Source organism: Neobacillus sp. YIM B06451, from assembly GCF_032667185.1.
In the GTDB taxonomy this organism is placed as follows: domain Bacteria; phylum Bacillota; class Bacilli; order Bacillales; family Cytobacillaceae; genus Bacillus_D.
This window is the reverse complement of the sequence record NZ_JAVFKJ010000010.1, coordinates 115343-156792: the sequence shown is the minus strand read 5'-3', so window position 1 is coordinate 156792 and position 41450 is coordinate 115343. Positions and strand designations below refer to the sequence as shown.

At 43.2% G+C, this 41450-nt stretch carries 39 protein-coding genes, 1 pseudogene and 1 riboswitch; of the genes and pseudogenes, 14 read left to right on the top strand and 26 right to left on the bottom strand.

Annotated elements, in window-relative coordinates:
• Window positions 1-235: 235 nt before the first annotated feature.
• From RB160_RS16355 to RB160_RS16335, 5 genes are all read right to left on the bottom strand, one after another.
• Entirely contained in the window at window positions 236-532 is a 297-nt protein-coding gene (locus RB160_RS16355; RefSeq protein ID WP_316571495.1) for a cytosine permease, read from the bottom strand.
• Window positions 533-570: 38 nt separating this feature from the next.
• The gene (gene allW, locus RB160_RS16350; RefSeq protein ID WP_483870180.1) at window positions 571-1920 is read right to left on the bottom strand and encodes an allantoin permease; all 1350 of its coding nucleotides are present in this window, start codon (window positions 1918-1920) and stop codon (window positions 571-573) included.
• Window positions 1921-2303: 383 nt separating this feature from the next.
• Entirely contained in the window at window positions 2304-3695 is a 1392-nt protein-coding gene (locus tag RB160_RS16345; RefSeq protein WP_316571493.1) for an NCS1 family transporter, read from the bottom strand.
• A gap of 529 nt (window positions 3696-4224) precedes the next feature.
• A complete protein-coding gene (locus RB160_RS16340; protein WP_316571492.1) occupies window positions 4225-4605 on the bottom strand; it encodes a RidA family protein in 381 nt (126 codons plus the stop codon).
• Between the two features lie 314 nt (window positions 4606-4919).
• A complete protein-coding gene (locus RB160_RS16335; RefSeq protein WP_316571491.1) occupies window positions 4920-5591 on the bottom strand; it encodes a YczE/YyaS/YitT family protein in 672 nt (223 codons plus the stop codon).
• 114 nt (window positions 5592-5705) lie between these two features.
• Between RB160_RS16335 and RB160_RS16330 the strand changes: the two genes are divergently transcribed.
• Window positions 5706-6587 (top strand): LysR family transcriptional regulator, encoded by an 882-nt coding sequence (locus RB160_RS16330; RefSeq protein ID WP_316571490.1) that lies wholly within the window; start codon window positions 5706-5708, stop codon window positions 6585-6587.
• A 217-nt stretch (window positions 6588-6804) separates the two neighbouring features.
• Here the strand turns inward: RB160_RS16330 and RB160_RS16325 are convergent, their stop codons facing one another.
• On the bottom strand, window positions 6805-7284 hold the full coding sequence (locus RB160_RS16325) for a DinB family protein (RefSeq protein WP_316571489.1): 480 nt from the start codon (window positions 7282-7284) through the stop codon (window positions 6805-6807).
• A gap of 198 nt (window positions 7285-7482) precedes the next feature.
• Between RB160_RS16325 and RB160_RS16320 the strand changes: the two genes are divergently transcribed.
• On the top strand, window positions 7483-8628 hold the full coding sequence (locus tag RB160_RS16320) for a hypothetical protein (protein ID WP_316571488.1): 1146 nt from the start codon (window positions 7483-7485) through the stop codon (window positions 8626-8628).
• Here RB160_RS16320 and RB160_RS16315 read toward each other — a convergent pair.
• The 10 genes from RB160_RS16315 to RB160_RS16270 form a co-directional block, all read right to left on the bottom strand.
• On the bottom strand, window positions 8620-9249 hold the full coding sequence (locus RB160_RS16315; protein ID WP_316571487.1) for a hypothetical protein: 630 nt from the start codon (window positions 9247-9249) through the stop codon (window positions 8620-8622). The genes RB160_RS16320 and RB160_RS16315 overlap by 9 nt on opposite strands.
• Before the next feature lie 33 nt (window positions 9250-9282).
• Window positions 9283-9465 (bottom strand): hypothetical protein, encoded by a 183-nt coding sequence (locus RB160_RS16310; RefSeq protein ID WP_316571486.1) that lies wholly within the window; start codon window positions 9463-9465, stop codon window positions 9283-9285.
• A 26-nt stretch (window positions 9466-9491) separates the two neighbouring features.
• Complete coding sequence (locus RB160_RS16305) at window positions 9492-10589, bottom strand: 4Fe-4S binding protein (RefSeq protein WP_316571485.1); 1098 nt, start codon at window positions 10587-10589, stop codon at window positions 9492-9494.
• Window positions 10590-10615: 26 nt separating this feature from the next.
• Window positions 10616-11425, bottom strand: coding sequence for a dimethyl sulfoxide reductase anchor subunit family protein (locus tag RB160_RS16300; RefSeq protein WP_316571484.1), 810 nt, complete (start codon window positions 11423-11425; stop codon window positions 10616-10618).
• Window positions 11425-11988 (bottom strand): 4Fe-4S dicluster domain-containing protein, encoded by a 564-nt coding sequence (locus RB160_RS16295; RefSeq protein ID WP_316571483.1) that lies wholly within the window; start codon window positions 11986-11988, stop codon window positions 11425-11427. The genes RB160_RS16300 and RB160_RS16295 overlap by 1 nt, the downstream gene beginning before the upstream one ends.
• A 15-nt stretch (window positions 11989-12003) precedes the next feature.
• Window positions 12004-14205 carry a molybdopterin-dependent oxidoreductase gene (locus tag RB160_RS16290; RefSeq protein ID WP_316571482.1) on the bottom strand — a complete coding sequence of 734 codons (2202 nt, stop codon included), beginning with the start codon at window positions 14203-14205 and terminating at the stop codon, window positions 12004-12006.
• Entirely contained in the window at window positions 14199-14816 is a 618-nt protein-coding gene (locus RB160_RS16285) for a TorD/DmsD family molecular chaperone (protein WP_316571481.1), read from the bottom strand. Before RB160_RS16285 ends, RB160_RS16290 begins: the two co-directional genes overlap by 7 nt.
• 1 nt (window position 14817) lies before the next feature.
• Window positions 14818-15039: a hypothetical protein gene (locus tag RB160_RS16280; RefSeq protein WP_316571480.1), complete on the bottom strand. Its 222-nt coding sequence runs from the start codon at window positions 15037-15039 to the stop codon at window positions 14818-14820.
• Window positions 15040-16025: 986 nt separating this feature from the next.
• Window positions 16026-16646, bottom strand: a complete 621-nt coding sequence (locus tag RB160_RS16275) for an SGNH/GDSL hydrolase family protein (protein ID WP_316571479.1) — start codon at window positions 16644-16646, stop codon at window positions 16026-16028.
• Window positions 16647-16982: 336 nt separating this feature from the next.
• A complete protein-coding gene (locus tag RB160_RS16270) occupies window positions 16983-17207 on the bottom strand; it encodes a hypothetical protein (RefSeq protein ID WP_316571478.1) in 225 nt (74 codons plus the stop codon).
• Window positions 17208-17467: 260 nt separating this feature from the next.
• Window positions 17468-17576: riboswitch (SAM riboswitch) on the top strand.
• A 100-nt stretch (window positions 17577-17676) separates the two neighbouring features.
• Here RB160_RS16270 and RB160_RS16265 point away from each other — a divergent pair.
• The 9 genes and pseudogenes from RB160_RS16265 to RB160_RS16225 form a co-directional block, all read left to right on the top strand.
• Window positions 17677-18987 (top strand): annotated as a pseudogene (locus RB160_RS16265) (O-acetylhomoserine aminocarboxypropyltransferase/cysteine synthase family protein); the annotation flags it as partial.
• 8 nt (window positions 18988-18995) lie between these two features.
• Window positions 18996-20072: a homoserine O-acetyltransferase MetX gene (gene metX, locus RB160_RS16260; protein WP_316571477.1), complete on the top strand. Its 1077-nt coding sequence runs from the start codon at window positions 18996-18998 to the stop codon at window positions 20070-20072.
• Window positions 20073-20091: 19 nt separating this feature from the next.
• Window positions 20092-21351: a homoserine dehydrogenase gene (locus RB160_RS16255; protein WP_316571476.1), complete on the top strand. Its 1260-nt coding sequence runs from the start codon at window positions 20092-20094 to the stop codon at window positions 21349-21351.
• Between the two features lie 123 nt (window positions 21352-21474).
• Complete coding sequence (locus tag RB160_RS16250) at window positions 21475-22257, top strand: arylamine N-acetyltransferase family protein (RefSeq protein ID WP_316571475.1); 783 nt, start codon at window positions 21475-21477, stop codon at window positions 22255-22257.
• 294 nt (window positions 22258-22551) lie between these two features.
• On the top strand, window positions 22552-23424 hold the full coding sequence (locus tag RB160_RS16245; RefSeq protein ID WP_316571474.1) for a hypothetical protein: 873 nt from the start codon (window positions 22552-22554) through the stop codon (window positions 23422-23424).
• A 256-nt stretch (window positions 23425-23680) separates the two neighbouring features.
• Window positions 23681-24355: a response regulator transcription factor gene (locus tag RB160_RS16240; protein WP_316571473.1), complete on the top strand. Its 675-nt coding sequence runs from the start codon at window positions 23681-23683 to the stop codon at window positions 24353-24355.
• Window positions 24352-25713 carry a sensor histidine kinase gene (locus tag RB160_RS16235; protein WP_316571472.1) on the top strand — a complete coding sequence of 454 codons (1362 nt, stop codon included), beginning with the start codon at window positions 24352-24354 and terminating at the stop codon, window positions 25711-25713. The genes RB160_RS16240 and RB160_RS16235 overlap by 4 nt, the downstream gene beginning before the upstream one ends.
• A gap of 58 nt (window positions 25714-25771) precedes the next feature.
• Window positions 25772-26857, top strand: a complete 1086-nt coding sequence (locus RB160_RS16230; RefSeq protein ID WP_316571471.1) for a hypothetical protein — start codon at window positions 25772-25774, stop codon at window positions 26855-26857.
• A gap of 17 nt (window positions 26858-26874) precedes the next feature.
• Window positions 26875-27531, top strand: a complete 657-nt coding sequence (locus tag RB160_RS16225) for a DUF3995 domain-containing protein (RefSeq protein WP_316571470.1) — start codon at window positions 26875-26877, stop codon at window positions 27529-27531.
• A 370-nt stretch (window positions 27532-27901) separates the two neighbouring features.
• On the opposite strand, the gene RB160_RS16220 is transcribed toward RB160_RS16225, so the two are convergent.
• The 8 genes from RB160_RS16220 to RB160_RS16185 form a co-directional block, all read right to left on the bottom strand.
• The gene (locus RB160_RS16220; protein WP_316571469.1) at window positions 27902-30469 is read right to left on the bottom strand and encodes an OmpL47-type beta-barrel domain-containing protein; all 2568 of its coding nucleotides are present in this window, start codon (window positions 30467-30469) and stop codon (window positions 27902-27904) included.
• 282 nt (window positions 30470-30751) lie between these two features.
• Complete coding sequence (locus RB160_RS16215) at window positions 30752-30946, bottom strand: hypothetical protein (RefSeq protein WP_316571468.1); 195 nt, start codon at window positions 30944-30946, stop codon at window positions 30752-30754.
• A 65-nt stretch (window positions 30947-31011) separates the two neighbouring features.
• Window positions 31012-32640 carry a bifunctional metallophosphatase/5'-nucleotidase gene (locus tag RB160_RS16210; protein WP_316571467.1) on the bottom strand — a complete coding sequence of 543 codons (1629 nt, stop codon included), beginning with the start codon at window positions 32638-32640 and terminating at the stop codon, window positions 31012-31014.
• A gap of 351 nt (window positions 32641-32991) precedes the next feature.
• Window positions 32992-33537: an ABC transporter permease subunit gene (locus RB160_RS16205; RefSeq protein WP_316571503.1), complete on the bottom strand. Its 546-nt coding sequence runs from the start codon at window positions 33535-33537 to the stop codon at window positions 32992-32994.
• Between the two features lie 12 nt (window positions 33538-33549).
• Complete coding sequence (locus RB160_RS16200; RefSeq protein ID WP_316571466.1) at window positions 33550-33906, bottom strand: hypothetical protein; 357 nt, start codon at window positions 33904-33906, stop codon at window positions 33550-33552.
• Window positions 33899-34795 carry an ABC transporter permease subunit gene (locus tag RB160_RS16195; protein ID WP_316571465.1) on the bottom strand — a complete coding sequence of 299 codons (897 nt, stop codon included), beginning with the start codon at window positions 34793-34795 and terminating at the stop codon, window positions 33899-33901. Before RB160_RS16195 ends, RB160_RS16200 begins: the two co-directional genes overlap by 8 nt.
• Before the next feature lie 215 nt (window positions 34796-35010).
• Complete coding sequence (locus RB160_RS16190; RefSeq protein WP_316571464.1) at window positions 35011-35643, bottom strand: flavodoxin family protein; 633 nt, start codon at window positions 35641-35643, stop codon at window positions 35011-35013.
• A 79-nt stretch (window positions 35644-35722) separates the two neighbouring features.
• Window positions 35723-37195 (bottom strand): MFS transporter, encoded by a 1473-nt coding sequence (locus RB160_RS16185; protein WP_396954734.1) that lies wholly within the window; start codon window positions 37193-37195, stop codon window positions 35723-35725.
• 199 nt (window positions 37196-37394) lie between these two features.
• On the opposite strand from RB160_RS16185, the gene kynU reads away from it, so the two are divergent.
• The 3 genes from kynU (at window position 37395) to kynA (ending at window position 40221) form a co-directional block, all read left to right on the top strand.
• Window positions 37395-38666 carry a kynureninase gene (gene kynU, locus RB160_RS16180; RefSeq protein WP_316571463.1) on the top strand — a complete coding sequence of 424 codons (1272 nt, stop codon included), beginning with the start codon at window positions 37395-37397 and terminating at the stop codon, window positions 38664-38666.
• Complete coding sequence (gene kynB, locus RB160_RS16175; RefSeq protein WP_316571462.1) at window positions 38663-39292, top strand: arylformamidase; 630 nt, start codon at window positions 38663-38665, stop codon at window positions 39290-39292. Before kynU ends, kynB begins: the two co-directional genes overlap by 4 nt.
• A gap of 83 nt (window positions 39293-39375) precedes the next feature.
• Window positions 39376-40221: a tryptophan 2,3-dioxygenase gene (kynA, locus tag RB160_RS16170; RefSeq protein ID WP_316571461.1), complete on the top strand. Its 846-nt coding sequence runs from the start codon at window positions 39376-39378 to the stop codon at window positions 40219-40221.
• Window positions 40222-40320: 99 nt separating this feature from the next.
• Here the strand turns inward: kynA and RB160_RS16165 are convergent, their stop codons facing one another.
• Entirely contained in the window at window positions 40321-41037 is a 717-nt protein-coding gene (locus tag RB160_RS16165) for a pentapeptide repeat-containing protein (protein WP_316571460.1), read from the bottom strand.
• Between the two features lie 16 nt (window positions 41038-41053).
• Entirely contained in the window at window positions 41054-41380 is a 327-nt protein-coding gene (locus RB160_RS16160; protein WP_316571459.1) for a PadR family transcriptional regulator, read from the bottom strand.
• Window positions 41381-41450: the final 70 nt, after the last annotated feature.

Sequence of the window (41450 nt, the reverse complement as noted above, 5' to 3'; positions counted from 1 at the left end):
TGTCGATCATTCCTGGCATGACATATTGCCCATTCGCATCAATGACTTCTTTTGCATCTTCAGTAATTTGTTCTGCTATGCAGGAGATTTTTTCATCTTTTATTCCAATATCAACCTTATAAACTCCATCCCGTAATACAACATTTCCGCCTTTAATAACCAAATCAAATGCCATGTGAAATACCCCTCTCAGGATCAAGAATTTTTTCAATCATTAGTTTTGCCATTTCTTTATTTATCTATTTTCTTCATTTAATTTCGGTGCCTTTGCAAACAATGTTCCTTTTGAATGCTGCCATTCAATCACCGTATAAATAATAAACGCTGAAATGATTCCGACAAACCAGGACATATCGTAAAGCGGCTTCAGTAATGGAATGAAATTACCACCTAAACAAAGGAATCCTGCGATAATCATTGTTATGATGGCGTTCACATTAAAACCATTTTTATAATTGTATTTGCCCTTTTTTGCATAAAGTTCGTTCAAGTCAATAGTAGTTTTTGAAATGAGAAAATACTGCGCTAACATAATTCCAGTTACTGGAGCTAATATCCCGCCAACAATATTTAAGAAGGTGNAAGGAATCCTGCGATAATCATTGTTATGATGGCGTTCACATTAAAACCATTTTTATAATTGTATTTGCCCTTTTTTGCATAAAGTTCGTTCAAGTCAATAGTAGTTTTTGAAATGAGAAAATACTGCGCTAACATAATTCCAGTTACTGGAGCTAATATCCCGCCAACAATATTTAAGAAGGTGAAAATACTTGTCGCATTCTCCATAAGTTTCCAAGGCATTACAAGAATCCCAATTACAGCTGCAATCATTGCACCCGACTTAAACGTTAATTTTTTCGGGAATAAGGACGCCAATTGGTAACCAGCAGGCACAATATTACCTGTCACATTCACCGATAATGTTGTTAAGCAAAGTGTAACAACGGAAATTGCGATTGCAAATGTTCCCTCAAACCGAGCTACAACATCAAGCACGTTCCATATTGGAGTCCCAAAAGCTATTTCAGATCCGACGATAATCGCGATACTTGCAATCGCAAATAATAAATACGACACAACAAGACCAATTGTTTGCCCGATTGCTTGGTCCTTCGTAGACCTCGCCAACCTTGTGAAATCTGAAACATTTACAATTGGTGCTGCCCAAGCTGCAATAACAGCTGTCACAGCAGCGATAAAGATAATCATTTTATTACCGGTAACCCCCGAGCCGGTATAAGCTAATATTGGTCCAATGCCACCTGCTAAGTTAATGGCCCAAATTGCCATTCCGCCAAAAACTATGTAAACAAGCGGTGAAAGGATATTTGAAAATTTCCCTAAGAAGCCCATTCCTCCATAAATTAAAGCAACATTCAATAACCAAAAAATCAAAAAGGAAAGCAATGCAGGCAATGATAATCCTAAAAAGCTCCAATCTCCGCCTAACGTTAAATACGTCGGCCAAAGCTTTCCAATTAAAATGGATAATGCTTGGCTTCCTGCGAAGGTCTGAAAACCGAACCACATGATCGCCGCAATAACCCCTCTTAATACTCCTGGAATCATTGCACCTTTTGTTCCAAACGATAAACGGAGCACCATCGCAAATGGCAGTCCATACTTTGAGCCCGCATGGCCATTAAGAACGAGCATTGCAGCTATTATTATGGAGGCAACCATAATTGCGGCAAAAACCTGGCCAACTGACAATCCTAATGCAAAAAGCCCACCTATTGCAATATAGTTAGGAATGTTATGGACGGCACCCATCCAAACAGTTGAAAAATTCCCAATGTTCCATTTTCTCTCTTCTTCTTTTGTCGGCAAAACGTCTTCACTATATCCCGCAGCCTTTAGTTGTTCTCTATCAAAATGACTCAAATGAATCCCTCCCTGGGTAACTCCAATATCCATTGAAGCTTTTTGTTCAAGTTCATCATCTACTTGAACTTATGTTTCGCGTACATAATAAAAAAATGCAATGGGGTTCATCGAATCATGTCGAAAACATTTCTTTATTTATTACCGCCATTACTATTATACAATAGTATTCGGCTTCACTTCTTTAGGTTTATTAAACAAAAGAAATATCTTTTTTTATTTATTATGCATAAAAAAAATTCACTTATATTCACTTCAAACAAACACTAGTGCAATTTGCACATTAACAACTGGCGAATAGTGTCAAACCTTTAAACGTCCTATATACAAAAGGATTTTGGGGTTGTGTAGAATGTACGGTTAATAAAAAATACTTTGCAGAGCACTCTCTGCAAAGTATTTTTTATCGTTCTATCTTAATTCTCAAAAATCGTCCCTTTTTTGAAGCTTGAGCCTTTAAAGGCGAACTTCGTTAGAAGATAATAAGCTATACCTGCTACTACTACACCGATTATCCATGCTAGCTCAACTTTTACGAAAGCAGCGCCTGCACCGATAAACATTGCAATCAAGCTTGCTGGATTAAACCCAGCGAAAGGACCATCTTCCTTGTACAATTCTACAGTATTTACTTTTTGCTTTCTTAAAATATAATAGTCGATTAATAATATCGCAATAACCGGTCCTAAAAATGCCGAGTAGATTAGAATGAACATATTAAGACCCTTAGATGAGGACTCCTGAATAAGCAACCAAGGAAATGCACCTAATGCAAGCAATCCCGTTACCGTTACAGCTGCTTTATACTTTAATTTTGTCAGCAATGAAATGACATAAGTTGGCGGAATTATGTTAGCAACCATATTTGTTGCAATTACAGCAATTACAATAAAGGCAGATACAAAAACTGAAATATAAGGATTATCGATTACAATTGGGAGTGCATGCGCAGGGTTCGTTACCCCAGTTGCAGCAGCGAGCATCGCCCCAATTACAAGAACAAAACCATATGATAAAGTAATTGGCAAAAAGTATAATGCTCCGCGTTTTCCATCACTCAAACCAGTTTTAAGTTCCCTGGAATAGTCTGCAGCACTTACAAAAATCCCTGCATAATTTCCTAAAAAGACCATGATAAGTCCGAAGAACGGCAAGCCCCATGAGCCTTTTGCCTGAACCCAGTTTTGGGAAATCTCAGTGCTATATGATGTTAAAAGAATTCCGAAAACATAAACAAGTGCTGCCATGAAAACAACAGATGCAACCGTCTCTACCCATTTAATTGCATGGAAACCGTATAATGAAAGCACAATCTGAAATACTTGCAGCGCTACAAAGCAAACAAAAACGTTATCAAAACTTCCGCCTGTAACAATTACGGCAATTTCATTTAAAGCAGTTCCACCAATCCAGCTTTGAATCCCGTACCAAACGATGGCTGGTATCCCACGGAGAAGTGACGATATCACAGTCCCTTTAATCCCAAAGGACATTCTAAGCTGTACAACATATGGAATTCCTTCTTTGTAACCGAGACGATCATTCAAAGCAAAAACAGCTGAAATGATCGCAATTGCGATAATCGCTGCTAAAATTGTTTGAAAGATGTTTAATGTCGCAACACCCGCTACAATGACACTAGCCCCCAGCGTCATATTGCCTAAGTTAACGCCGTCGCCGATCCACATGAAAACATAGTCTTTCGCTTTGACTGTCCTTTCCTTATCCGTTTTTGGATATAATGATTCATCCACTCCCGCGACATGTTTAATCTCGTTTGTATCGTAGCTTTCATTTGTTGTAGCCATATTTCATACCCCTTTTCTCTGTATGCCGAATTAAGATCGCATTTGATTTGACCGTTTAGCAAAAGTTTAGCCCAATTACTGTAAAATTATTTTTCTAAGGAAGAGATTGCATTTGGAATGTCACTTTGCTTTCTATATAGCCATCGGCACCCAAATTAGTTAAATAATTTTCAGCCCCCTAAAGAGCATTAGGCCTAACAATTTCCCCCTTAAACACGTTTTATATGTTAACAATACGTATTATACATAGCTTTACCAGTTAGGTCTTTATGTCTATTAAACAAAATATACAATCAACAACTATTGATACTGCATAAATTATTTTAATATAACCATCGATATGAACAACCATTTGTACAATTTAAACAATAGAAAATTAAGTATTTTTACCTTTTCTCATTCAAACACTGGAAACAATTGCGATTTGTTTTTGTTTAAGGGTTGATAGGGAATCATTAATAATAACTTGGCTCAAAATAAAAAGGAGTGACGTTTTATGTAAACAGCCACTCCTTTTTCATTCATTTTTTCATTTTCTCTTTTTGGCAATCATTTCAATCTCAACTTCAGCACCTAACGGCAAAGCCAAGACTGCTACACACGTCCGGGCAGGAAACGGGCTTGTGAATTGTGTTTCATATACTTCGTTCATTGCAGCAAAATTATTCATATCCGTTAAATAGACATTCACTTTTACCACATCATCAGGTGTGAGGCCAGCAGCTTCTAATACCTCAAATAAATTTTTGAAACACTCCTCAGTTTGTTTTCCAATATCCCCTTTCAGGTTTTCCGCCGAAATGGAGTTCATTGCTGTTTGGCCAGAGAAATAAACAAATTCACCTGCATCTACCGCATGTGAATATGGGCCGGATACTGTTGCGCTCTTTGCCTCATAAGCCTTCCTCATTTGATGATTCTCCTTTTTTAAATAATAGCAATATAATGCCCATAGTACTGGAAGCTGAGCGTATATTCAATAAAGTTGCTTTTAATTAAGGAAGTTATCCTCTGTATGGCATACAACAGTTACATTCTCTGTGATCTAAAAAGAAGATATCACTATTGGATTAGAGTAAGTTGTCTATTTCTGACCGGTGAAAGCGTGTGCCCTAAATGGATATCAGCAGCCAAATTTAACAGAGCATAATGAAAAAGGCATTGGGAACGATATCTTCCCAATGCCTTTTACCATTCATCGTTGTTTTGAAACCGAGCGGAAATCTAGGCTTCAACTTCACTTTCACGTTTGTATACCCACTGCCGAAAGATTCTTTCGTAATTTGCAAGCATCCATCCAAGAATTTTTCCGTTGCAATATGCAGCAATCAGTGTACCAATTCCAATCGATCCTAAAGATTGTATAAAAATTAAACATACAGTTCCAGCAACAACAACGTTAAGAAGGTCACTCGTAATTTTTGCTTTGCCGAATTTCATACCGAATCGTTCACTGATTACATACGTTAACGCATCGTATGGCATCAAAGGAAGTTTTGCTTTTATATAACCGAACAAGCCTGCCGGTAAAACAAATAAACTTATTATAAAATAGAGAACACGGGCAACTATGGTTTCAGGTGTGGGGAGAAGTTGAACGAGGAATAGCGTGACATCCATAAAGAACCCGAATAAGAACGCAACAATTAATTGAACTGTGTATTCCCTTATTTCTATCCGTTTGTTTAAAATAACTTGGACAATAATAAACAGGACATTTGCAAGCACTGTTGTAGCACCGACGGATAAGCCTGTTGTAAGAGAAACGGCAACCGGCAGCGAGGATACAGGCGATACGCCGAGCCCTGCTTGAATTGAAAAACTCACTCCAAGCGACAAAAAGAATAAGCCAAAGCAGTAAAGAGCGAGTCGTTTCGTAATATTCATTTGTGTCATAACATCCTTCACTTTTTTAAAATCATAAATATAAATGTAACACTGAATTCAACATATTAAAAATATATATTTGATAAACTAGTCATAACAAAAATGATATAACGGGGTTATAAAATGGATATTCGGCATCTATACTACTTTAAGGAAATTGTAAGGCAGGGCAGTATTTCAAAAGCGGCAGAGGTCCTTCATATGGCGCAGCCGCCGCTGAGCCAATTGTTGAAAAAGCTTGAAACGGAGCTGGGAACCACGCTGATTCAGCGGTATCGCCAGAAATGGGAGCTTACTGAAACCGGGAAGCTTTTATATCAGTATGCCGAGCAAATGTTGATTCAAATGCAAGATATGAAACAGCGAATCGAAGAAATTGAACAAGGTACAGCTGGAACCGTGCGATTAGGTGTTTCGTCTGCATGTTCGAATATGGCCATTGACTATGTCGGCACGTTCAGAGGACATTTCCCAAATGTGAAAATCACTATTATTCCTGGCAATTCGGAGGAACTACTAACAAAATTGGAACAAAGGCAAATCGATGTGGCGTTATTGTTACGTTCTGGGAAAAGCGAAAAGTTTAGGTTGAAAACACTTAAAAAGCAGCCAGCCGCCGTAATTGTCCCATCTAGTTGGTCATCGTCATTTTCAGAACGCGCTTCATTGAAGGAAATTGCCCATTACCCCTTGATTTTGTTAGGAGCGATGGAAGGCCATTCCTTCACTGAAAACATCCTTAACGCATTTGATCAACGCGGCCTTAAGCCGAATGTTATTATCGAGTCAAAAGATATTTCAATGGTTGTCTCACTAGTGAGCAGAGGATTGGGTTTATCGATTATTCCAAGAATGGATTATGTTTCTCCTTTTTTAGGACACACCGTGCTTTTCGAACTGGAGGAATTGGATTTTAGTGTTGAACCTATCTTTGTAAAGTTAAAAGATGAACCAATCGCAAAAGCAGCCCATCACTTTTGGGAAATTGTAAATGAGAAGATGTGAAAATTGTTTTTTAGCTGCTTAGAGCAGAAATTAAACCCACGAATGTTAAAAATGCCGCATCCGTGCATTTTGCTTTTTAGAAAGAGTCCTTGCTTGCCCTAACTATCCTAACTGCAAAAGAAGTCGGCTTCCATGTTCGGGAAATCAGAAAGTAATAAAGCTGTCCCCATTTAAATCGTTGGATTCGCGATTTTAAATGGGACAGCCTTGTATGTACTTACTTCATTTGATCTTCTACAGTTGGACCCATTATTCCAGGAACTTTCAATCCTGCTTGACGAAGAAGTACGGTCATTTGCCCGCGATGATGGGTCTGATGATCGATAAACAGTCTTAGTGTCGCACCTCTTGGCATTAACTGGCCGAGTGACTCAACTGCTTCAACAATTTTCTCGTCGGTTAAGTTGGTTTCAACTTCTTTTTTCAATTCCTCGGATGCCTTTTTATAAGCCTCCACAATCTCGCTTGCCTTGGACGGAACTGATTTTACATCCCCTGAAAACGATACATTCAGGCCTACCTGCCCGGCAAAGAACGGGATGCTCGTTGCCAAATGCCAGCCTAACCATCCAAGTGAACTATGGCCTTCCACTATTGACTGGTTCAATTTTTCATCTGATAAAGACTCCAATACGCTGATCGTTCCATTTGCTGCATGGGACCAATCTGCCAAAAAGTCATTTACTGTTCTATACATAAACTCACTCCTCTTAAACTGTATCAAACCTATTATTAGCATAATTACTTTTTATTTTCATTTTTCCGGCTCGGTTTGAGGAAAAGACGAAATATGGATGCTTTACTAGACAGAAAAAGCCGCTATGTTCTAGTGACAACAAGCGGCCACTCTCCAATATTCATTAATTGCGAATAAACAATTGCGTCAAATCCTTATTTGAGGGACACCTTTTCAGGATTTCAGCAAATCTTTGTCGCTCAAACGGATTTGAGGGACACCTTTTCAGGATTCTGCCCAATCTTTGTCGCTCAAACAGATTTGAGGGACACCTTTTCAGGATTTCAGCAAATCTTTGTCGGTCAAATGGATTTGAGGGACACCTTTTCAGGATTCTGCCCAATCTTTGTCGCTCAAGCGGATTTGAGGGACACCTTTTCGGGAGTTCAGCAAATCTTTGTCGCTCAAACGGATTTGGGGGACACCTTTTCGGGAGTTCAGCAAATCTTTGTCGCTCAAACGGATTTGGGGGACACCTTTTCGGGAGTTCAGCAAATCTTTGTCGCTCAAACGGATTTGGGGGACACCTTTTCGGGAGTTCAGCAAATCTTTGTCGCTCAAACGGATTTGGGGGACACCTTTTCGGGAGTTCAGCAAATCTTTGTCGCTCAAACGGATTTGGGGGACACCTTTTCGGGAGTTCAGCAAATCTTTGTCGCTCAAACGGATTTGGGGGACACCTTTTCGGGAGTTCAGCAAATCTTTGTCGCTCAAACGGATTTGGGGGACACCTTTTCGGGAGTTCAGCAAATCTTTGTCGCTCAAACGGATTTGGGGGACACCTTTTCGGGAGTTCAGCAAATCTTTGTCGCTCAAACGGATTTGGGGGACACCTTTTCGGGAGTTCAGCAAATCTTTGTCGCTCAAACGGATTTGGGGGACACCTTTTCGGGAGTTCAGCAAATCTTTGTCGCTCAAACGGATTTGGGGGACACCTTTTCGGGAGTTCAGCAAATCTTTGTCGCTCAAACGGATTTGGGGGACACCTTTTCGGGAGTTCAGCAAATCTTTGTCGCTCAAACGGATTTGAGGGACACCTTTTCAGGATTTTGGCAAATCTTTGTCGCTCAAACGGATTTGAGGGACACCTTTTCAGGATTTAGGCAAATCTTTGTCGCTCAATCGGATTTGAGGGACACCTTTTCGGGAGTTCAGCAAATCTTTGTCGCTCAATCGGATTTGAGGGACACCTTTTCGGGAGTTCAGCAAATCTTTGTCGCTCAATCGGATTTGAGGGACACCTTTTCGGGAGTTCAGCAAATCTTTGTCGCTCAATCGGATTTGAGGGACACCTTTTCAGGATAGTGCCCAAACAATGTCACTCAACGGGATTTGAGTGACTTCCTTTTCGAATTTTGCCCAAACAAAGTCACTTAACGGGATTTGAGTGACTTCCTTTCCGGGTTTTGCCCAAACAAAGTCACTCAACGGGTTTTGAGTGACTTCCTTTTCGAATTTTTCACAAACAAAGTCACTCAACGGGATTTGAGTGACTTCCTTTCCGACTTTTGCCCAAACAAAGTCACTTAACGGGTTTTGAGTGACTTCCTTTCCGAATTTTGCCCAAACAAAGTCACTTAACGGGATTTGAGTGACTTCCTTTCCGACTTTGGCCCAAACAAAGTCACTTAACGGGATTTGAGTGACTTCCTTTCCGACTTTGGCCCAAACAAAGTCACTTAACGGGATTTGAGTGACTTCCTTTCCGACTTTGGCCCAAACAAAGTCACTTAACGGGTATTGAGTGACTTCCTTTCCGAATTTTTCACAAACAAAGTCACTCAACGGGTTTTGAGTGACTTCCTTTTCGTATTTTCCACAAACAAAGTCACTTAACGGGTTTTGAGTGACTTCCTTTCCGAATATTTCACAAACAAAGTCACTCAACGGGTTTTGAGTGACTTCCTTTTCGTATTTTCCACACACAAAGTCACTTAACGGGTTTTGAGTGACTTCCTTTCATAATTTTTCACAAACAAAGTCACTAAACGGGATTTGAGTGACTTCCTTTCCGACTTTTGCCCAAACAAAGTCACTTAACGGGATTTGAGTGACTTCCTTTCCGAATTTTTCACAAACAAAGTCACTCAACGGGACTTGAGTGACTTCCTTTCCGGATTTTGCCCTAACAAAGTCACTCATTCGGATTTGAGCAGCTCGTGATCCGTTTATAAGCCCTGCCCGTGTTTCTCTACTAATGTAATTTCATTTTCCAGAAGTGTTTGGTTTTTGGCCTGCTGTAATTGGATGTTTTTTGTGTAGCAAATTTCTGCACATAAAGAACAGTCCACGCATTTATACGGTTGTAACGTGATTTTTTGCTGGCCGCGCTCATTTTTCATCGTCAAGGCTTCCGTTGGACAAAGAATCGCACATGCGCCGCAGAAATGGCAATCTTCGTTTATTTGAGGCAAACGAATGTCCTCTTGATACCACATCGCTTCATTTTCCTGCAATTCCTTTAAAAAGAGCGATTGCTTATTCATATACGGATACACTGATTCATTCGTCATTCTTTCAATAAGATGACTCCCTACATCGTTCCATTCTTTTTTCAGCTTTGACAGGGAGTCCCCTTGTCTTTTCTCTTGATACGTTGGAATCTTGGCAGAGCCGCCTAGCATTTCTTTTATTGCCAGTTTATTTGTTGATTTCGTTTCCTTAAAGAAAGCGGAAAGAAAATCCCTTCGTTCGACATTATAGTCGACGCTTTCCTTTGAATGGCTTATTTCGGAGGTAATCTTCATCTTTTGGCAACTAATCGTTTCCCCGGCTTGAAGTTCCCTTCTCCACAATTTTTCGCCCGTGCTAATTTCACAATCTGTACATGCCTGTTCAGGTTGATAGATCGATAGATTTTTACATTTGTTCAATATTGTTACCCAAGCTTCCTTTGGAATCATTCCCAGGCAAGGAACTGCAACTGTTGTAGCGTGTCCTTTCGAAATTGGCGTCCGATCACAATGGAGGTACACTTTTTCATGCCGCTCGCTTTTATGGATGGCTTCTTGAACAAATTGAGTGAGAGGGGGTTTGTTCATTGTTATGGCGCCTGTCGGGCATACCGCCCCGCAAATGCCGCAATCCACACAGCTGTCAGCGATAAGAATATCTTTATTTGCGAAGGAAATGCTAGTTTTAGGACAATGGTCGACACAGCTCGTACAGGTGCTTTTTGGAGAAATCAATTTCGTACAAAGATTGGCCTCCACACTCAATACCGCCATTTTTTTATCGATGACATTTACCCAGTTTAATAGATTCATTTCCTCCCCCCCCTCTCTTGTTCTACTTACAAATGAACCGCTGTTTCATAAAATAAGAACCTGCCCAAACATTCACTGGCCAGAAGGACTGCGAAAGCGGCCGAATAGATTTTCACATTCCGATACTCACTATTTTTATACGATAAAAGCATTAGCGCCGAGGCTGCAACGAAAGTCACAACCCTTACCCAGAAGAAGACATGCCCGAACGTTAATTTCGCTGTTTCCACAGCTTCTGGCAGACCTGCGAGCAAGGTAGAAAAATAGACCATCGCAACAATGGCAGCCGCTACTAGCGCTGGAATTGAAAGGCGTGAAATATTAACGGCCTGCTCCCTTCTGATCGCTAAACAAGCGGCCACATATAATGGGCCCAGCAAAAGCGCAGTTAAAAAGAAGGAAAACAATGTATTGGCGCTATCCCAAGCTGGAATCGCCGCGATCATATAAATTTTTGCCGATGAGAAGATCGCGATGACGCCAATAATAGAACCAATCCATCCGATTACGCCACGCTTTGCGGCATCCTCTTTATACCAAAACCATGTGTAAAGGAGTATGAATCCAAGGAAAGCTCCGTAGAACACAATCTCTCGGCTCAACCATGAGACGCCGAAATTCAGGATTGCACGGTACGCATGGAGCGGCTGGCCTAAATGGAGCATTGAAACTAAAAGTGAAATGCCTCCTAGGGCAAGAAGCGAAAGCAAAATCAGCAGCCCTGTATTTTTCGAAATGCCGCCTTTTGTTCGATCAAGCCACCAAAAGGCCACAAACCCGCCTAAAAGAAGCTGCGAAATTACGGTGAAGATTACAAGTGGAAGATCATGCATCATTAGGCCCTCCTAAACTGCTTGCCCGGTTTTGGCAAAATAAATTGTGTAGTTGGATGCGTAATGGAAGGATCCGCAAATGTAGGAACCACGCTCACCGTACCTGCCGGCTGGACTTCATTGTAATCGACGATTTCAATTGCCTCCAGCGGGCATTTTGAGACACAAATAGGAGATTCACCAACATCAAGCCGCTCGTAACACATGCTACACTTATCCATTTTCTTTTTAACAGGATTGTATTGTGGTACTCCGTATGGGCACGCCTTTCCGCACATTTGGCAGCCGATGCAAAGCTCCTGGTTATGGACAACAATGCCATCCTCCTCGCGCTTTGTATAAGCACCTACCGGACAAGCCGCTTTACAGGCAGGCTCATCGCAATGGTTGCACGCTGTCGATACAAAGGCTCGGACGGGAGAACCGACCAGGTCCTCCGGCAGCTCCCTTACCGTTCTCCTCCTCATTTGTGGTTCAAGCTGATAAAAGCTTTTACATGATATTTCACAGGCGTGGCAGCCGATACAACGATCAATATTAACTAAAAAGCCTAATTTTTTGGCCATTGGCTCCCCTCCTCCTTACGCTTTTTCAATTTTGACAAAGTTATCATGGAAGGCGATTCCGCGCTGGCCTTTACTATAGTCGCCCATATCCGATGGAATTGCCTTCACGTTGAAGTTTTCAGTGTAATTCACGTCTTTCCACCAGCCCTCATACATCACGACCGTATCTGTTGGAACGGTTTTCGTTAATTTGGCCGGCAACGTTAAATACCCTGCTTCATTTTTAACATGGACCATGTCCAGATCCTTGATGTTGTACTTCTTCGCCAATTCAGGGTGCATTTCGACAACCGGGTAGCTGTGGATGGCATCCAGCCAGTCAATATGCTGGAATTGGCTGTGAATGCCAAGCTTCCAGTGCGGGGAAATAGAGCGAATTGGATAACCTTCCGGAGCTTTATATTCCTCGACAAATACCGGTAGCGGATGATGCCCATATTCGGCGGCCTTTTTCGAGTAAAACTCATACTTCCCGGATGGGGTCCTGAACTTAAAGTCATTCCAAGCGACCGTCACCTTGTCCTTTGCCTTCACAGTTCCGCCATTTTTACGCAAATCGTCCCAGCTATTGACGCCGAACAGCTCCCTGATGCCATCGTTAAATTCCTTTTCGACCCACTCTTCAAGCGAGCCTGAAACTGGGAATGTGCAGGAGCCCGGTGCCAACTCATTTAACTTTTTCGACAGCCCCATGGCAATTTCGAGGTCGCTTTTTGTTTCATAAAGCGGCTTAATCGCCTGCTCATTTACGTTCATCCAGTAATGCCAATAGCTGACGTTGATACCCACAGTCTCAAAAGGAGTTGTGACAGGAAGGACAATGTCGGAAAGCTCAACCGTTTGGTTCATATACAGATCAGCTGTTACAATCAAGTCCATTTTCTCAAAAGCCTTTTTCACCACATTCGGCTCAGGATCCTGTGCAATTGGATTACGGCAAGCAATCCACATCATCTTGATTGGCGGATCATTTGCATCCAGCACCTGCGCGCCAAAGTTGTTCATATTCACATAACGGTCAGCTTCGCCCTTGGTTCCTTCAGGTACGCCGAAGCTCATCGTATGGTAGTTGAAGCCCCATGTTTCACCGCCGATATAATTCACGCCGCCGCCTCTTTTACCGATATTGCCGGTTATTGCCGCAAGCGCATCGATCGCGCGGACCATCGAACCACCATTTGTATGGCGCTGCATACCGAAACCGATCCAAATATTCGCTGGTTTCGCTGTCGCATATTCACGGGCAATCCGCTCAATGACAGGCTTTGGCACCCCTGTTTTCTCAGCAGCCCATTCAACGGTTATATTCTTTTTCACATAGGATACAAATTCCGAAAACCCAATCGAATGGTTCTGGACCCATTCCTCATCATATAATTGATGATCAAGAATGTAGCGAATCATCCCGAGAGCCAGTGCCCCATCTGTACTCGTGTTAATTTGGATATATTCATCTGCCTTTGAAGCCGTTTGGGTAATAAGCGGATCGATGACAACAAGCTTTGTTCCCTTTTCCTTCGCCTGCTCGATAAAGTACATCGAATGGACGGATGTCCATGCCGGATTTGCTCCCCAAAGAATGATATAATCCGCATCCATAAATTGCTCGGGGTCATTTGGGTAGGCAGTTCCCATATCAAACGTTTGCGCGTCCGAACCAGCCGGGTCACATGGCGTCCCCTGGGCCCTCGTTGTATAACCGATACTCGATAGCATGCCTTCTGTTGCATAGTTGAGAATGTTAAAATTTCCGGAATACTTATTCAGGCAAATTGGCAGCGTGCTTCCGTACTCCTTTTTAATGTCGAGGATTTTCTCCGCAATAATCGTATACGCTTCTTCCCAGCTAATCCGTTCCCAATTGCCCGAGCCGCGCCCCTTTTGCCTCATTGGGTATTTAATCCGGTCCGGGGAGTACACAACACGCGGATACGTATTCCCTTTCACACACAGTCGGCCTTTTGTATAGTTGTTGTTCTCATTGCCTGTAATAAATGTGATTCTTCCATCCTCGACTGTTGTTACAATCGAACATGTATCATAACAATTTCGCGGACACGCATTGTAAAATTGCTGTTTTTTGCCGTTTGAGCCCGCATTGGCGGTTGGGACAAGACCTCGCACCGCTTTATTCCCAATCGCTCCAAGACCCAACAACGAACTTAGGGCTGCGGAACCTTTTAAAAACGTCCGGCGGGAAAAGTTTTCAGTCAACATCTATCTTCACCTTCAATCATCTTTTTTTCGGAATGCAAAAATTCTTTTAGTAAAATGGCCATCGTACGGGTAAGACGATTACTGCTATTTTTCATAATCCGTGCGCAGTGTTCGAACGCCCATTCTAAAAGATGCTTTTCCAAAAACATCTTATAAAGCTGGTCATCTCGTTCAATTAAGAGATGCAGGATCAACTCGAATTCAAATTGGATGTGGTCATCCGGCATCTGCCCTTCATCTGCTACCTGAAGTCCGGCATGATGGTAAAAGTTCCGTACCTTCAATGTCTCCTGCTGCAAAACCGTCCCCTCAATATTCCGGTAACTCGATTCATACGGAGACGCCAGCAATTTATTCGGGCCAACAAATAACCGGTTGTAGTCATATTCAAATGCCAGGATGGCTGCAGCATCGGCTTCTTCAAGGCATTGTATCGCCTTGCACGCTTCGCCATTTAGCTTTGCAAGCTTGTATTCTGTTAAAATGTTTCCAAGTTGTTTCCATTCAGCTGAACCAAAATGGAGCATATCCCCTCGATAGTAATGGCAAAACAACTGATAATATAACAACCGTTCTTCTAACGTCATCACTGTTTCCTTTATAGCAGCCATATCATTCAGCCTCTTTTTCTTTTTGGATTTCCTTTTGAAGCTTCTTGAAATCCGCCTTTTCTTCGCCTGTTAATTTCATTTCCTCGTTTACTTCTGGGGATGGGTCCCCAACATACTCCTCGTTTGGAACGAAATTAATTTTCTCTTTCATGCTTTTGTCTGCTTGTTGCTCACAACCTAGCAGTGACACGGACAGTACAATCAGGAATAAAACATATTTCATATTTCATTAACTCCCTTCTATTTTTTTATTAGGCTAAATAATGAACAAAAGTAGAAGTATAGATGGACTCTTCACAGTCCCGCCATACTTTGTTCAATATTTCACAATAACTTAGACGTTTTTCTGTTTAAAAATGGTTATTATGCGTAAAAAACATCAAGCACTAAAATTCCTGCTTCCGGGAAAAAACCATCTAAAGCTTTATCTTTAGTTTTCATTCACATTTCCTGAAACCTGCTTTTTAGGCCCTCTAATAAATGGTTTAACAGATCTCTCTTTCCGTCGGTAAACATGCCCAGTGGAAACTATGCGTTTTGCCATTTCCACATCAATCTCCTACCGCAGTAGAAGTTTGATAATTTTTCCCATTTTCCACGATAAATACAGTGGTATTCTTATATAACGAGTATAGTAGAGAAACCCGCATTTTTTAGAAGGAATCTATGGCGAAAAAGTGAAGGTTTTATGAAACAATTTGGTCTTTTTGTTCATATCGAAAAGGATTGGGGGTGAATTATTCAACTGAATCCTTGTGGGGATTTGATTGGCAGTATGGGGTTGGCTGCCTTTTTCTCAAGAAGATAAATTCCATAAAATGGTTAAATTGTGACAAATCCGGTAACATGCCTTGAATTCCCGGATATCCATACGAAAAACCCGGATATATTTTAAAAAACCCGGATATTCATGACAAAAACCCGGAAATAATTTCTACTCTCTTAAAAAGCGTTCATTTGGGGGTTTTTAGATGGGATGTATCTAGGTGATTTTCGGTAAAATTACCCTGAAATTCCTAGCTTCCCTTAAAAATTGATTCCCAAAAAGAAAAAACAGCCCTTTTTAAACAAAAAGGACCGTTAACCATTCATTATAAAATTATCGCCTCCTTTCCGAAACGGAAAGAAGGATCACCTCACACTATTCTACTCCAATTTCGGTTGACTGACCGTAATCAACTTTCCTTTTCGGCACTTAAATATTTTAGTTCAGGATTTGAATAACCCCGCAGCCGCCTGTATCCACGTCGTGGCCATCAGCATATCCCCCATGCTGTTCATATGGACGCCGTCGGTTGTCAATGGATGGCTGCCTCCTTTTTTCAAATAACCGATAAAGGCCTGATGGGTAGGCACTAGTGTCGCACCATAGCGTTCCGCCAATATATGTACAACCTCAACATAAGGGATGAGCTTCCGGTTCCCTTCACCCTCGCTGTCTTCCTCAATTACTGTAGGTTCCATTAAAACTATGGCTGAATTGGTTTTCTCCTTCAAATCGGCCAGAAGCGTATCATAAAATACCTCATACTGTTCCGGATAGATTTGATCAATTTCAGGAGAATCAAGCTGCCGCCACACATCATTGATGCCGATGGAAATCGACACGAAATCCGGCTGAAGGGAAATGACATCCTCCTCCCAACGCTTGGCCAGGTCACTTACCCGGTTCCCACTTATGCCTTTATTAAAAATCTCCATATCCCGTTCCGGATAGGTTACCTTCAAGTAATCGTGAAGCAAACGCACATAGCCAGTACCGATGGAATCGGTTTCAGTTTTTCCCGAAAACGTAATACTGTCGCCAATAAACACAATTCGCTGTTTCATGTTCCGCCTCCAAATATGAGATTGCTAAAAGTAGCGCTTACCTAAAACTATTCTATCCCTAAACCCATATGATTCTAGTTTACTATTTTGAATCATTTCTTCCTACTTACAAGGATTTTCTGAACAGAAAACGATTGGAAGTTTGGCCGAGGGAAGGTTTCTATTAAAAATTTTCTCAATTTGAAGTTTTAAAAAACCACAAAATGAAAAAAGGTACGAAACACCATCCTATTGAGGACAAGGTTCCACACCTTTTCGTTTTAGCTGAATAAGTAATTGGGGATTTTCTGAGGGAATCGTGCTGGAGATATCTAACTGAGCCTTCTTTTTGAGGACTTAAATCTCCCGCTCATTGCGGGCGGTTTTTTCCCGGATGAAATCCTGGTCCAGTTCCATTGCCTTAAACTTGCAGAGTATTTCTTCGTGGCGATCGGCGTTCTTTTGTTTTTCGGACTCGAATTCCTGCCGCATTTTCTGTTGCTCTGTAATCACATTGCCGACCATGCCAACCAATTGGGACAACATCGTTTCCATTCTTTCCAGCCGTTCTTCCATCTCCATATCACCTCCTTCTCACCGTCAATTATACTATATCCTTCGCCCAAAACTGAGAACCTCCTCTTCAAAATGGGAAAGTAAATTTTACAATTTCACGCTGTACATGTGAAATTCGAATCCTTTATGAGAACGCCTATAATCCATTTTACAAAAAAATGAAAAAGGAAAACATTTCGAATTTTCGGTTGACTTTTGTTCCTACCTTCACTTATAATCCTCTATAACACCCGGCGGTTAAACTAATCAAAAATTATATATGAAATCTCTTATCCAGAGTGACGGAGGGTCAGGCCCTATGAAGTCCGGCAACCTTCAGGCGAAAGCTTGAAAAGGTGCTAATTCCTGCAGGCGTTTTTGCCTGGAAGATAAGAGGAGGACCCCCCTCTTCTTATGGAGAGGGGTTTTTTGTTGTAAAAGAATTGAATTAACTGCCTGAATTACTTTGGAACTACAAATTGGAGGGAAAGACACAATGACAAATCAAAATGAAAACCTAGGACTTGAAACAATATTATTGCACGGCGGGCAATCCCCCGATGCAGTAACCGGATCTCGCGCCGTACCGATTTACCAGACCACATCTTATGTATTTGAAAGCACAGACCATGCGCAGAACCTTTTCTCGCTCGCCGAGTCCGGAAATATTTACACCCGGATCATGAACCCGACAACAGATGTTTTGGAAAAAAGAATTGCCCTTCTTGAAGGTGGCGCGGCGGCTCTTGCTGTTTCTTCCGGAATGGCTGCGATTGCCTTGTCAATCATGAACATTGCGGAGGCTGGCGATGAAATCGTCGCCGCGGAAAACTTATACGGCGGCACATACAACCTATTTGCCGTTACCCTTCCGAAGTTCGGCATTAAAGTGCGTTTTGTCGACTCGACCAATCCTGAAAACTTCCGTGATGCCATCACTCCAAAAACCAAAGCAGTCTTTGGCGAAATCATTGGCAATCCAAGCCTGAATGTATTCGATGTTGAAGCTGTAGCAAAAATCGCCCATGAAAATGGCATTCCACTCATTATTGACAATACCTTTGCACCTTATCAGTGCAGGCCGATCGAATGGGGGGCGGACATTGTTGTCCATTCGGCGACCAAATGGATCGGAGGGCACGGAACAACAATTGGCGGCCTTATTGTTGATGCTGGCCGTTTCGATTGGAACAGTGAGAGGTTCCCTGGCTTTACCGAGCCGGATGCAAGCTATAATGGCCTCCGTTTTGCGCAGGATGTAGGCGCGCTGGCATTCATCATTAAACTTCGCGTCCAGCTGTTGAGGGACTTAGGTTCATCGTTAAGCCCGCATAGTGCTTTCCTCTTGCTGCAGGGACTTGAGACCTTGCACTTGAGAATTCAAAAGCATAGTGAAAACGCGCTCGAAATTGCAAATTACTTGAAAGACCATCCAGCTGTTGAATGGGTTTCCTTCCCTGGCCTTGAGGATCACCCAAGCCATGAGCTTGCGAAAAAATACCTTGGCGGCGGTTTTGGATCGATTATTGTTTTTGGCATCAAAGGCGGCAGGGCTGCTGGTAAAAAAGTGATCGACAACATCAAATTGTGGTCTCATGTCGCAAATGTCGGCGATGCAAAATCACTGATCATCCATCCTGCTTCCACCACTCATCAGCAGCTAAGTCCAGAGGACCTAGCAAAAAGCGGTACAACCGAGGAACTGATTAGGCTTTCAGTGGGGCTTGAATCGCTTAAGGATTTGAAGGATGACTTGGACCAGGCTTTCTTTAAAGCTACCGGTATTACAGCTAAGCCTGAGGAACAGCTACAGCAATGACAGCCGAGGATTTATCAATAAGCGTTGAAACGGCGCCACCGCCGGAATATGGAAAGATAAATGTTGGAGACTTAAAGCTTGAATCCGGCGCGGTGCTCCCCGGTGCCGAACTCGCCTTTGAGAGGGCCGGGAAAAAAGGCGGCCCCACCATCCTGGTCTGCCATGCCCTTACTGGCAACCAGTATACAGTCGGCACGGAAGAACAGCCCGGATGGTGGCATGGCCTGATAGGCCCGGGAATGTATGTGGATACAAACCAATACGAAGTCATTACGTTCAATGTACTCGGTGGCTGTTCTGGATCAACTGGCCCAACCAGCATGAACCCTTTGACAATAAAGCCTTACCAGTATGATTTTCCAAAAATAACGATACGGGACATTGTCGATTCACAGGTTTTGGCGCTTCGGAAGCTTGGCATCGACAAAATTAAAGCCGCAATCGGAGGATCGCTTGGCGGTATGCAGGTGCTTGAATTGGCAACTGCATACCCTGATTTCGCAGAGCTGATCATCCCAATGGCCGTCACCCCCTACCTCAGCGATTACGGGGTTGCTTTTAACACGATTGGTAGAAATGCCATCAAGCGGGACCCTGCCTGGAATGGCGGCTTTTATTCAGAGGGCGCCAAGATTTCGGGGTTGGAAATCGCGAGAATGGTCGGGATGGTCACCTACCGGACCGGCGCGCTGTTCAATCAAAGATTCAACAGAGAGCTTAAGGACGGGGATACGTTTCAGGTAGAATCCTATTTGACATACCAGGGACAAAAGCTTTCTGCCCGTTTTGATGCCAATAGCTATTTGTATTTGCTTGAGGCGATGGACTCCCATGATATTGGCAGAGGCAGGCAGGGCTGGAAAAAGGCGATTGAGCAGATCACAGCGAAAACCCTACTGTTGGGCTATACAGGCGATTTGCTGTATCCTCCTGAAAATGTGGAAGAAATCGCGGAAGCCCTCAAGAAGGCAGGGAAAGAAGCGGATTATATAGAAGTGAGCACTGATTTTGGGCATGATGGATTCCTTGCCGAGTTTTCAAAATGGGGAGGAATCCTTCAGGCTGCCCTGTAATAGTTGAGGAGGAGATCAAGTGGCGGACATCCATGTGGCCTTATTGGGCTTTGGCACAGTCGGCAAAGGAGTATACGAAACAATCAAAACCCATCAATCAAGGCTAAAAGCAATCCTCGGAAAAAATGTAAAGGTAGCAGGCATTCTTGTGAGAAACGTTGAAAAACACACTCTCCCAGAAGATGACATCCTCCTTACCTCAAATTTCGAAGACATTTTAAACCTGCCAAAGCTTGATGTTGTCATTGAAGCAATCGTAGGCCGGGAACCAGGCTTTTCTTACTTGAAAAAATCAATCGAAAGAGGATGCCACATCATTACGGCGAATAAGGAAATGTTTGCTTACCACGGAAATGAGCTGCTGGAACATGCATCCCGACATGATGTTGCCTGCGGATTTGAAGCAACTGTCGCCGGAGGGATCCCAGTCATCCAAACGCTGAGGAACCTATTGAATGTGAACAAAATCGAACGGATTGAAGGAATTGTTAACGGCACCTCCAATTATATTTTGACCAAAATGCGCGAGGATGGCGTAGCATTCCAGGAGGCGCTTCAAGGAGCGCAAGAGAAAGGATATGCCGAAGCAGACCCTACCAATGATATCGAAGGATACGACGCTTTTTATAAAGCGATGGTGTTAAGCCAAATCGCATTTGGGGAACAACCCGAATGGCAAACAGTAAAGAGGAAAGGCATCTCCGCGGTCTCCCATTCCGAAATCGGCTTATTTTCCGAATGGGGGCTCCGCGTAAAGCATGTGATCTCGCTTGAAAAAGGGGTACGGGGCCTTAGCTGCTCCGTTAAACCTGTTCTCGTTGGCCCAGCGCACCCGTTGTACTCAGTCGAGGGCGTCCAAAACGCTGTTTCAATTGATGCGGATATCGTTGGAAACATCACCCTCCAAGGGCCAGGCGCCGGAAAGTTTCCGACGGCAAGCGCCATTGTCGAGGATTTAATCCAACTTAACCCGAAGCACTCCGGTTACGTTGACCAGGAAGAAAAGGTCCGTTTTAAAAAAGAACCTCATCACAATTGGGTTCTTTTAACAAACCTAACGAACCTATCCATTCCTGATTCCATTGAAGTAATCGTCCGGGTGCCGCAAAAAGCACTTTTTGTAAAAGCGAAAGAAAAGGAAATTGAACGGCTGCTGGAATCATACCCGGGGTTAAACATTTACCAGCTTTATGGACAAATGAACAAGGAATTTTTCGAAAAAATTCATCTCACCGGTACACGCTCAGAAAGAAAGGTTGCCGTCCCAAAAGGTATATAACCTTGCCTTAGGGTACACATTTTCCATGGCGGTTCTAGAAAGATCGATGGATATAAAGGGGGCTTCGCATTCGCGCTGCCCTCTTTTTCCTATTATACTAAGTGTTGTATGGAGGTGTGGCAGATGACTGCGATGAATGAAATGTTTCGCAAAAGGATTGGGTTTGCGAGGGATGAACCAATAAACTTTGATAACCTGGATACGATACTTGAAAAGGCCGCGCTGGCGCTTCCCTTTGAAAATGTGCGCATTATGAATGGCAGTACGACTGAATTTACCGAGGAATCCTTGAAGGAAAAGATACTCGGCCGGAATGAAGGCGGCCTTTGTTATGACCTCAATCCCCTCCTCCATTTGTTCCTTTTGGAAAACGGCTTTGATGTAAAGTTAGTCCGAGGGGTTGTTTTTAACCAAGCAAAACAGAAGTGGAGCGAAACCGGAAAAACACATGTAGCCATCTTCCTTCGAGAGAATGGCAGGCAATACCTCGTGGATACCGGGTTTGGCATCAATATTCCGCTAAAACCGGTCCCACTGGACGGAGACACTGTCTCATCAAGAAACGGCGAATTTAAGGTACAAAGAGAAGCAAGTGAACATGGGGATTATTGTTTGTACCTGAAACTAAAGCATAAGGATAAAGAGTGGAAAAAGGGCTATGCCTTTGATTCCAAGGATACAGTCACCAATCTACGTGACTTAAACGAAATTCAGCAGATTATTGCCAGCCACCCGGCATCAGGTTTCAATAAACGGCTGTTAATCACCAGGCTAACCGATAAAGGAAGCTTCACACTGGCGGGGAATTCAGCGACAATATGGACGGATGGACGGATGGAAAAAAAAGAAATCAATGCAGACCAATTTAAGAAAATGGCCAACGATGTGTTTGGATTGGACGTATAGGTGCCTGGCACTCCCCGAAATTTGTCGACTAGTTTCATTTTACAAAAAGCCCGGGTCTCAGGCACCTGGGCCATTAATCTCTTTTTGAGGCTATTTGTGTTAAGGGCATTGTTAATGCCACTATTCCTTAGTACAGGAAAATGATTCATTGTCACAAAAACGCCAACTGTCGGACTAAAACCCTCTTCCAGAATTTTGTATTTTACTGATATAATGAACTTGCCTCTATACCCCACAATCCATCTACCCCACTCACAGGCAAAAATCCCTTAGGAAAGCAGGTTGAAAAAAAGTATGAGAAAACGGCCGTTATGCAGCTGCGGAAGCAGGTTAGCCGCGGAACATTGCTGCGAAAAACTTCAAATCCATTCCTTTCCCCTCCCCATCACCGAGACCGAAACACGCGAAAAATTCCTAAAGAAGCTCCAGATCGGGGCTGCATTTAAAATGAGAAACCGCGCGATTGCCCTCTTTTATGGAAACGACCTCATTGCCTACAAACTCGGCAAGCCGAAAGACACCATCCGGAATGAATTTCTCTTCCACTTCTCAAATTATCTCACTGATTACCTTGAAGATCTATGTCCCCCTTCCTGGCAGGAATGTACCCCGCACTTCTGGGAAGAGTTCCTCACTACCCATCTCTCAAGCAGGATTCCGATATCAAAAACTGGGCGTGAAACTGAAAAACTGCTTTCAGAACTCCAAACCTTTGTCCGCTGGCTTGACCGCAGAGCGGGAACGGACTGGCTCCCTATTGTAAAAGAATATATCGATATGTATAAGCCCGATATAAAAATCGGGGAAAGCGCAATAAATGCCCTTATCCTCCAGCATTTCCCCCATATCCATGATCCCGATTTCAGTTTTCAAAAAGATTTTGAAGCGTACCAAAAACAGCAGCCCGCATTCGACCTCTATTTCGATAGCATGTTCGAGGTACAGACAGTGTTAGAAGGCGTGTTCGTCCTGATTGACTTGATGGATGACGGGAGGACCTATCACACCAAAGGGCTTCCAGGTAGTATTGTGCCAGGGCTCCTGATAATGGGCGCGATAGGCAAAAAGAGTCATGATTTCTTTTGGAAATGGTCCGCAACAGGCGCGGTATTCCCAAAATGCGCAAAACGGTTTCTGGAAACCGAAGAAGCGGTTATTCTTTTATAAAGAAAGATCTTGCCCGGCACTCCCCTTCGGATGCCGGGCTTCTATATATATAGATTTAGAAAGATTGAAAGAAGCAAACAGGACACTGCTTGGTGGCAGCCACTTTTCAAAAGAAGAAGGAAAATGCCACGATAGAGTAGAATCGAATACTTATAGGTAATTTCGACAAAAATCCTGTACCAAATAAAAACTTCTTCATTTAATAAAATGAGGTTAACTTGAATCCCTAATAAAAATTATCAAAAAGGTAGGAATCATGAAAAACAAACTCTTGTACATTGAAGACGACAAGGAAATCGGCTCCTGGCTAAGCGAAGATTTAACTAAACGGGGCTACCAAGTGACCTGGCTTACCTCGGGTGATGGTGCGCCAAATCATATGGAGGACATCGACCTGGCTATACTTGACATTATGCTTCCCGGATTGGATGGATTCTCGATCGGCCAGCGGTTAAAGAAGGAAAATCCAGAAACACCGATTCTGATGCTTTCTGCCAGAACCTCTATTGACGATAAATTGCAAGGCCTTTATTTTGCCGATGATTACGTGACGAAACCGTTTCATCCTGATGAGTTGGCGGCACGTGTGGAAGTGCTGTTAAGGCGGTTCGGAAAGATTTCACAGCCTCTTATTAAACTATCCCATCTTAGCATTTATTTAGACCAAAACCGCATTGTCGATACGAGATCGAACAATGAAATCATCCTGACTGCAAAGCAGTTTCAAATTTTCACTTATTTGCTCCGCCATCCGAATCAAATTCTTACAAAAGAGCAGATTTTCGAAGCGATTTGGGAAACACCCTATTTAGCCGGGGATAAGACGTTGATGGTCCATATACGGCACTTACGCGAAAAAATAGAGGAAAATCCGAGCGAGCCGCAAATTATTGAAACCATCCGTGGGATCGGATATAGGGTGAAGCAATGAAATTCCGGCATTCTCTATTGGCAAAATATCTATTGATCATTATTGTGGCACTAATCATTTGGCCGTTTGTTTTACCTGCCTATTTACTGCCGTCTTATCTTCTGGATAAGGACTTCCAACAAAAAACCGATTATATGGATAGGGACAAATTACAGAAAATGTGGCATCAGGAAGCGATTAAACTGGATGGCGCCACTTCAGAAGAGATTGACCAGAAGCTCCGAGCATTAAAGAAACAATATCCGCTCTCTTGGATGTTCTGGGTGGACGGGTCGGGTAAAACCCAACTAATCCTTTCCGATCAAAAAAATATTCCAGGTCAATGGACCCTGGAAAACAGTATTGAGTTCATGAATAAAAGCGATAAAGATCCGATTACATTTGTGTCTTATATTGGTAGTGGCAAGAGCAACGGATTTATGGTTTTCCAAATACCAGCCTCCGTTGCAGAACTTCCAACTCTTTCCCCTGTAGATGACAAGTACTTGGCACTCTATGCTTTTTTCGTATTTGGTCTGTTTCTATTTGTCTCTTGGCTATTTTTCTTCAAGATTCGAAAACGGCTCGTTCATCTTCAAACCGCCATGACAGAAACAAAGGAAAACGGGATTCCCGATAAAATAAAAGTTAATAAAAAAGACGAAATTAGTGAATTGGGCAAAGCGTTCAATCATATGATCGATGAACTTATAAAAAGCAGGCAACATGAACAAGAGGAAGAAGCACTGCGCAAACAGCTGATCGCCAGCATATCCCATGATTTGCGGACACCTCTCACAGCCATTCGCGGGCATGCCTATTCATTACAAAAAGAACCTTTAACGCCAATTGGGAAGGATTCAGTTCATTTAATTGAAAAAAAGGTAGATCTCTTAAGCCATTTGCTTGATAATCTCCTTTCGTACACGTTATTATCCGCCGGAAGATACACATTGAAAAAAGAAGAAACGGATATGATTCGGTTCATTCGGGAATCGATGGCAGGATGGTATCCGGTATTTGAGAAAGAAGGCTTTAAAGTAGATGTTAATCTGCCCGAAAAGGTTTGGATCTGGACTATCGATCGGAATTGGTTCATGCGCATCCTCGATAATTTTTACCAAAATGTCTTGAGACACGCCAAAGCCGGACTTTATATCAGTGTCAGAATCGTCGATTATGAAGGGAAACCTGCCATTTTGATCGAAGACAGAGGCCCTGGCTTGGACGTCACGACAGACAAAAAAGGGGCTGGCATCGGCCTTTCTATCGTTTCACTCATGCTCGAGGAAATGCAAGTAGGGTGGAAAATAACAAGCTCATCTAAGGGTACGGAAATCTATCTGTACGAAAAAAATACCGATTTAAACAAAATTTAAACGAAACCTCACCTTCATCTTAACCTTCACTGATTAGGATGAGAGTGAGGTTATTTTTTTGAAAAAAGAAAGGATGATTACGTTGAAACTCACATCGCTTCTACTGAATAACGAGGTAAAAACAAAAGTTAACCGCTGGCCCTTATGGATTGGCCATGCCGCCATGTTATGGTCGGCACTGTATGGAGCATTCCATCTCTATTGGTTATTGGGTGGTGCTGGATATCCGTTTAAAAATGACGGTATGGGAGTGTTCGCGGCCATGGTTAGCCATCTTCCGGCACAAGTTGGCGGTATTGTATTTGTCACTTTATGTCTCATGGGAATTGGAGTAGGTCTGGTCATGCAAAGACAACAATATAAGGACTTTTATCGGTGGTTTGTTATTACCTATTCATGGGGGTTCTCACTTGCTTTGCTCCTGTTTATTCCGGATACCACGTTAATTGCCGCGATGGCTTACGCTTTTTTATTTAAATTCGCCTTTAACTGGCAAATGTTGAATCAAATTTTTTGTGTGATTGGCGCGCTTTTTTGGATGATGTCTGCTGTTGTTTACCAAAGAAAAACGCGTCATGGATGTGAATATTGCGGACGGACCGATGACCGAGAAACACCTTTATTGATTCGTTGGGGGAGATGGCTGACTATGATCGCAGTGTTTGCCCCCATTCCATATGCCTTCATACGTTTCTCCTGGGCACTCGATATCCCCTTAGGAGTTGATCCTCAATTCCTTAAGGATTTCTCGAGCGCTAATCCGATGGCACGTCTGACAGAGTGGGTGTTTGGATCTCTATGTATAATCGGAGGATTCCTTACTCTTGGTTTGATTCAAAAATGGGGTGAAGTCTTTCCGCGCTGGTTCCCGTTCATTGGTGGAAAAAGAGTCCCCATTATGCTGGCAGTGATCCCTGCTTCCACTGTTGCCATAGCTGTAACAGCAGCAGGCTTGGTCTTTACGTTTGGTATCCTCGCCATTGCATTTCATCTCGTGCCGATGGACGATATTATACTCAGTCAAGGCTGGGGAACGATGGGGCCGATGATTTTTTGGGTGCCATGGGGGGTAGCTCTTGGGCTGGCAGCGATTGCTTACTATTATCGCCGGCGTGGCCAATGTTCCACTTGTGGAAGAATTTAAAAAAGGAGTGCGTGAACATGAATATACAAATTTCAAAAGCTCAAACCGTAAAGTTAAATGCCTTTGAACAATGGTCGAAGAAAGCAGTATGGCCAGCCTACCTCGGCTGCATTTGGGCAGTCATGTATGCCGTTTTCGTCCGATTTTATCAAGCCGCGGGCGGAACTATAGGCCTTCCGGGGCAGTATGAAAATCCTGAAGCGCTGCAAATGGCAAGTTACGTTGCCGGCGTCTTAATCATGGCCTGTGGGTTCATTTTACTTGCCCTGGTCAAGCCATGTGGGAGAGTTGTCCCGACTTGTGTGCCGTTCATTGGAGGAAAAAACATCCACCGTTTTTTCATACTAATCCCTACCCTTTTTTGTACTGCTATTTTAATCGTACATGGAATCAGCGGGATGATTACAAAATCCCTACATCTGGCGGGTATCATTACCATTCAATTCACAGGCTGGACTTCACTTGATGTCCACAGTCTGGCATTATGGTCTCTTTTGTTTTATGAGCCGTGGTTTCTGATCATGGGCATTTTGTCCGGATTAACAGCTTCCCATTACGCACTTGCATCCGGCATTTCGCTTTCTGCATATAGAAGAAGCATGTTGATCTATTTGATTTTCGTTTTTCTGTTATCGATGTTTTACGTATTCGCTATCATCAATAAACTTGGATAAAATGGATAGGTGCCTGGCATACCCCAAAATTTGCAGATTCATTTCATTCAACAAAAGGCAGAAGATAACAGGTACCTTTCCATAAAAATAAGAGAATCATAATATCATATGGACATGCTCCAACAGACAAAAAGAGCTTGCCTGAAAAGGGCAAACTCTCTTTAAAATCTCTATTATTGTGCTGCTGAACTCTTGATAATGTGTTACAACAGACATTACTTTACCCGTTAATCCCGAACAGGTCCTTTTTTCAATACTCGTTATTCGATTGGAATATATTTGGCTGATGTTGTCAGTTCATATTGCAATGAAAATGAGCCACTGTCGTCTTGCATCCCCTCATTCATTATACACAGCTAATAATACTAACTTATTTCTTTTTCACCATAATAGTTGACGCAATTACAGTCGAGTTTCCGGCGTTGTCAAACGCTTTATACGTAATGGTATAGACTCGGTCCGAACCGCTTATTTCATTCCGCAAATAAAAGTCTGTGTCGGCAGTTCCGTATTCGGCACCCTGAATATCCGGTTCAGGTATTTTCTTACCATTTATGACATCGGGCTGGCTGCTTGTGATTGACACCAGTTCGAACGAAGCAATGCCGGACAAGGCGTCCCGCGCATCCACATTAGCCTTCACATAGACAAGCTTGCCGGTGTTGCCAATAATGACAGACGGATTAAACGTAACATTCAAAGATGGCTTGGTTTTATCAATTTTCACTTGCACGGTTTTGACGTCTTCCCAATTGCCTGCAAAATCCACACTGCGGTACTCCAGTGTATTGATTCCTTCAGCAGATACAACAATGCTGCCAGTATATGTTGCCCACGCACCGCCATTAAGCCTATATTCGGTTTTGGCTACCCCCGAATGGGAATCGCTTCTTACTAGGCTTAAAGTTGCATCGGTATTATACCAGCCACCCTTGACGGAAGTAGTAGTCACCGGGGCCGTTTTATCGACTTTAACTTCCACCTGCTTAGTCGCTTCCACATTGCCTGCCATGTCGATACTTCGATATTGCAAGGTATTGATACCCTGCCCGCTTATCATGACTGGACTCGTGTAGACGACCCAACTTCCTCCATTTAGCCTGTACTCGGTTTTTGCAACGCCCGAAATGGAATCCGCTGCTATCAGGCTTGCTTCCACATCATTGTTGGTCCAGCCATCCTTGACGGAAGAACTAGTCGTAGGAGCAGTTTTATCGATAATGAACTCAGCTTTCTTTACATCCTCGGCATTGCCCGCCCTGTCAAAACTTCGATATTCCACCGTATTGGTTCCTTCAGTTCTTACATAAGTTGGAGCGGTATATTGAATCCAAGTTCCTCCGTTCACTCTGTACTCCGTCCTCGCTATGCCGGACATTTCATCTTGTGCATAAAAGGAAAGCGGCACATCTACTTTTACCGGATATGAAGGAATGTCACCGATCGCCGTCACCGGTTTTTGTTTATCAATTTTAATTGTCCTGGCTTGTACACTTTCTTCATTGCCGGCTCTGTCGATGCTCATATATTCAACAGTCGCTGTACTATCTGCTGAAAGACTAAACGGGCCGGCATATTCGAGCCATTCACCTCCATTAATTCGGTAAAGCGTTTTTTCCACTCCGGCATCATTGTCGGCAGCCGTGAGTGAAATAATCACGCTCGAACTATACCAGCCATCAACGCCTTCTTGGCCTTGGACATCAATCGAGGTTGCAGGGGCGGAGGTATCCGGCGCCTTCACAAGGATATTGGCATGAGACATATCCCTGTGCTCAAATGTTTGGCCTTTGGAATTTTCCAAACTATTATAATACATAAAGAAATTACCTTTTTGATCAACAACTTCAACCCCATAGAGCGGCCAGCTGCCGGCTGGGTCGGATTCGCTTATCGCCAATACCCCTTCATATCTGGAGGTCTCAGGATTATAGGATAACTCTAAATCCCTTGTATCGTAGCGACCAAGAGGAGTCGAATAATAAACAAAGACTTGCTCCACCCCGGACAGATCGTCAACAATGTCCGCAGACAGATGTACCTGTTCCCCTTGAATAATCGTTGTTTGCGAAACGGAAAATCCGTTCAATTGCGGTGGTGTAGTATCCCCTACAGTTCCGAAAACTTCTATATTATAAGCGCTTAAATCTTTTACTTCGTAGTAACCACCTTGATACGGTGTCTCACCATTCCGATAATGATAATGGTTATTTAACTTATCCCCCATTTGGATAGTGCCAATCGACCAAATGCCAGGCAAATCGTAAGGGTCGGCATAGAAACTGCCTTCATATTTTCCGGTTTCCTCGTTATAGGTGAGCTCAATCGGTTTGCCGCCTTCACTATCCCCGTTCGGTGGTACATAGCTTACATGAACATACTCAACCCCGGACCCTTCTTCAATAATATCCGCTGATAATGTAATGGACTCTCCGCCATTTGCGCTTGATGAGGAAATAGATAAATCACCAAGCCTCGGGGCGGTATCATCGACCAAGGTGCCATACACTTCAATCGTGTAACCGGATAGATTCCGATATTCATAGGTTGCGCCCTGATAGGGTGTTTCCCGATGAAAAATTCGATACACGTTCCCCTGTTTGTCCTTTAAATAAACAGATGAAAGTTTCCACTGGCCCGCATCATCATATGTAGAAACATCGAATTGTCCAACATAATTTGCAGTCTCATCATTGTAAATTAAATAGACAGTCTTTGAACCGCCGGTTGGACCAATATAGTGCGCATAAGCAATATCCACCCCAGACTCTTCTTCCAGCAATTCCGCGCTCAGGGTGATCGATTCGCCCATTGTAGCTTCTGTCCCGGAAAGCGATAAACTTGTAAGCTTCGGAGGCGTAACATCACTCGCAGCGATTCCTGTTGAAACCGGGGACAGCAATGAAAAAAGTAAAAGAAGCACGGATACCCTCGCCAACACATTTCTCCTATTTCCCACAAAAATCAATTTGCTCTCCACTCCCATTTGAAAATATTGTACTAACTCCATTTTACCGTATTTATCCAAAGGAAGCACACAAGAAGTTCTTTATAAATAAAAATAATGTTCTTTTTATGAAATAAATAAATAACTCGAGTAATGGAAGTATTTTTTCAGATCATATGAAGTATATCGTTTTGCATCCAGATCGTTAATAAAAAAAGTGCTTCCTCAGATAATCTGGGAAGCACCATTTTTCAAGCCATTATTTTGACAAATTCAATGCTTTTTGGGATACATAGAGATTCCGTTATAGAATGTTACGCCGTCTAGTGTCTTTGTAAACGATTTTTTGTTTTGCGTTTCGTGGGCAACGTTCTTGTTAACAGGGATTTCAATTTTGATATTTTGTTTTTCTGCGATGAATACAGGGTTATTCACGTCTGTTACATCGATGCGTGTGTTCGATGTCATCCCCCTTAGATAATAAGTAGGATAGAGTCTTAACCCTAACTCAGGTGGCAAAGCATCAGCCCTATTTATTGCACTGCTGTAATATTGATAATACGCCCTTCTGCTTCGTAGGCAATTGGAGATGTGAAGCTCTTTACGAAATCAACTGTGGCCTGAAGGTCTTCCGGTCCCTGAACAGGATTTTCGCCGTATGCACGGAGTTTGTACTTGTCAGAGTAATGATCGTACATGTAATTGTTAACTGTCAGTGTGTACGTTGCGTTCTGATCAATAGGAGTCCCATCAGACAAGGTTATTTCAGTCACTTTGCCGGTTGCGCTGTCCCATTTGTATAGGAAGCCGCCAATGGACGCATCTGGGCCGTACGAAGAAATTTGCGCATTCACAATTTCATCCATTTCCGACCCTTCTACTTCGACTGTAACCAGTGTGTTGCCAAATGGCTGGATATTGTACAATTCTTCCCAGGTAATCTCGCCAGCATTCAAGTTTGCGCGGATTCCGCCGCCATTCATCATGGCAAAATCGCTTCCCGTTGCTGCATTCATTCCGTCAGCAATCAGATTCCCAAGAGCATTATCGCCAAAATAATTTTTTGTTATGTAGCCGCCTTCCATAAAGCTGGCTGCCTGGCCGATGACTTCATTCAATTTTGGCGCGATTGCAGTTGAGTATTTTTCCAAAATAGCGGCCACCTCAGGATCAGGAGTGACTCCCTGTTGAATGACATCCACGATTTCCGCTTCTTTTTTAACAACATCCCCTGTCACTGCGTCAATTTCAAGATCGATATCAGCAAAGGCCTTTCCATATTCCCCGGCTTGAACAATTAGCTTATTGTCCACTACGGCATCTACCTTTTGATGGTTGTGGGCGGCAACAATTACATCGACCTTATCATTGATTTCTGTGGCCAACTCAGCAATATCCCCCGTAGCAGATTCACCGGCCTGGCTTCCAGGAACGTGTGCCAGGACCACAATGGCTTCCACGCCGCGCTTGGATAGTTCAGGGACATACTTGTTGATCGCTTCTGCTTCATCTGTAAATTCAATATTTGTGATTCCTTTTGCTACGACCATGTTTGGTGTTTCTGTTGTCGTAACACCGATGAAGCCAATCTTCTGGCCCTTTACATTTTTTATATAATATGGGGGAAGTACCAGTTCTCCGCTATCCTTATACACTACATTGGCCGCTACCATTGGAAAATCGGTGCCGTCATAATTTGCTGTTCCATTCGGATGGTCCCCGCCGTATGTTAAACGAAGTAGCTCGTCAACACCTTCGTCAAATTCATGATTCCCGACAGTTCCAACATCAAATCCAATAGATTCCATGATTTCAACGGTAGGTTCATCTTGATAGAGAGCAGATACTGGCGGGCTTCCTCCCACCATGTCCCCTGAATGGACAATCAGCGTATTTTCATTGGTTTGTTCACGATCACGAAGATATGCAGCAAGGTAAGCAGCGTTTCCATATGTATTTGGGTCATTTTTTTGCTGTTCGCTTACATTGATTTTGCCGTGAAGGTCATTTACGCTTAATATTTGTACTTTCACATTCTCTTTCTTCTCAAGTCCTGGTGGAACTTTTTGTTCTTTAGCTGACACCGAACCGCCAATCATCCCTGTCATTAATAGACTAGCTGACAAGGAAGCAGCTACTATTTTGTTGCTTAGATTCGCCATGAAATTTTCCCCCTAATAATAATGAGTACAGTCTGATTATAAGGGGGATTTGTTAAAAGTCTGACAAGAGAATCTTAAGGTTTTGTAAAGCGGATTGTTTTATCGGAAAAATGATTACTTGGTCTCATGCTTAAGCTGATGGATTCCAGTACTATTTGACTAAAAAATTCAAAAAATGGTGACCTCTTCTTCTGTTCTTGTTTCCTACCTTGAATATTTTTAATTTCGACCGGGAATGGTAGTCGGATATATTTCTCCTAATTATAAGGAGTGCGCCAATAATGTTTCATCTGATAAAAACGGAAAAGGCCGGACACTCCTGCAATTAAACATAGCCTTTCTCATTAATTTTTATAGTAAACTGGCTTTCCTTGTTTTTGACTTTTGCACGTCATTTAGGCCTGCGGAAATTAAATACAAGCAAAAAAGAAACAGGACGTAGGCAATTAGGGGGAACAGGATGATCCAGTGAGAATGATACATAAACCCTCTTGCCTGCCCTATCAACCCTGACCATTCATGGGTGATAGAAAGATAGATTGGCGGAACGAATTGAAGTGCGGTTCCCCCAAAAAACAAATTAAAAATCCCTAGCTGCCCTATTAAATGCAGGACAAGAATAGCTTCACTTACAAGCATAATCAATAAGTTCCCCCTAAGCGCAGGCAAGATATGCTGAAGGAGGATATGCCTTTTCGATGCACCAAGGGTTTTTGCCGCCACTACAAATAACTCTTTTTTAACTTCATTTGTTTTTAATGATATAACATGATGTACACCTGAAATACCGAGGATAATCATAAGTAAGCTTTGAATCAAAACGAGACTCCATTGCGGAATGATCGGATTAATATTGATTCCGATCATGACGAAGTAAATGATAATGAAGGTTGGAATACTGGACCATACTTAAATGGATCCCGTTTTTTGTTTTATAGACTCTTTTTGAAGACCGCTGAATATTCCTGTAACGGAACCAATCACCACCCTTGCTGCCGCAATCAGGATTGTTCCAATCACAGTATATTTTGCACCGTAAAGCATCAGGGTTAATAAATCAAATCCCCATTTATCTGTCCCAAAAATAAATTCCTTAGAGGGCGGGAATGGCGCGGATGCCAATTCCTCTCCTTCCTCAGTCTGGATGTAACCGATCTTCTTATTGTAATCAACATCATACGGAGCAATCCACGGGCCAATGAAGGAAACCACAATAAAACTTGTTAGCAACAGCAGGCCGGCCAAAAACTTTTTATTCTTAAGCATGTTTAAGAATCCTTTCAATAAGTATAATCAGTAGTTTAAAAGAAAGGAAAACAGCGATATAAAGAAGAACCAACGTGAACAAACTTAGAACGACGACATTGTACTGATATCCGAATTTTACTTGGAGCTGGAACAACATCGTCGTGATTCCCCTGGTGTTGTACAAATACTCAACGATAAATAGATTGCTGATCATAATGCTTGTTACCTTATGCAAATCCGCTTTAAGAAACGGAATGACATTCGTTGTGATATGGAATAAATAGATTTCAATCTTGCTTAAGCCTTTCGCGACAGCTGTGACAATGTAATCTTCCGTTATGACTTCGTGTGTTCTTTCATTTAATGTCCTGACCAGATATACAAATGGAATGATTACAAGTGTAAGGATCGGAAGGAAAATGGCCGGTTCATTCGTGCTCAACGACGCCACTTTCACTGTCTTTATACCAGTACTTTTGTAAATACCGTTAACCAAAAGCTGTAATATTAAAATAAAGATGAAATCAGGAATCATCCCTAGAAAACTTAGGATTCCGTTTAAGTATCTCCCACTTGCCTTCCATAGCCATATCCCAAACACAAACGATAAAAGGATGACAATAAGACCCGATCCTGCTACATAAAAATAGGACGAATTAAAGTAACCTACGATATCGGAAGGAAAAAACCTCTTGCTGCTGCCCGAAATGTAGTAAAAGGACTCTGCTGAGAGAATCCCTTCCAAAAATCCCCTTACGACAATGACAATCATCTTGGGTTCAAATGCAATCTGCTGCTGGCCTAGCATAGGATTGCCAGTGTAATAAAAAACCTGGGGTATTGCTGCTAGAATCAATAACGCAAATAAGCTAATCAAGTACCGAACCAAATAGCCAAGAGTATGCATAGTCCTCCCCCCTTTAATGGTTTTTTTGAATGCGTTTATATGTAGTTAAGCAAGTATGATAAAGTGTAATTTTTTTAATTTTAACATAATTACCCAATTGTATAGCGTGGATTTTCAGTTTTCTCAAAAAAGAAGCAATCCAGTTCAGTTAGAACCAGATTGCTAATATTGCATATTACCATGAAGTTTTTTAATCGAAATTTTAAAGGGGCGACTTATTCGCTTTCAATCACATTCCCCTCTGCTGGAATCGGATATTCTTTCAGTAACCGGGCAAAATGCAAGAGATTATAGGCGGTAATTTTTGCATGCTGCATTGTAAAATCGTTCTGAAGTCCATTTGCTTCAATGAACGAAGGCCCGGGACCGGCTTCGCCTACCCAATACGTATCTACATTCGGGGGAATCGTAAACCCAATATGCGACAGGGCATAAATCAGGTAGCTTGAAACGTTTTTCGCACCGTCTTCATTTCCGGTGACAACCGCTCCGCCTACTTTGTCGTAGTAGAGATATTGGCCTTTTTCGTTGGTCAAGCTGCTACCGCCATACAATCTTTCCACAACTAACGTGGCTAGGCTGCTCTGTTCCCCAAGCCAAATTGGAGAACCGAGCAATAGGATATCCGCCTGCTTCACTTTTTCAAAAATTTCCGGCCACTGGTCGTTTTCATTCACCGCCTCATGGGTAATGCCAAAACCAATTGTATAATCAGCCACCCTCAGTACTTCCGTTACGACCGCGTTCTTATCAAAAATCTTGACAATCTCATCAATCAGCGCACGGGTATTGGATTGCTGCGTACTGTCCTTCAGGCTGCAATTCAAAACTAACGCTTTTATGGTCATTGCTACCTCTCCCTTAGTGAGTGTTACAGTATTCCTATTCCCTAAGGTTTTTTAAAAAAATTAGAAACCTGACAAACAACTAGTTTTTATCAAAAATGCCTGTGACGAGCTTTTTGTCAACCTTGTCGCCTTTCCCTTTCCTGAGTTCTTCAACCCACCAAAACGCTTTTCTTGGATGTTTTAATACCTCTTTGGCTTCCCTAGGATGTTCTACTACCGGAGCGGAACCTCGCAGCGACCTTCCCGCTGTTTCTTTTACAAACAAGGTAACGATAACGAGTCCGAAGGCGCATATGCCCATCAGGTAATAGGCCGGCACCATTTTGTTGCCTGTCATAGCAACGAGCCATGCAACCACTAGTGGGGTCGTTCCTCCAAACAGGGAAGTAGATGTATTATAAGTGATTGCAAGTGCCCCATATCGGACTCTTGTAAAAAATAATGAAGGCAGCGTTGCCGGGAGTGAGCCTTGAAAAGCGGATAAAAGTGCTCCCAAGATAAATAATCCGAAAAAGGCTCCAACGATATTACCGGACCGGACGAGCATAAATGCAGGGATGCTGAGGACAATTGTCGCAATCAGCGCTCCGGTCAGGATACGGTTTCTGCCTATTTTATCACTCCAATAGCCCATCGCCATTATCAATGGAATCATTGCAATCATAACAAGGATCAGCAAAAGGAGCCCGGTTTGTTCCCCATATCCCAGGTCCTCTGATAAATAGGACGGCATATAGGTAAGGACGGTATAGACCATCACATTATAAAAAATAACAATGCCTGTACAAATCAGGAGCGCTCTCCAATGACCGGAAAATATTTCTGCGAGGGAAGTTCGCTCCTTTCCATCTTCAATCAATTCGTTCATCGCTTCGAATGCCGGTGTTTCCTCTAAATGGTTGCGCAGGTAAAATCCAATCAGTCCAAGCGGAGCTGCAATAATAAACGGAATCCTCCAGCCCCAGGCGACCATTGTATCTGTTCCCAAGATGAAAGTAAGCGTTGTAACCAAGGCTGCTCCAGCAATGAATCCCACGAGAGTGCCTACTTCCAGGCCGCTTGCCATGAAAGTACGTTTTTTATCCGGCGTCGTTTCGGCAATGTAAGTCATTGCACCGGCATATTCCCCTCCCGTAGAAAATCCTTGTACCAGCCTTGCAACTAGCAGCAATACCTGCGCCGTAATCCCAATTGATGCATAACTCGGAATCAGCCCGATACTTAACGTAGCCGCAGCCATTAAAATTAACGTAAAAGCCAAAACCTTCTTCCGGCCAATCCGGTCGCCCATCATCCCAAAGAATAAGCCTCCAAGCGGGCGGGCAATGAATGCAACTGCAAAAGTCGCGAAAGCATAAATTAATTGAAAGGAGGGATTTACTTCAGGAAAAAACACCTTCCCCATCGTTACGGCCAAAAACGAATAAATACCAAAATCAAACCATTCGACTGCATTCCCAACAGATGTCCCAATCATTGACTTTTTTGCAACGCGTGAATCAACTACCGTAATAGCCTCTTCACTTAATCCTTCTACTGGTTTACTCACAATGTTCCTCCTGTTGTTTTTTTAGGGTCAGACCTCCTTAGGCCTTTTCCCTAATAAATAGCTACTAAACAGTAGAATTTTTTGTAACTCCAACTCCGATAATCTCGGGAACCCGAAAACCCTATCCCATTCTTTTTTTGACGCACCTTCAGCAAACAGACTATACTTTAAATTGAAGGAAAATTCTGAAAGGTTGAATACGATGATAAATACATACGAGTATGCCAAGGACCTTGACCGGCAGGATCCTCTCGCACCCTACAGGAATGAATTTTATGTAAACGAAAACAAAATTTATTTGGATGGCAATTCGCTCGGGCTTTTATCCAAACGGGCGGAACAATCACTGCTCGGGATGATCGAAGCTTGGAAAGAGCATGGCATTGACGGATGGACGGCAGGAGATCATCCCTGGTTCTATCTGTCGGAAAATCTGGGGAACCAAGTTGCGCCGCTTGTCGGCGCGGATGCAGGCGAAGTCATTGTCACTGGCTCGACTACAGTAAACCTTCACCAGCTCACCGCCACCTTTTATCAACCAAACGGGAAACGAACGAAAATCCTCGCTGACGAGTTGAATTTCCCGAGCGACATTTATGCCCTTCAAAGCCAGTTGAAGCTAAAGGGTTTCGATTCCGCGAGCCACCTTATACAAGTAAAAAGCAAGGACGGCCATACCCTTAATGAAGAGGCCATCATTTCAGCAATGACCGAAGAAATTGCCTTAATCGTCCTGCCGGGCATCCTGTACCGGAGCGGCCAAATCCTTGATATGGAGTTTTTGACAAAAGAGGCCCATAAGCGTGGAATTCCAATCGGCTTCGACCTGTGCCATTCAATCGGATCGATCCCCCACCGCCTCACTGAATGGGATGTCGATTTCGCTTTCTGGTGCCATTACAAGCATTTGAATGGCGGTCCCGGTTCGACGGCCGGGCTATATGTAAACAAGAGGCATTTTGGAAAACTGCCGGGCCTGGCCGGCTGGTTCAGCTCCAACAAGAAGAAGCAATTCGACATGGAGCATGAACTCACACCCGCTGGCGATGCCGGTTCCTACCAGATCGGCACTCCGAATATTTTCAGCATGGCGCCAATCCTCGGCTCTCTGTCGATGTTCAATGAAATCGGCATGGATAAAATCAGGGCAAAGTCACTCAAGCTCACCCGATATTTAATGGAGCTTATCTCGGCAGAACTGGACGGCCACGGTTTCATTCTCCGGAACCCAATTGACGAGGGAAGGCGTGGCGGGCATGTTTTCCTTGAGCATCCGGAAGCGCCAAGGATTTGCAAGGCGCTCAAGGCGGATGGAATCATACCTGATTTTCGGGCGCCGAACGGAATCCGGCTCGCCCCGGTTGCGTTATACAATACGTTTGAAGAGGTCTTTCAAACAGTCCAAATCCTGAAGGAAATCATGGACGAGGAAAAATACAAGGAATTTGAAAACAAGCGGGGAATTGTGGCATGACAAAAAAGAAGTGGATGGATATCTCACAACCCCTTCATGACGAGATAGGACACTGGCCTGGCGACACACCGTTTAAATATGAAACTGCATTTACAAAAGTACAGACCGGGTCCGTCAATATTGGCAGGATCACCACCAGCCTGCACACAGGCACCCATGTTGACGCACCCTATCATTTTGACAATGAAGGTGAACGGATTCTTGGACTCACTATTGATGTGTTCATTGGCCCGGCGCGTGTTATCGACGTCTCTTCCTTTGAAAAGGTTGATGCGGAACGGCTCCGAAGCTTTGACCTTGAAGGAGTCGAACGGCTGCTTCTTAAAACATCCGTACCGAACAACCCGGACCACTTCCCGGTACGAATTCAGGAACTGCAGCCTGATATCGCGGCTTATCTCAGCAAAAAAGGCGTAAAGCTGATTGGCGTCGATGTCCCTTCTGTCGACCCGCTCGACAGTAAGGACATGGCAACACATCACGCCCTGTATCGAAACGGGATCCACATCCTCGAAAACCTCATGCTGGATGGTGTCGAGGACGGGGACTACGAACTAATCGCCCTGCCGCTTCCCCTCAAGGAAGCGGATGGGAGCCCAGTCCGCGCGGTGATCAGGAAGCTGTAGAAGCGTACTTTTGTAAAAGTCGGCCCATGCACCGGGCTTAAGGCACCTGACAAGCGTGCCGTAAAACACCAAGGAGGTTCGAAATGGTTGTAGACGACCAAAACCCAACAACCGGCGAAACAAGTATTCTTACTGATTTTACAAACAATATGACATACAGCGAGTATTTGCAGCTTGATAAAGTCCTGTCGGCTCAAAACAGGTTATCAGGCCACCACGATGAAATGCTGTTCATCATCATCCACCAAGTTAGTGAACTGTGGATGAAACTGATCATCCACGAACTGAATGCGGCGATTGCCTCTATTAAGGCCGATAATCTCTCCGCCGCGCAAAAATGCCTGGCGCGCGTCTCAAAGACTCAGGCACAGATCATCCAGGCATGGGACGTACTGTCGACACTGACACCGTCCGAGTATATGGAATTCCGGCATACGCTTGGCCAGTCGTCCGGCTTCCAGTCGTACCAAAATCGAATGATTGAATTCGCGCTTGGCTACAAGAACAGCCATATCCTGAAAATCTATCAAAAAGACCCGGCACTTCATGCCGAGCTGAAGAAAGCGTATGAAGCTCCGAGCATTTATGATGCCGCCATCCATGCGTTGCATAGAGCAGGATTTCCAATCGACGGGGAAATCCTGGCCCGGGACGTAACGAAGTCCTACAAGGAAAACGACTCGGTACGGGCCGCGTGGATGGGTGTGTACAAAAATACAAAGGCCAATTGGGAGCTATATGAGCTCGCTGAAAAACTTGTCGATATCGAAGACTCCCTTCAGCAATGGCGATTCCGCCATATGAAAACGGTCGAGAGGATCATTGGCTTTAAAACGGGCACTGGCGGCTCATCGGGAGTCGGCTACCTGAAAAAAGTGCTCGACCAGCGCTTCTTCCCTGAACTGTGGGATATTCGGACAACATTATGATGACGGCGGCCGCAGCTCCAAAGCCCAAACGGATGCGGCCGGCCGCCTTTTTTTCGTTTCGCAGTAAAAAGGGAAAATCAATGATTGGAGAAGAAGCTGTTAAACAACAGTGACATTCTCCAGATTTGCCTTATTCCCTTTTAGAATTGCATACGTCAATTTATCCATGGTGGCACCGTCAAATACAGCTTTCTTTACATTTGTTTTAAAAGAAACATTTCGGAAGACCGCATTTTTAAAAGATGTTCCTTTTAATCCCGCATCGTTAAAAATGGTCCCATTGAAAGTTTGATTGTCAAAACAAACTCCTGATAAGTTGGAATAAGAAAAATCTGTATCATCCAAAATGGCTTCTTTAAAACTTGCTCCTCCCAAATTGGACTTATTCATTTTGGCTCCCCTAAGATTCGCCCGATCGAATATCGCATTGTCTAAATTACTGCATTTAAAAGAGCTGTTCGATAAGTCCGAACCGGTGAAGTCGCAACCCTCGAGATTGCTATAGTTGAACTTGCCGTCATGAACGTTCACTGAGGTAAAATCCGAATTCGGCATGTTGCTCTTCGATAAATCCATTCCTACCCTTTGATGCAGCTCTCTCGTTTTATCATGGATCGCTTCAACAATTTCCGATATGTCTCCAATCGAATCAATCGTTTTGTGATAAGCGATTTCTTCCGGCAAACCCTCCCTTTTCAAATCATCCATCTTTTCCTGTAGATTTTGATAAAGCTCCTCTTTAATCTCCTTAATGGCCTTTATGTCCTCATATGGAGAAAAGATACCATTCAGGTATGTCTTTAGCTTATCACTCATGCCGTTTTTCCACCTTTCAAATTAAAGAATCGAGGATTTCTTTGGCATATTCCCAATTTCTTTTGTTTTCTGAGTATGTCGTTCTGCCTTTGTCAGTCAGCTGATAGTACTTCCTGCGGCCCCCTTGGGTTTCATCTCCCCAGTAAGATGCAATATTTCCTTCTTGTTCCAGCCTTTTCAAGCTGGAATACATCGTTGCTTCTTTCAGTTCATAGCGGCCATTCGACCCGGAATGGACCAATTTGGAAATCTCATAGCCGTATTTATCCCCGCTCATCAACAGTTTGAGGATAATCGTGTCTGTATGTCCCCTTAATAAATCGGACGAGAGTTTTAGACTCACTGGAGCTTTCCACCTCCTTAACAATAATTTACATCATATTACTATGACAGTCAAGGTAATTTGTTGAGTG

What these genes read in the sequence shown, in the direction of transcription:
- RB160_RS16355 (WP_316571495.1), bottom strand. Translation starts at nt 532, where the DNA reads ATGTTAGCGCAGTATTTTCTCATTTCAAAAACTACTATTGACTTGAAC.
- RB160_RS16345 (WP_316571493.1), bottom strand. Translation starts at nt 3,695, where the DNA reads ATGGCTACAACAAATGAAAGCTACGATACAAACGAGATTAAACATGTC.
- RB160_RS16340 (WP_316571492.1), bottom strand. Translation starts at nt 4,605, where the DNA reads ATGAGGAAGGCTTATGAGGCAAAGAGCGCAACAGTATCCGGCCCATAT.
- RB160_RS16335 (WP_316571491.1), bottom strand. Translation starts at nt 5,591, where the DNA reads ATGACACAAATGAATATTACGAAACGACTCGCTCTTTACTGCTTTGGC.
- RB160_RS16330 (WP_316571490.1), top strand. Translation starts at nt 5,706, where the DNA reads ATGGATATTCGGCATCTATACTACTTTAAGGAAATTGTAAGGCAGGGC.
- RB160_RS16325 (WP_316571489.1), bottom strand. Translation starts at nt 7,284, where the DNA reads ATGTATAGAACAGTAAATGACTTTTTGGCAGATTGGTCCCATGCAGCA.
- RB160_RS16310 (WP_316571486.1), bottom strand. Translation starts at nt 9,465, where the DNA reads ATGAGTGACTTTGTTAGGGCAAAATCCGGAAAGGAAGTCACTCAAGTC.
- RB160_RS16305 (WP_316571485.1), bottom strand. Translation starts at nt 10,589, where the DNA reads ATGAATCTATTAAACTGGGTAAATGTCATCGATAAAAAAATGGCGGTA.
- RB160_RS16300 (WP_316571484.1), bottom strand. Translation starts at nt 11,425, where the DNA reads ATGATGCATGATCTTCCACTTGTAATCTTCACCGTAATTTCGCAGCTT.
- RB160_RS16295 (WP_316571483.1), bottom strand. Translation starts at nt 11,988, where the DNA reads ATGGCCAAAAAATTAGGCTTTTTAGTTAATATTGATCGTTGTATCGGC.
- RB160_RS16290 (WP_316571482.1), bottom strand. Translation starts at nt 14,205, where the DNA reads ATGTTGACTGAAAACTTTTCCCGCCGGACGTTTTTAAAAGGTTCCGCA.
- RB160_RS16285 (WP_316571481.1), bottom strand. Translation starts at nt 14,816, where the DNA reads ATGGCTGCTATAAAGGAAACAGTGATGACGTTAGAAGAACGGTTGTTA.
- RB160_RS16280 (WP_316571480.1), bottom strand. Translation starts at nt 15,039, where the DNA reads ATGAAATATGTTTTATTCCTGATTGTACTGTCCGTGTCACTGCTAGGT.
- RB160_RS16275 (WP_316571479.1), bottom strand. Translation starts at nt 16,646, where the DNA reads ATGAAACAGCGAATTGTGTTTATTGGCGACAGTATTACGTTTTCGGGA.
- RB160_RS16270 (WP_316571478.1), bottom strand. Translation starts at nt 17,207, where the DNA reads ATGGAGATGGAAGAACGGCTGGAAAGAATGGAAACGATGTTGTCCCAA.
- metX (WP_316571477.1), top strand. Translation starts at nt 18,996, where the DNA reads ATGACAGCCGAGGATTTATCAATAAGCGTTGAAACGGCGCCACCGCCG.
- RB160_RS16250 (WP_316571475.1), top strand. Translation starts at nt 21,475, where the DNA reads ATGACTGCGATGAATGAAATGTTTCGCAAAAGGATTGGGTTTGCGAGG.
- RB160_RS16245 (WP_316571474.1), top strand. Translation starts at nt 22,552, where the DNA reads ATGAGAAAACGGCCGTTATGCAGCTGCGGAAGCAGGTTAGCCGCGGAA.
- RB160_RS16240 (WP_316571473.1), top strand. Translation starts at nt 23,681, where the DNA reads ATGAAAAACAAACTCTTGTACATTGAAGACGACAAGGAAATCGGCTCC.
- RB160_RS16235 (WP_316571472.1), top strand. Translation starts at nt 24,352, where the DNA reads ATGAAATTCCGGCATTCTCTATTGGCAAAATATCTATTGATCATTATT.
- RB160_RS16225 (WP_316571470.1), top strand. Translation starts at nt 26,875, where the DNA reads ATGAATATACAAATTTCAAAAGCTCAAACCGTAAAGTTAAATGCCTTT.
- RB160_RS16215 (WP_316571468.1), bottom strand. Translation starts at nt 30,946, where the DNA reads ATGACATCGAACACACGCATCGATGTAACAGACGTGAATAACCCTGTA.
- RB160_RS16210 (WP_316571467.1), bottom strand. Translation starts at nt 32,640, where the DNA reads ATGGCGAATCTAAGCAACAAAATAGTAGCTGCTTCCTTGTCAGCTAGT.
- RB160_RS16200 (WP_316571466.1), bottom strand. Translation starts at nt 33,906, where the DNA reads ATGCTTAAGAATAAAAAGTTTTTGGCCGGCCTGCTGTTGCTAACAAGT.
- RB160_RS16195 (WP_316571465.1), bottom strand. Translation starts at nt 34,795, where the DNA reads ATGCATACTCTTGGCTATTTGGTTCGGTACTTGATTAGCTTATTTGCG.
- RB160_RS16190 (WP_316571464.1), bottom strand. Translation starts at nt 35,643, where the DNA reads ATGACCATAAAAGCGTTAGTTTTGAATTGCAGCCTGAAGGACAGTACG.
- kynU (WP_316571463.1), top strand. Translation starts at nt 37,395, where the DNA reads ATGATAAATACATACGAGTATGCCAAGGACCTTGACCGGCAGGATCCT.
- kynB (WP_316571462.1), top strand. Translation starts at nt 38,663, where the DNA reads ATGACAAAAAAGAAGTGGATGGATATCTCACAACCCCTTCATGACGAG.
- kynA (WP_316571461.1), top strand. Translation starts at nt 39,376, where the DNA reads ATGGTTGTAGACGACCAAAACCCAACAACCGGCGAAACAAGTATTCTT.
- RB160_RS16165 (WP_316571460.1), bottom strand. Translation starts at nt 41,037, where the DNA reads ATGAGTGATAAGCTAAAGACATACCTGAATGGTATCTTTTCTCCATAT.